57 protein-coding genes (2 of these 57 running past the window's edge) are annotated in these 55223 nt (G+C 74.1%); 32 read left to right on the top strand and 25 right to left on the bottom strand.

The window, feature by feature from the left end:
- The 9 genes from BMW27_RS09675 to BMW27_RS09635 form a co-directional block, all read right to left on the bottom strand.
- Positions 1 to 529, bottom strand: partial view of a DUF4386 domain-containing protein gene (locus BMW27_RS09675; protein WP_091442897.1) — the 5' portion only. Its footprint begins 218 nt before the window's first position; the window shows 529 of its 747 coding nt (coding positions 1-529); the start codon lies at positions 527 to 529; its stop codon lies beyond the left edge, outside the window.
- Positions 530 to 553: 24 nt separating this feature from the next.
- Positions 554 to 820 (bottom strand): hypothetical protein, encoded by a 267-nt coding sequence (locus BMW27_RS09670; protein ID WP_091442894.1) that lies wholly within the window; start codon positions 818 to 820, stop codon positions 554 to 556.
- Positions 821 to 956: 136 nt separating this feature from the next.
- Positions 957 to 3773 carry a winged helix-turn-helix domain-containing protein gene (locus BMW27_RS09665; RefSeq protein WP_245743435.1) on the bottom strand — a complete coding sequence of 939 codons (2817 nt, stop codon included), beginning with the start codon at positions 3771 to 3773 and terminating at the stop codon, positions 957 to 959.
- 84 nt (positions 3774 to 3857) lie between these two features.
- Positions 3858 to 4133, bottom strand: a complete 276-nt coding sequence (locus BMW27_RS23680) for a hypothetical protein (protein WP_217638101.1) — start codon at positions 4131 to 4133, stop codon at positions 3858 to 3860.
- Positions 4134 to 4485: 352 nt separating this feature from the next.
- On the bottom strand, positions 4486 to 5145 hold the full coding sequence (locus BMW27_RS09655; protein WP_091442892.1) for a response regulator: 660 nt from the start codon (positions 5143 to 5145) through the stop codon (positions 4486 to 4488).
- Complete coding sequence (locus tag BMW27_RS09650) at positions 5142 to 6326, bottom strand: sensor histidine kinase (protein ID WP_217638100.1); 1185 nt, start codon at positions 6324 to 6326, stop codon at positions 5142 to 5144. The genes BMW27_RS09655 and BMW27_RS09650 overlap by 4 nt, the downstream gene beginning before the upstream one ends.
- A 466-nt stretch (positions 6327 to 6792) precedes the next feature.
- A complete protein-coding gene (locus tag BMW27_RS09645; protein WP_091442886.1) occupies positions 6793 to 7326 on the bottom strand; it encodes an anthrone oxygenase family protein in 534 nt (177 codons plus the stop codon).
- A 440-nt stretch (positions 7327 to 7766) separates the two neighbouring features.
- A complete protein-coding gene (locus BMW27_RS09640; RefSeq protein ID WP_091442882.1) occupies positions 7767 to 8429 on the bottom strand; it encodes a response regulator in 663 nt (220 codons plus the stop codon).
- Positions 8426 to 9550 (bottom strand): sensor histidine kinase, encoded by a 1125-nt coding sequence (locus BMW27_RS09635; protein ID WP_091442879.1) that lies wholly within the window; start codon positions 9548 to 9550, stop codon positions 8426 to 8428. Before BMW27_RS09635 ends, BMW27_RS09640 begins: the two co-directional genes overlap by 4 nt.
- Before the next feature lie 214 nt (positions 9551 to 9764).
- Between BMW27_RS09635 and BMW27_RS09630 the strand changes: the two genes are divergently transcribed.
- The 3 genes from BMW27_RS09630 (at position 9765) to BMW27_RS09620 (ending at position 12050) form a co-directional block, all read left to right on the top strand.
- Positions 9765 to 10184: a DUF6223 family protein gene (locus tag BMW27_RS09630; protein WP_091442876.1), complete on the top strand. Its 420-nt coding sequence runs from the start codon at positions 9765 to 9767 to the stop codon at positions 10182 to 10184.
- A gap of 355 nt (positions 10185 to 10539) precedes the next feature.
- Positions 10540 to 11268 (top strand): DUF6875 domain-containing protein, encoded by a 729-nt coding sequence (locus BMW27_RS22870; RefSeq protein WP_139206864.1) that lies wholly within the window; start codon positions 10540 to 10542, stop codon positions 11266 to 11268.
- Positions 11269 to 11741: 473 nt separating this feature from the next.
- On the top strand, positions 11742 to 12050 hold the full coding sequence (locus tag BMW27_RS09620; protein WP_175486448.1) for a hypothetical protein: 309 nt from the start codon (positions 11742 to 11744) through the stop codon (positions 12048 to 12050).
- Here the strand turns inward: BMW27_RS09620 and BMW27_RS09615 are convergent.
- Both BMW27_RS09615 and BMW27_RS09610 read right to left on the bottom strand, forming a co-directional pair.
- Positions 12038 to 12385 (bottom strand): alpha/beta fold hydrolase, encoded by a 348-nt coding sequence (locus tag BMW27_RS09615; RefSeq protein WP_139206863.1) that lies wholly within the window; start codon positions 12383 to 12385, stop codon positions 12038 to 12040. The two genes, BMW27_RS09620 and BMW27_RS09615, sit on opposite strands and share 13 nt — an antisense overlap.
- Before the next feature lie 339 nt (positions 12386 to 12724).
- Entirely contained in the window at positions 12725 to 13096 is a 372-nt protein-coding gene (locus BMW27_RS09610) for a cupin domain-containing protein (RefSeq protein WP_091442870.1), read from the bottom strand.
- Between the two features lie 325 nt (positions 13097 to 13421).
- Between BMW27_RS09610 and BMW27_RS09605 the strand changes: the two genes are divergently transcribed.
- From BMW27_RS09605 to BMW27_RS09580, 6 genes are all read left to right on the top strand, one after another.
- Complete coding sequence (locus BMW27_RS09605; protein ID WP_091442866.1) at positions 13422 to 14648, top strand: epoxide hydrolase family protein; 1227 nt, start codon at positions 13422 to 13424, stop codon at positions 14646 to 14648.
- A gap of 57 nt (positions 14649 to 14705) precedes the next feature.
- Positions 14706 to 15632, top strand: coding sequence for a DUF5996 family protein (locus tag BMW27_RS09600; protein WP_091443173.1), 927 nt, complete (start codon positions 14706 to 14708; stop codon positions 15630 to 15632).
- Positions 15633 to 16060: 428 nt separating this feature from the next.
- Positions 16061 to 16588: a TVP38/TMEM64 family protein gene (locus BMW27_RS09595; protein ID WP_217638099.1), complete on the top strand. Its 528-nt coding sequence runs from the start codon at positions 16061 to 16063 to the stop codon at positions 16586 to 16588.
- 149 nt (positions 16589 to 16737) lie between these two features.
- Positions 16738 to 18798 (top strand): ferritin-like domain-containing protein, encoded by a 2061-nt coding sequence (locus BMW27_RS09590; protein WP_091442864.1) that lies wholly within the window; start codon positions 16738 to 16740, stop codon positions 18796 to 18798.
- Positions 18799 to 18991: 193 nt separating this feature from the next.
- Positions 18992 to 19339 (top strand): hypothetical protein, encoded by a 348-nt coding sequence (locus BMW27_RS09585; protein ID WP_091442861.1) that lies wholly within the window; start codon positions 18992 to 18994, stop codon positions 19337 to 19339.
- Between the two features lie 312 nt (positions 19340 to 19651).
- The gene (locus tag BMW27_RS09580; protein WP_245743433.1) at positions 19652 to 20932 is read left to right on the top strand and encodes a threonine/serine exporter family protein; all 1281 of its coding nucleotides are present in this window, start codon (positions 19652 to 19654) and stop codon (positions 20930 to 20932) included.
- 58 nt (positions 20933 to 20990) lie between these two features.
- Here the strand turns inward: BMW27_RS09580 and hppD are convergent, their stop codons facing one another.
- Complete coding sequence (hppD, locus tag BMW27_RS09575; protein ID WP_091442856.1) at positions 20991 to 22196, bottom strand: 4-hydroxyphenylpyruvate dioxygenase; 1206 nt, start codon at positions 22194 to 22196, stop codon at positions 20991 to 20993.
- A 190-nt stretch (positions 22197 to 22386) separates the two neighbouring features.
- On the opposite strand from hppD, the gene BMW27_RS09570 reads away from it, so the two are divergent.
- From BMW27_RS09570 to BMW27_RS09525, 10 genes are all read left to right on the top strand, one after another.
- On the top strand, positions 22387 to 22905 hold the full coding sequence (locus BMW27_RS09570; RefSeq protein ID WP_091442854.1) for an Lrp/AsnC family transcriptional regulator: 519 nt from the start codon (positions 22387 to 22389) through the stop codon (positions 22903 to 22905).
- 475 nt (positions 22906 to 23380) lie between these two features.
- Positions 23381 to 24343: an MBL fold metallo-hydrolase gene (locus BMW27_RS09565; RefSeq protein ID WP_091442852.1), complete on the top strand. Its 963-nt coding sequence runs from the start codon at positions 23381 to 23383 to the stop codon at positions 24341 to 24343.
- Between the two features lie 8 nt (positions 24344 to 24351).
- On the top strand, positions 24352 to 25935 hold the full coding sequence (locus tag BMW27_RS09560; protein ID WP_091442849.1) for an FAD-dependent monooxygenase: 1584 nt from the start codon (positions 24352 to 24354) through the stop codon (positions 25933 to 25935).
- 21 nt (positions 25936 to 25956) lie between these two features.
- Positions 25957 to 27162 (top strand): homogentisate 1,2-dioxygenase, encoded by a 1206-nt coding sequence (locus BMW27_RS09555; protein ID WP_091442845.1) that lies wholly within the window; start codon positions 25957 to 25959, stop codon positions 27160 to 27162.
- Positions 27159 to 27992: a hypothetical protein gene (locus BMW27_RS09550; protein WP_091442842.1), complete on the top strand. Its 834-nt coding sequence runs from the start codon at positions 27159 to 27161 to the stop codon at positions 27990 to 27992. The genes BMW27_RS09555 and BMW27_RS09550 overlap by 4 nt, the downstream gene beginning before the upstream one ends.
- Positions 27989 to 29185, top strand: coding sequence for a fumarylacetoacetase (fahA, locus tag BMW27_RS09545; protein WP_091442838.1), 1197 nt, complete (start codon positions 27989 to 27991; stop codon positions 29183 to 29185). Before BMW27_RS09550 ends, fahA begins: the two co-directional genes overlap by 4 nt.
- Positions 29186 to 29382: 197 nt before the next feature.
- The gene (locus tag BMW27_RS09540; RefSeq protein WP_091442836.1) at positions 29383 to 30075 is read left to right on the top strand and encodes an IclR family transcriptional regulator; all 693 of its coding nucleotides are present in this window, start codon (positions 29383 to 29385) and stop codon (positions 30073 to 30075) included.
- Between the two features lie 263 nt (positions 30076 to 30338).
- Positions 30339 to 31730 (top strand): MFS transporter, encoded by a 1392-nt coding sequence (locus tag BMW27_RS09535; RefSeq protein WP_091442832.1) that lies wholly within the window; start codon positions 30339 to 30341, stop codon positions 31728 to 31730.
- 112 nt (positions 31731 to 31842) lie between these two features.
- Positions 31843 to 32700, top strand: coding sequence for a 3-hydroxyacyl-CoA dehydrogenase family protein (locus tag BMW27_RS09530; RefSeq protein WP_091442829.1), 858 nt, complete (start codon positions 31843 to 31845; stop codon positions 32698 to 32700).
- 16 nt (positions 32701 to 32716) lie between these two features.
- Positions 32717 to 34042, top strand: coding sequence for a cytochrome P450 (locus BMW27_RS09525; RefSeq protein ID WP_091442826.1), 1326 nt, complete (start codon positions 32717 to 32719; stop codon positions 34040 to 34042).
- Positions 34043 to 34123: 81 nt separating this feature from the next.
- On the opposite strand, the gene paaZ is transcribed toward BMW27_RS09525, so the two are convergent.
- From paaZ to paaK, 3 genes are read right to left on the bottom strand one after another with little or no spacing between them, the layout of a single operon-like run.
- Positions 34124 to 36181, bottom strand: a complete 2058-nt coding sequence (gene paaZ / locus BMW27_RS09520; protein WP_091442822.1) for a phenylacetic acid degradation bifunctional protein PaaZ — start codon at positions 36179 to 36181, stop codon at positions 34124 to 34126.
- Positions 36182 to 36207: 26 nt separating this feature from the next.
- Positions 36208 to 36822: a TetR/AcrR family transcriptional regulator gene (locus tag BMW27_RS09515; RefSeq protein WP_091442818.1), complete on the bottom strand. Its 615-nt coding sequence runs from the start codon at positions 36820 to 36822 to the stop codon at positions 36208 to 36210.
- Positions 36819 to 38165, bottom strand: a complete 1347-nt coding sequence (paaK, locus tag BMW27_RS09510) for a phenylacetate--CoA ligase PaaK (protein WP_091442814.1) — start codon at positions 38163 to 38165, stop codon at positions 36819 to 36821. Before paaK ends, BMW27_RS09515 begins: the two co-directional genes overlap by 4 nt.
- A 225-nt stretch (positions 38166 to 38390) precedes the next feature.
- Between paaK and paaA the strand changes: the two genes are divergently transcribed.
- The 7 genes from paaA (at position 38391) to BMW27_RS09475 (ending at position 43614) form a co-directional block, all read left to right on the top strand.
- Positions 38391 to 39356 carry a 1,2-phenylacetyl-CoA epoxidase subunit PaaA gene (paaA, locus tag BMW27_RS09505; RefSeq protein ID WP_091442811.1) on the top strand — a complete coding sequence of 322 codons (966 nt, stop codon included), beginning with the start codon at positions 38391 to 38393 and terminating at the stop codon, positions 39354 to 39356.
- Positions 39353 to 39796, top strand: a complete 444-nt coding sequence (paaB, locus tag BMW27_RS24485) for a 1,2-phenylacetyl-CoA epoxidase subunit PaaB (protein ID WP_342707441.1) — start codon at positions 39353 to 39355, stop codon at positions 39794 to 39796. The genes paaA and paaB overlap by 4 nt, the downstream gene beginning before the upstream one ends.
- Positions 39797 to 39874: 78 nt before the next feature.
- On the top strand, positions 39875 to 40783 hold the full coding sequence (gene paaC / locus BMW27_RS09495; RefSeq protein ID WP_091442806.1) for a 1,2-phenylacetyl-CoA epoxidase subunit PaaC: 909 nt from the start codon (positions 39875 to 39877) through the stop codon (positions 40781 to 40783).
- 5 nt (positions 40784 to 40788) lie between these two features.
- A complete protein-coding gene (paaD, locus tag BMW27_RS09490) occupies positions 40789 to 41304 on the top strand; it encodes a 1,2-phenylacetyl-CoA epoxidase subunit PaaD (protein ID WP_245743429.1) in 516 nt (171 codons plus the stop codon).
- The gene (gene paaE / locus BMW27_RS09485; protein ID WP_091442802.1) at positions 41304 to 42398 is read left to right on the top strand and encodes a 1,2-phenylacetyl-CoA epoxidase subunit PaaE; all 1095 of its coding nucleotides are present in this window, start codon (positions 41304 to 41306) and stop codon (positions 42396 to 42398) included. Before paaD ends, paaE begins: the two co-directional genes overlap by 1 nt.
- 5 nt (positions 42399 to 42403) lie before the next feature.
- The gene (locus BMW27_RS09480; RefSeq protein ID WP_091442799.1) at positions 42404 to 43174 is read left to right on the top strand and encodes an enoyl-CoA hydratase-related protein; all 771 of its coding nucleotides are present in this window, start codon (positions 42404 to 42406) and stop codon (positions 43172 to 43174) included.
- Positions 43171 to 43614: a thioesterase family protein gene (locus BMW27_RS09475; protein WP_091442795.1), complete on the top strand. Its 444-nt coding sequence runs from the start codon at positions 43171 to 43173 to the stop codon at positions 43612 to 43614. Before BMW27_RS09480 ends, BMW27_RS09475 begins: the two co-directional genes overlap by 4 nt.
- 131 nt (positions 43615 to 43745) lie before the next feature.
- Here the strand turns inward: BMW27_RS09475 and BMW27_RS09470 are convergent, their stop codons facing one another.
- A complete protein-coding gene (locus BMW27_RS09470) occupies positions 43746 to 44018 on the bottom strand; it encodes a GlsB/YeaQ/YmgE family stress response membrane protein (RefSeq protein WP_091442792.1) in 273 nt (90 codons plus the stop codon).
- 378 nt (positions 44019 to 44396) lie between these two features.
- On the opposite strand from BMW27_RS09470, the gene BMW27_RS09465 reads away from it, so the two are divergent.
- Both BMW27_RS09465 and BMW27_RS09460 read left to right on the top strand, forming a co-directional pair.
- On the top strand, positions 44397 to 44669 hold the full coding sequence (locus BMW27_RS09465) for a YciI family protein (RefSeq protein WP_091442789.1): 273 nt from the start codon (positions 44397 to 44399) through the stop codon (positions 44667 to 44669).
- A gap of 99 nt (positions 44670 to 44768) precedes the next feature.
- Entirely contained in the window at positions 44769 to 45164 is a 396-nt protein-coding gene (locus tag BMW27_RS09460) for a hypothetical protein (protein WP_091442786.1), read from the top strand.
- Positions 45165 to 45361: 197 nt separating this feature from the next.
- Here the strand turns inward: BMW27_RS09460 and BMW27_RS09455 are convergent, their stop codons facing one another.
- Complete coding sequence (locus tag BMW27_RS09455; RefSeq protein WP_091442782.1) at positions 45362 to 45655, bottom strand: hypothetical protein; 294 nt, start codon at positions 45653 to 45655, stop codon at positions 45362 to 45364.
- A 218-nt stretch (positions 45656 to 45873) separates the two neighbouring features.
- On the opposite strand from BMW27_RS09455, the gene BMW27_RS09450 reads away from it, so the two are divergent.
- Positions 45874 to 46077: a cold-shock protein gene (locus BMW27_RS09450; RefSeq protein ID WP_012948038.1), complete on the top strand. Its 204-nt coding sequence runs from the start codon at positions 45874 to 45876 to the stop codon at positions 46075 to 46077.
- 64 nt (positions 46078 to 46141) lie between these two features.
- On the opposite strand, the gene BMW27_RS09445 is transcribed toward BMW27_RS09450, so the two are convergent.
- Complete coding sequence (locus BMW27_RS09445) at positions 46142 to 46594, bottom strand: hypothetical protein (RefSeq protein ID WP_091442777.1); 453 nt, start codon at positions 46592 to 46594, stop codon at positions 46142 to 46144.
- Positions 46595 to 46720: 126 nt separating this feature from the next.
- Between BMW27_RS09445 and msrB the strand changes: the two genes are divergently transcribed.
- The gene (msrB, locus tag BMW27_RS09440) at positions 46721 to 47140 is read left to right on the top strand and encodes a peptide-methionine (R)-S-oxide reductase MsrB (protein WP_091442772.1); all 420 of its coding nucleotides are present in this window, start codon (positions 46721 to 46723) and stop codon (positions 47138 to 47140) included.
- Positions 47141 to 47209: 69 nt separating this feature from the next.
- Here the strand turns inward: msrB and BMW27_RS09435 are convergent, their stop codons facing one another.
- The 5 genes from BMW27_RS09435 to hemE all read right to left on the bottom strand — a co-directional run bounded on the left by BMW27_RS09435 (position 47210) and on the right by hemE (position 51135).
- Complete coding sequence (locus BMW27_RS09435; protein WP_091442768.1) at positions 47210 to 47698, bottom strand: SRPBCC family protein; 489 nt, start codon at positions 47696 to 47698, stop codon at positions 47210 to 47212.
- Positions 47695 to 48411: a hydrogen peroxide-dependent heme synthase gene (gene hemQ / locus BMW27_RS09430; RefSeq protein WP_091442765.1), complete on the bottom strand. Its 717-nt coding sequence runs from the start codon at positions 48409 to 48411 to the stop codon at positions 47695 to 47697. The genes BMW27_RS09435 and hemQ overlap by 4 nt, the downstream gene beginning before the upstream one ends.
- 71 nt (positions 48412 to 48482) lie before the next feature.
- Entirely contained in the window at positions 48483 to 48644 is a 162-nt protein-coding gene (locus BMW27_RS23675) for a hypothetical protein (RefSeq protein WP_217638098.1), read from the bottom strand.
- A 62-nt stretch (positions 48645 to 48706) separates the two neighbouring features.
- Positions 48707 to 50071 (bottom strand): protoporphyrinogen oxidase, encoded by a 1365-nt coding sequence (hemG, locus tag BMW27_RS09425; RefSeq protein ID WP_091442762.1) that lies wholly within the window; start codon positions 50069 to 50071, stop codon positions 48707 to 48709.
- Complete coding sequence (hemE, locus tag BMW27_RS09420; protein WP_091442759.1) at positions 50068 to 51135, bottom strand: uroporphyrinogen decarboxylase; 1068 nt, start codon at positions 51133 to 51135, stop codon at positions 50068 to 50070. The genes hemG and hemE overlap by 4 nt, the downstream gene beginning before the upstream one ends.
- A 91-nt stretch (positions 51136 to 51226) precedes the next feature.
- On the opposite strand from hemE, the gene BMW27_RS09415 reads away from it, so the two are divergent.
- Both BMW27_RS09415 and BMW27_RS09410 read left to right on the top strand, forming a co-directional pair.
- Positions 51227 to 51856 carry a DUF3000 domain-containing protein gene (locus tag BMW27_RS09415; RefSeq protein WP_091443166.1) on the top strand — a complete coding sequence of 210 codons (630 nt, stop codon included), beginning with the start codon at positions 51227 to 51229 and terminating at the stop codon, positions 51854 to 51856.
- A 125-nt stretch (positions 51857 to 51981) separates the two neighbouring features.
- Positions 51982 to 53238, top strand: coding sequence for an HRDC domain-containing protein (locus tag BMW27_RS09410; protein ID WP_091443165.1), 1257 nt, complete (start codon positions 51982 to 51984; stop codon positions 53236 to 53238).
- Positions 53239 to 53621: 383 nt separating this feature from the next.
- Here the strand turns inward: BMW27_RS09410 and BMW27_RS09400 are convergent, their stop codons facing one another.
- A complete protein-coding gene (locus tag BMW27_RS09400) occupies positions 53622 to 54860 on the bottom strand; it encodes a serine hydrolase domain-containing protein (RefSeq protein ID WP_091442752.1) in 1239 nt (412 codons plus the stop codon).
- 91 nt (positions 54861 to 54951) lie between these two features.
- A protein-coding gene (locus BMW27_RS09395) for a thiamine-binding protein (protein ID WP_091442749.1) crosses the window boundary here: on the bottom strand, positions 54952 to 55223 show its 3' portion. 7 nt of this gene lie beyond the right edge of the window; 272 of the gene's 279 nt are visible here — the last part of the coding sequence; the start codon falls outside the window, past its right edge — the gene reads right to left on this strand; it ends in the stop codon at positions 54952 to 54954.

Raw genomic sequence — 55223 nt, 5'->3', positions numbered from 1 at the left:
GGACGAGGCCGGACCGGTACAGCACGTAGCCCAGGCACAGCGCGTTGAAGACCGGCATCAGGCTCTGGGACAGCAGGAACGTCGAGTCGTAGGTCGCGACCAGGGTGTGGCCGGTCGTGACCAGCGAGCCCTGGTCGGCGCCGGGGGTGCCCGCGACGTCGTCGCGCAGGGTGACGAGCGTGTGGATGTTCACGACGCCGACGATGATGAGACTGCCCTCGACGACCCGGGCGGTGACGAACCCGAGGGCGGCCGTCTCGCTCACCCGCTTGGTCACCGGGAACAGCACCACCGCGGTACCGATGCCGGCCAGGGCGACGACGACCTCGGAGAAGGACCCCCACAGCACGCCGGTGGCACTGCCGGTGCCGAGGACGAAGGCGGCGCCGTCCCGCACGGGCTGGAACGCCATGAGCGTGGGGACGGACACGAAGGTGATCAGGTAGAGGATCCCGGCGGCGCGGGAGGTGCGCCGCATCGGGTCGACCGGGGCCGTGCTCGACGGTGCGCTCGGGATGGTGGTTGCCATGGCGGTCTCCTGGGTGGGGTGTCATCAGCGGGGTCGGCTGGAGGAACGGGGCGGGTCGGCGTCGAGGCGGGTGACCGAGACCAGCGGCAGCCCGAGGTCGCGGATCCGTGCCAGCACGCCGTGCAGTGCTGCCTGGTCGGCAACCGGGCCGGCCAGGACGGTGGTGCCGTCGCCGGCGGTGGTGAGGGTCATCCCGTCGAACCAGGCGACCCAGCGGGGGGCGAGGCGACCGCTGATGCGGATCTCGTAGCGACTGGGGTCGGAGGAACGGTCGCGCGTGGTCTCCGTCATCGGGGCTCCCGGTCCGAGCCGACCGGAGGGGCTCGGCCGGCGTTCGTTCGGTACGGCCGAGAACGTAGGGACCGGGGTGGTGAGACCGGATCACCACGTGTGGTGATCCGGGTGGTGAGAGGACGGCGGACGGGGCCTACCGGCCGTCGCCGCCGCGGCCCGAGCGGTGGCCGGCCCGGGCGAGCAGGTCGAGCTCCTCGCCGCGGCGGACCGCCGCGCGGCGGTTGGTCACGCCGAGCTTGGCGTAGATGTTCTTGGTGTGGGTGCGCACCGTGTTCACGGACAGGAACAACTCGCGGGCGATGTCCGGGCCGTCCAGGTCGGTGCCGAGCAGCCGCAGCACGTCCAGCTCGCGCCCACTCAGCGGGTCGACCGAGGTCCCGGGCCGGCGTCCACCGTCCTGGTCCGGCGCGTGGGCAGCCAGCAGCCGGCGGGCGTAGCCGTCGGCGCCGACCTGCGTCGGGGCTGCCCGCAGCAGCGCCACGAGGGGCGGACCCTCGTCGAGGAAGACCCGGACGTGGCCCTGCGGTTCGGCGGCCGCCAGCGCCCGGCGCAGAGTTGCCCGCGCCGCGGCGACCTGGCCGCGCGCCTGCTCGGCGAGCGCCTGCACGACCAGCACCTCGATCAGGGTGCCGGTCCGCCCACCGACCTCCGCGGCCTGCCGCAGACGCGTCAGCAGCCGCACCGCCCCGGTGATCGAATCCTCGCCGCCGTCGGCGGTGAACCGGGCGACCAGCGCCCGGGCGAGGATGAGGTGCTCGAACTCGCGCAGGTAGTCGGGCTCGTCGTCGACCCCTACCGCCCGCTCGCCGGCCCACGCCAGCGCGTCGGCCCACCGGCCGCACCGGGCCAGCAACCGTGCCCGCAGCGCCGCAACCGGCCGCACCTCGGGGAAGTAGTCGGCGGCATAGCGGCGTTCGGCGTCCCCCAGCAGCGCCAGCGCGCCCTCCCGGTCACCTTCGGCCTCCGCGATCCGGGCCATGGCGACCCGCCAGCGGTACGGGGTCTGCGGCAGGCCGGCGTGCTCTCCGAGGTCGCGGCTGGTGGCGAGGTGCCGGCGGGCGGCGTCGAGCTCGCCGCGTTCGATGAGCACGCCGGCGATGCCCACGTGCACGTCCGCCGCTCCCCGCAGCGGGGGCCCGGCCTCCGGGGTGACCAGGCGCAGCGCCCGCTCCAGCGTGCGCATCGCCTCCCCGAGGCGGCCCTGGGCGAGGCGGATGTCGGCCAGGGCGACCGCGCAGCCGGCCACGTCGGACAGGTGCCCGGCCCGCTCCAGGTGCGCCGCTGCCTCGGTGTACCACCGGTGCCCGGCGTCGAGGTCCCCGGTTGTCCAGTACGCCACGCCCAGCAGGCCGGCGGCCGGGCCGCGGCTCAGGTGGTCGTCGTCGGCGCCGGCGCGATCGAGCGCCGCCCGGGCGTGCCGGATCGTCCCGGCCGGGTCGCCGGACAGCAGCGCCTGCCCGGCGCGGTACAGGCAGATCGCGCTGGGCACTCGGCGGAACGCCTCCTCGTCGACCACGACCACCTCCGCCGACGGCGCCCGGGGGTCCTGGCCGTCGCCCGGCGTCCGGGTCACCCACCGCTCGGCGTCGCGCAGGTGCTCCTCCACGCCGTCGGTCAGGCCACTGACCATGAGGGCTGCGGCGTAGCCGATGCTGAGCACCGGCCGGACCCGGAGTACCTCCGTCGGAAGCGCCGCCAGCCAGCGGCGCACGGTGGCCTCCTGCCGGCCCTGCTGCAGCGTCGGCAGCAGCAGCTCGATCAGCTCCGCCGCGCGCGCGGGGTCGCCGCCGGCCAGTGCGTGGTGCACCGCTTCGGCCCGCTCGCCGGTGGTCTCGTGCCAGTCGGCGGCCCGCCGGTGCAGGCCGGCGACGGCGTCGGGCTGCTCGTCGAGCAGGTGTGCCTGCAGGACGTCGGCGAACAGGTGGTGGTAGCGGTACCACCGGCGGCGGTCGTCGAGCGGGATCAGGAACAGGTTCGCGCGGTCGAGGGCCTCGAGCGTCTGCCGACCGTCGTGCCGGCCGGTGACCGCGTCGCACAGCGGGCCGGAGAGCCGGCTCAGGATCGAGGTCTGCAGCAGGAAGCTGCGGACCCGCTCCGGCTGACGCTGCAGGACCTCCTCCACGAGGTAGTCGACGATGTAGCGGTCGTCCCCGGCGAAGTCGGTGAGGAAGGCGGTGACGTCGGTCCGGCCCTGCATGGACAGCGCCGCCAGCTGCAGCGCGGCGATCCAGCCCTCGGTGCGGGTGTCCAGGGCGGCCACCTCGCCGGCGCTCAGGGCCAGTCCCATGGCCTCGGTGAGGTACTCGGCGGCCTCCTCGGGTGTGAAGCGCAGGTCCGCGGCGCGCAGCTCCACGAGCTCACCGCGGACCCGCAGGCGCGCCAGCGGCAACGGCGGATCGGCGCGGCCGGCGATCACCAGGTGCGCGTGCGGCGGCAGGTGCTCGAGCAGGTACGCCATCCCCTCGTGCACCTCGGCGGACTCGATGAGGTGGTAGTCGTCGAGGACCAGCACCAGGTCACCCGGGACGGCGTCCAGGTCGTTGACCAGCGACGTGACGACCGCCTCCGCGGAGGTCTGCGGCGTGGACAGCAGGGCGAGCGCGCCGGCGCCGGCGCCGGGCAGCGCCGTCTGCACCGCGGCCACCAGGTAGGCCCAGAACAGCGCCGGATCGTCGTCCCGCGCGTCGAGGGACAGCCACGCCACGCACCGGTCCGCCGCAGGCGCGGCGGACAACCAGTCACTGAGCACCGTCGTCTTGCCGAACCCGGCCGGTGCCGACACCAGCGTCAGCGCCGCCTCGTTGCCGCGGCTGAGCCGCTCGATGAGCCGGGGGCGGGCCACCAGGCCGCGCCTCCGCCGGGGCGCGTGCAGCTTGGTCGTGAGCAGGGGCCCCACCGCGACCGCCTCTCCCTGGAGGGGCCGGGCCCCGGCGTCGACGACTCTGGTCACCGGCCACACCGTCGGCTCCGGAGACGCATCGTGGCAGCCGGGGCCGCGTGGTGTCGACGCCTCTGGCTCCGGCCACCTGGGTGATCAGGTGTCGGCGGTCCGGCGGGGCGCGGCACGGACGTGGATGCGTTCCCCCTGCGGACCCAGCAGGCTGAGGATCTCGACCGGCTGGTCGCCGGCGGGACCGAACCAGTGCGGAAGCCGGGTGTCGAACTCGGCGATCTCGCCGGGGCCGGTCGCGGTACTGGGGCCGCGGGCGTCCCAGCCCCAGTTCCCCGCAGAGCTCGACAGCTCGAGACGTTGGGCGATGCCGTCCCGGCTCAGCCCGGGGACTGCCGGGCGGCGGGGACCGAGTGGCACCGGCAACACCTCCAGGCGCGGGAGGCGGGCGCGAGAAGTCGCCGGATGACCCACCCACGCTCATCCGCGAACAGTGGTGTTGCCGCCGTCGACAGCGCTCTCGGGTTCCGCTCCCCGAAGATCCCGGGCGAACCGGTGCGCGTCCAGCCCGCGCCAGACGCCCGACCAGCGAGAACGGGTGATCCGGACGCCGTCGGAGGGCCAGCACAGCGCTTCTCCCCGGTCGGTACACCTGGCGCCGGGCGGCCGGAGCAGAACCCGGCCACCCGGGCCGGACGGTCCCGGTGCCACCGGCTCCACCAGCAGCGCTCGCCGCAGGCACGTCCAGCCCCACCCGGAGAGCGGCGCCGACTCACGCCCCCGGGATGACCAGCCCGGTCTCGTAGGCGAGCACGACCAGGCGGGCGCGGTCGCGGGCGTCGAGCTTGGTCAGCAGTCGGGAGACGTAGGTGCGTGCCGTTGCCGGGGAGAGGAAGAGCTCTCGGGCGATCTCGTCGTTGGACAGGCCCCGACCCACGAGGGCGAGGACCTCCCTCTCGCGCTGGGTGAGCACCTGCAGCGGCGTGTCGTCCACTGCGGCCTGCAGTCGGTCGGCCAGGGACCGCAGCACCGTCCGGGTGACCGAGGGGGACAGCAGCGACTCGCCCGCGGCCACCACGCGGATCCCCTGGCGCAGGTCCGTCGGCGAGACGTCCTTGAGCAGGTAGCCGGCCGCACCGGCGCGGATGGCCTCGAACACGTGCTCGTCCTCGTCGAAGGTGGTGAGCACCAGCACGCGGACGTCTCTCAACCGCGGGTCCGCGACGACCTCGCGGGTCGCCTGGAGACCGTCCATCTCCGGCATGCGGACGTCCATGAGGACGACATCGGGCTGCAGCTCGCGGATGCGGGCCAGGCCCGCGCGACCGGTCCCGGCCTCGCCGACGACGGTGATGTCGCCGTCGCGCTCGGCGAGGGTCCGCAGCCCCGTGCGCACGAGCTCCTGGTCGTCGACCAGCACGATCCGGATCACGGGTCCAGCCTCACCGGCAGCACCGCGTGCACCTGGAACCCGCTGGCTGCGCCGCGGCCCGCGGTGAGCTCCCCGCCGAGCACGGCGGCGCGCTCGCGCATGCCGCTCAGGCCGGAACCGCTCCCTGCTGAGCACGGTTCGACCGGGCGACCCCCCGGGCCGTCGTCGGCGATCACCAGCTCCAGCCGGTCCCCACGGACGCCGGCGGTGACCGCCGCGTGGGTGGCTCCGGAGTGCCGGATGACGTTGGTGAGCGACTCCTGGACGATCCGGTAGGCCGCCGCCTCGATGGCGCCGTCGAGGCAACCCTCGCCGACGGTGACGTCGAGGTCCACCACGACACCGGCCTCCCGGGCGGCGTCCGCCAGGCGCCCGAGCCCGGAGAGGCCCACTGCTCCCCGTTCGACGTCGCCCGCGGGGGAACGGAGGAGCTTCACCGTGGCCCGCAGCTCCCGCAGCTGGGCGGAGGTCGCGACAGCGATCTGCTGGACCGCCCGCCGGGCCACCTCGTCGTCGCGGCCGATGGCCTCGGCGGCGACGTTGCCGTGCAGGGCGATCACCGACATGGCATGGCCGACGGAGTCGTGCAGGTCCTGGGCGATGCGCACCCGCTCGGCCTGGAGCCTGCCCTCGGCCTCGCGAGCCTGCTCAGCAGCTGCCAGCGCCCGCAGCCGCTGCTGGGAGGACCGGGCCGCCCGCCGGGCACGGACACTCACGCCGAGAGCGATCGCCGCGGCGGCGAGTGCCACGTTGGTGAGCAACTCGTAGCTGAGCAGGTACGCGGTGGGCAGCCCCTCGGCGACCCGGGCCCAAGCGGCCACGGCGACCAGCACCGTCCCCGCGCCGACCGCCCAGCAGAGGGCACCGACGTCGGCCGCCCGGTAGAGCGCGGCGACGGCCGGGAGGGCGATGCCGATCGGCGGGAAGCCGAGGGCGTAGTAGGCGAAGATGCCGAGGACGGTCAGCGCCAGGACGAGGCGGGGGGCGCGGCGGCCCACCAGGGCCAGGGCGCCGAACCCGACGGCGAACAGGTGGGCGCCGGGGGTGGCCCGGCCGGTCTCCTCCGGATCGGCGGCGATGACCAGCGCCACGGTGAGGGTCTGCGTCGTCGCGAGCAGCAGGTCGGCGCGGCGCCGGTGGACCTCGCCCCTGTGCGCGGACACGTCCCTGGAGTCGGGCACGGCGTCAGGGTAGGAAGCCGGACGGGTCGGCGGACATCCCCGCGCGTCGACGCAGCGATCGCTCCGCAGTCACGACGCCGGCTCCTCACTGCTGCTGCGAAGGACGAGGACACGCTGCGTTCGGCGGCGCGGCGGTGCTCCTCCCGACCGCTCCCCCGTCCGCAGGCCAGGTCTTCCGGGACGCGGAGGTCGTTGAGCTCGTCCAGCCACCCGTCCGGTCCAGCGGGATCGACCGGGGCGCGGTCCCCGCCGTCCGCCCCGGTCGATGCAGTGCGGCAGGCGGAGAACGTGCCCGGGGCGAGGAGCCGCGCCCTCACCCGCGGTCCCCCGGCTCCGTCGCACGTGGCGGTCCCGTCCGAGGCACTCGTGCGCTGTGGTCGCCGGGGCCGTGGAGGTGGGCCGGATGGTGCCGGGCGTGGCGCGGACCGCGGGCCGAGGCGGCGGAGCAGCACGGTCACGACCGCGGTCACCGGCCGGCCCCGACCGGCTGGGCCGGGGCCGGGACGGAGGCGGTGGCGCGGACCCAGCGCAGCAGCGCGGTGAAGGTCAGGACAGCGGTCACCGCGCCGCCGGTCAGGCGCACCCAGTGGCCGGCGACGAACTCGCCGGCGACCTGACGGAGGTACTCCGGCGTGTGGGTGCCGACCGGATCGATGAACATGACCTCGTTCCGCGGCCAGAAGAACAACACCGAGAACACGAAGTCGCAGGCGATGAACACCGCAGCCGCGCCGAGGATCCACCACCGCAGCCGCGGATCCCGCCACGTCAGCACGGTCGCAGCCAGGCCGCTGACCACCACTGCGGCCCCCAGGGGTGGGAAGTAGTCGCTGGGGCCTCCCGCGACGAGGAACTCCCGTGCCCGGTCCAGCGACGCCGGTGGGTCGCCGAAGATGTTCGGGTAGAGCATCACGGTCTCCGCGGCGACACCGCCGAAGGACAGCATCGCGGTCCACACGACGGCGATGAGCGCCACCGTGGTGAGTCTCCTGCGCGACATCTCGGTCCGTCCCCTCGCTGGTCAGCTCGACGCCCCGGCGGGTTGCCGTCGCTCGGCGACGCTAGGTGCAGCCGGTACGCGGGTCTGCCGCCTGACGACGGGAACCGGGGTCGCTCCTCGACGTACGGCACCCTCGCCGGGCTACGACCTCGGCGACGGGAGAGCGCCGGCGACCGGCGCGGGCGGCGTGACGGCACGCGATCCACCGACTCGCGCTGGCGGCCGCTGGAGGGGATCGAGGTCGCGAGTCGGGACGGACCCGTCAGCAGGAGTGGTGCGGGGGCGGGTCGGTGCGGACGGGGCCGGCCCGGTCCCTCCGGTCGTTCTGCAGCTGCGGTCGGCACCGACGAGGGGGCGGGCTCGACACCCGCGGCGCCGATGCCCAGGACCGTCTGCCTGGAGCCGGCAGCGGCGGGCAGCTGTCACCCGGACCGTGGACGTCAGGAGTCGCGCGGGGCCACCAGGCCGGACTCGTAGGCGAGGACCACGAGCTGGGCGCGGTCGCGGGCGTGGAGCTTGGCCATGGCCCGGTTGACGTGGGTCTTCGCGGTGAGCGGGCTGATCACCATGCGTTCGGCGACCTGGTCGTTGGACAGTCCCCGCGCGACCAGGGCGACGGCCTCGCGTTCGCGGCTGGTCAGTTCTCCCAGCCCCGTGTCGATGCCGGTGTCCAGCGGCTGGCTGACGTACCGCTTGATCAGCTTGCGGGTGATCGACGGCGCGAGCAGGGCGTCGCCGCGCGCGGCGACGCGGACAGCGTGCAGGAAGTCCTCCGGCTGGATGTCCTTGACGAGGAACCCGGCTGCGCCCGCACGAAGCGCGTCGAAGACGTACTCGTCCACGCCGTAGTTGGTCAGGATGACGACGTGCACCGACGCCAGCGCCGGGTCCGCGGCGATGCGCCGGGTCGCCTCGATGCCGTCGACGACCGGCATCTGGATGTCGATGAGCGCGACGTCCGGCAGGTGTTCCCTGGCCCGCGCCACGCCCTCGCTGCCGTCACCGGCCTCGGCCACCACCTCGATGTCGTCCTCGCTGTCCAGGAGCGCTCGGAAGCCGCTGCGGATGAGCGGCTGGTCGTCGACCAGCAGGACACGGATCACGACGTGTGGTCCAAGGGGAGCTCGGCCTGCACGGTGAAGCCACCCTCGCTGCGCGGCGCCGCCCGGAGGCGGCCTCCGAGAGCGGTGACTCGTTCCCGCATCCCCAGCAGCCCGACGCCGGGAGGCGGAGCGGTGGCCGGCGCGGCCCGGCCGTCGTCATCCACCCGGATGAGCAGGGTGTCGGGCCGGTAGTCGATCCGGACCGACGCGGTGGCGGCGGAAGCGTGGCGGGCGACGTTGGTCAGCGACTCCTGGACGATCCGATAAGCAGTCCGGTCCACCGCGGCCGGCACGTCGTCGTTGTGTCCCTCGATCGTCAGCTCCGCGTCCAGACCGGCCAGCCGAGCCCGGTGCAGCAGGTCCGGGACGTGGCCGAGCCCGAGCCCGTCCGGCGGGTTCCTGTCGCCATCGCGCAGCGCCTCCAGAGTCGCCCGCAGTTCCCGGGCCGCCTCACGACCGGCCTCCCGGATCACCAGCAGCGCCTCCGGCACCGGTTCACCCCGCTTGCGGGCCAGATGGACGGCGACGTCGGCCTGCACCTTGATGACGGAGATCTGGTGGGTGAGCGAGTCGTGCAGTTCCCGCGCGATGTGCAGCCGCTCCTCGCCGGCGCGGCGCCGCGCGGTCTCCTCGCGGGTGCGCTCGGCTTCGTCCGCTCGGCGCTCGGCCTGCCGCAGCGCCTCACCCGCCGCACCGGCGGCGATCAGCCAGGCCAGTTCGAGGACGTCCCGGGACTGCGAGAACGCCTCGCCCACGGGCCAGTCCCGGGGAGAGACCAGGATCGCCAGCGGCAGGGCAGCCAGCATGACCACCGAAGCAACCACCGGAACGATGCGGTGTCCCGCCCGCACCGCGGCGTACACCGCGAACAGGAACGCGACGACCGGCACGTCGAAACCGACGGACTGGTGACCCAGCGCGCACAGCCCGGTCACGACCAGCACGGTGACCGGAGCCCAGCGGCGCGCGACCAGCGACAGCCCACCAGCTGCCAGCAGCAGGTAGCCGAGCGGCTCGAGATCCGTCGAGGGGTGCTGCCCGGACAGCCCGGCGATCAGCAGGGTCGCCCCCACGCCGACGGCGATCGCCCAGTCTCCGACGCTGATCCGCGCCCCGCCCATGCGGGCACGCTAGCCCGATGTCCGCGCAAGCGACTCCCGCGCACGGATGGTCGATCGCCTACCGCCCACGCAGTACCCATGGCTCGTTCGGCACCCGCGCGGTAGCCGGCTACGGCACCGGCGGCAGCGCGAAGTGCCTGCGGCCGCACGACGACCGGCGGCGGGACCGGCGGACACGATCAGCGGCGTCCAGTTGTGGGAGGAGGAGCGCCCCATGTCCGTCCGTCACCTGCTCGCCGCCGGCGCAGTCGCCACGATCGGCGTCCTCGGGTTCGCCACCCCGGCAGCCGCGCACGTCCTCGTCCAGCCGACCGCCGCCAGTGCACACGCCATGACCCCCGGGCGTCTCTGGTCGCTGGTGGCCGCGCTGCTGGGACTGGCCGGCGTGGTCATCGGCGGGATGGCTCTGCGCTCCGCCGGTCGCATCGGCAACGGCAACGCGAGGAACGGGGCCACCGTGGCCCTGGTGGTGGGGCTGACCGGCACGGCCATCGGCGGGCTCGTCGTGGCCGCCGCCGACGGTGGTCCCGGCACCGGCTACGGGATGGTCGGGGGGGTCATGGCCGTGGTGGTGGGGCTGATCGCCGTGGTCCTCGGGGGGCTGGCCCTGGCCCGCGCGCGCCGCACCGGCTGACCGGCTGACCCGTGAGCGAGCACTCCGGGTCTGTTCGAAGGCCGCCCCGGCACGTTCCAGCGCCCCGTGGAGCCCGTCCCGGTCCTGTCCCTCGTGCGGGCGGAGCACCCAGGTGTCCAGCCCAGCCAGCGTTCCCACGGTGGCCTCGCGGTTGCGACCGCGAGCGCCTCCGGGCGGCCGCGGTGCCGGCGTCCTCGCGCCGTTCGAGGCCCTTGCGGAACTCCTCGGTGTGTCGCGCCGCTCGAGCTGAGCAGGATGGGCGCGGCCACGACGCTGACCTGCGGTCCGTCGCCGGCACTGGTGGGTCGTCGAGGGAGCAGACCAGGGTCTTCGACGGGTGCGACGAGCGGAGCGGATGAGCACGCTCGGCCACCTCATGGACCGTTCACGGGTCCGCTATCCCTCCTCGGAGGCCGCGATGTCGACACAGACCACTGACCTCGTCCTCCTCGAGGATCTCGAGAGCAACGGAAAGGCAAGTGGTCTTGCGCCGCGGGACCGGGAGGCACTCCAGGCCGTGGCCGACTGGATCAACGATTTCATCCTCGAGCCCAACGACGAGCTCGGTCGCCCCGGGCCCGTGTGCCCCTTCATGCCCACTTCGGTCGAACGGCGGACGATGTGGCTCGCCCCCGAACACATCGGCGGTGGGAGCGCGGCCCACGTGGTCGAACTGATGAACAGCTACAAGCGCCGGCTCCTCGACGTCGGATCCCCTGACGGCGGCGATACCGACTACGACGTGATCACCGTCGTCTTCACCGATCTGCCGGCCGACCGTGCGCAGGACGTGTTCGACGACGTCCTGGGGGAGATCGCGGTTCCGTCCTACGTCGAGGACGGAATCGTGTTCGGGCCGTTCTACAACGGCAATCAGGCGACTGCGATCTACAACAACGGCTTCCGCCCATTCCAATCACCCGTGCCGTTCATCTTCGTGAGGCACGGAGTGGTGAGCGACTGGAAGTTCTTCGTGGACCAGGAGGAGTGGCTGACGCTCTGGGCGCGTCGGTTCGGCGAGCAGGGCGTCGACGCGCTTGCTGCGGAACTCCGCCGCCACCCGTGGAACTCGCGGCGCGACTGAGAGCGTCCACCGGTCCGCGTGTCCGTCGGCCACACGAACGGCCTCGCGCCGTCGAGGTGACGAGGTGCCCCTCGAACAGCACCCAGCCGCGTCTCGGGTGGGGCGCCGTCGGCGTCGAGCAGCCCGTGGGCGACCGCCCAGCTGTCGATGCCGACGCCGCCCAGCCGGCCGGGTCGCGCCCGGCCGCCCGGAGGCCGTCGAGGATGCCGGCGTGGAGGGCGAGGACGTCCCCGTGCAGGGTTTCCGCCGTCCGGACCGGCCGGTCGGGGAACCGGTGCACCTCGTGCAGGTCCAGGCGCTCCGGACCGACCCGCGCGGCCACCACCCGGCCGCTCGAGGCGCCCGGGTCGAGGGCCGCGAGGACCACGTCGGGACTCGAGACCGACAGCGTGACGCCCGCCGGGTATTGCACGGGCGTGCCCGCACGCGCAACGGTGCATTGCCACACCTGAGGGATCGCCACAGGAGGAGCCATGACCAGCATGATCAACATCCGTCGCCAGAGGACCGGCTCCACCGCAACGGCGGCGAGCGTCACCGGCGCGATGGCTGTCGGCGCCCGCATCCTCGGGCCGTCGGCGATGGGGCCTCTCGCTGTCGCCGTCACCGCTGTCGGCGCGATGGCCGTCGGCCGGCTCGCGATCGCCGACGCGGTGATCCGGAGACTGCGCGCCGAGGAGATCGAGATCGGCTCGCTGAAGGTGCGTGAGCTCGAGGTGGCCGGCCAGCGTTGGACCGGCTCCACCATCTCGTCGATCCCGAGGGCCGATCAGCAGTCGTAGCCGCTCAGAGGACGTCGTGCGAGCAGCCCCTCGGGCTCTGTCCGCCCTGCGGATTGGCGCACGGTGCGGTGGGTGGCACTCAGCAGCACGGCCGCCGCCACCGGGGACGTGCCGTGCCGCCCCAGGTACCGGGTGACCTCTCCCCCGGCGGTGGAGTGCACGACCAGGACGACGTCACGCAGGTCGATGTGCTCGACGAGCCCGCCCAGGTCACCGGCGTAGGTGGCTGGTCGTCGCCGTCCACGGCTGCGACGAGCGGCCACCACCCGCCGGTCGTGGGCGATCCACCGGGTACCCGGCGTCGTCGACGAGCTCGGGCTGCGGATCCCACGCATCCCGCGTCAGCGGCCGGCCGTGGCTGAGGACGACGGGCTGCCCGCTCCCCCGGTCCCCGTAGCAGACGTCCACCCCGTCCTCGGTGGTGCAGACGCCCGTGCCAGCTCCGGGTGCGTGTGGTGTCCACGAGGGCCACCGGCCGGGTCGCCCGGTGCTCCAGACCCAGGCCGGACCCTCATCGCTCGCATCGACCGAGTGGCCGTGCCCCGGTGATCCGGGCTCCGCCTCCGATCCCGGGCCCGATCCCGACCGACGGGCGAGGTGGCCGGGATCCGGCGCCCGTCCGCCGCGGCACGCCGGGCGCTGCGCGGACGCCCAGTAGTGCGGTGAGGCTTCGCTCAGCCGAGGAGCGTGACGAGCGGCTCTCCGATCTCGACGAGGTACGTGGACAGCATCCGCCCCGTCCCCGGGCCCAGGTCCCGGGCGTTGTGGGGTGTCCCCGGAGGGATGAGGAACCCCTCCCCGGCGTGCAGCGTCCGCGGCGGCCGGCCCTCGACGAGCACCTCCACCGTCCCTGCGTCGATGTATCCCACCTCCTCCCCTGGATGCGTGTGCCAGCCGGACTCCACACCGACCGGGATCTCCGTCAGGACCTGCACGATCTCCCGTCCGGGGACGGAGCAGGGGCCGCGCTGGACCTCGGTGCGTTCCAGCTTGCCGGCGAACGCGTCCGGTGACTGCTGTGAGGTGGGAGCGGCATCCGAGACCACGGCTGCACCTCCGGGGTGGTCGGGGCTTCTTCGTCCGAGTCTGGCCGTCGCACCGGGCGCCGCATCGGCCAACCGACTGCGCCCGGGCCAGGGGCCGGTGAACCGCCACGCGGAGCGCAGCAGGCAGATCGGCGCGCACCCGAGTGACGCTCCGCAGTCGGACCGAGCGAGCGTGGGCTCCGGCTGACCACCGTCGGGCGACCGCGGGGAAGAGCAGTGCCGCGATCCGGTCACCGACGTCATTCGACTCATGCACCCGTTGCGGTGGCTGGGTCACTGTCGACTCGCTGTCCAGCAGGTCCCGAACAGAAGGCGAGCCCCAGCCATGACTGCGGTAGCCGAACGAACCGGCAGTGCCATCCGTCCCTTCCGGGTCAGCATCCCGGACGAGGCGCTCACCGAGTTGCGCAGACGCATCGAGACGACGCGCTGGCCCTCCAGGGAGCTGGTCGCAGATCGCTCGCAGGGCGTGCAGCTGGCGACGGTCCAGGAGCTCGCCCGCTACTGGGCGACCGAGTACGACTGGCGCCGGTGCGAGGCGAGACTCAACGCGCTACCGCAGTTCACCACCGAGATCGACGGGGTGGACATCCACTTCGTGCACGTGCGCTCCCGGCACGAGGACGCGTTGCCGCTGGTCATGACGCACGGGTGGCCCGGCTCGGTCATCGAGCTGCTCGAGGTCGTCGGGCCCCTCACCGACCCGACCGCGCACGGCGGCCGCGCGGAGGACGCCTTCCACCTCGTGCTGCCGTCCCTGCCCGGATACGGCTTCTCCGGTGAGCCGGCCGAACTCGGGTGGGACCTCGGTCGCACCGCGCGCGCCTGGGCGGAGCTGATGCGCCGCCTCGACCACCCGCGGTACGTCGCCCAGGGCGGCGACGTGGGTGCCGGCGTCACCGACGCGATGGGGCGGCAGGGCCCCGAGGGCCTGCTCGGCATCCACACCAACCTCCTGGTGACGGCGCTGGGCGGTCCTCAGCCGACGAACTCCGAGGAGGAACGAGCCGCGGCGGATGCGATCGCCACGTTCCGGTCGAGCGGCATCGCGTACTTCCTCCAGCAGGCGACCCGGCCGCAGACGATCGGTTACGCCCTGCTGGACTCGCCGGTGGCCCTGGCCGCCTGGATGCTCGACCACGACACCGACGCGTACTACAAGATCTCCGGTGCCTTCGTCGACGGACGGCCGACGGGGCACCTCACCCGCGACCGGATCCTCGACAACATCACGCTGTACTGGCTGACCGGCACCGGTGCCTCGGCGGCCCGGTCGTACTGGGAGGCCTACGGAGTCGACGCAGCGGCGGCCGCAGCTGCCCAGTCCCCGCCGGAGGTGCGGATCCCGGTCGGGTTCACCACCTTCCCCGGCGAGATCTGGCGGACTCCCCGCAGCTGGGCCGAACTGGCATACCCCACGCTCACCTACTTCCACGAGGCGGAGCGGGGCGGCCACTTCGCCGCCTGGGAGGAGCCCGAGCTGTTCGCGACCGAGGTCCGGGCCGCCTTCGGACCCCTGCGCCCGTCCCGGGTCCCCGAGCCGCGTCGCTGACCGGCCGTGGACTCCGACACCGCCCTGGGAGCCGCGGTCCTGCGATCGGGTCCGGGCATGCTCGCGTCCGAGCACTGGCCGGCCCTGCCCTACGAGCAGTGGCGGGCGACCCTCGACACCCTGCACGCACACACGCAGGTCCTCGGCAAGCTCTCCGCCGCGCTCGCGCCGCCGGAACCGCAGCTGCAGCACGCCGCCCTGCGCCTGACCGCCAGGGGCTGGGAGACGCAGCCACTGCCCGCACCCGACGGATCCGGGACCCTGGTCGTCGTCCTGGACCTCCACGCGCACGAGGCAGGCGTGGAGCACAGCCTCGGACGCCGGCACCGGATCGCCCTCGGGCCTTCCCGCCCGGTGGGCGAGGTGACGCGCGAGGTCCTCGCCGCGGTCCGCGATGTGGCGGGACCGGTGACCATCGATCCCCGTCCGCAGGAGACGCCGTGGACGACTCCGCTGGACGAGGACGAGGAGCACGCCACGTACGACCCGGACCACGTCGGCTCCTACTTCGCGGCGGCGGTTCGCGCCTCCCTGGCCCTCGCCGAGGTCCGTGCTCCCTACCGGGGGCGCTCCACGCCGGTCAACGCCTGGTGGGGGTCGTTCGACCTCGCCGTGAACCTCTTCTCGGGGCTGCCCGCGGACCCGCCGTCCGGAGACTTCATCATGCGGAACGCGATGGACGCGCAGGAGGTCGCCGTCGGGTGGTGGCCCGGGGACGAGCGCTACCCACGGGCCGCCTTCTACGGCTACGCGCACCCGGCGCCCCCGGGCTACCAGGACGCCCGGCTCGAGCCGCCTGGGGCTCGTTGGGAAGCAGACCTCGGCGAGTTCGTCCTCGACTGGGAGGACGTCCGCGGACACGAGGATCCGCACCGGGCGGCGGTCTCCTTCGCCCGCTCGGTCATCCGCCACTCCTGCGCCGCGTGCGACTGGGAGCCGGCCCTCGCCGCGAGCGTCGACGGCGTCCCGCCCCCCGTCACCTGACGCCACTGCAGGGAGCAGTGGCCCCGGGCCAGTCGCGGGCACGTTGCGCGGTGGGATCGGCACGACGGATCCCTGGCACACGCGATCGGCGAGTGGAACCGGACGGTCCACGGCGGAGCCGACCGGCCTGTCAGCTCACCCCGGCCGGACGTGGCGCGGATACTGGGTGGGTGGGATCGACCCGAAGCCGATCGGGCCGCGCGGCGGGCGGCCGGCAGCTGCCGCATCGCCGGACCGACGACCCTGGCCACTGCGCCCACGCGGTCGGACGATGACCTCCGCGGCTGCGATGCCGACGGACCTTCCGACGGGGGGACGACGTGCGTGGCTATGGGCTGGTCGTAGCCGTACCGGTGGGCGGCGCTCTGCTGCTCTTCGGCCTCGCGGAGTGGGCGGCGTTGCCCCTGCTGACGGATCCACTGCCCGCGATGCGCAGTGCCGGAGCGGCCACGGCGCTCCTCGGTCTGGGACTGCTGATCGCCGACGTGTTCCTCCCGGTCCCCTCGAGCGTCGTGATGGTGGCGCACGGAGCGCTGTTCGGTCTCGTGCCAGGCGCTGCGCTGTCCCTGCTCGGCGGTGTCTCGGCGGCGCTGGTCGGCTTCGCGCTGGGGCGTCAGGGGCGCGGCGTCGTCGAACGCGTGACGACGCCGGCTCAGCGAGCCGAGGCCGACCGCCTGCTCACGCGCTGGGGTCCGTGGGCCGTGGTGTGCACCAGAGCCGTTCCGGTGCTGGCGGAGACCGTGGCCGTCCTCGCCGGGACGTCACCGATGCGCTGGTCCGTCCTGGTCTGCGCCGCAGCAGCGGGGACCGCCGTGCCGGCGCTGCTGTACGCAGCCGTGGGGGCGAGCGCCGGCACCGCTTCGAGCCTGGCGCTGGCGTCGGTGCTCGCGCTCGCGTTCTCGGGGCTGGTGGTCGTGACGGGTGGTCGCCCGCGCCGATCGTCGCCTCGTCCGTAGCCCTCGCAGGCTGCCACGGTCGAGCGTCCGCGCGATCCGGTTCCACTCGACGGACCGGCGTGCGGCGGGTTCGGCAGCCGGTCGGTGCGCCGCTGCCGACGCTAGGGTGACCGTCGTCCGGTTGGCCACCGTTCCGCGAAGGCGCCGACATGATCGACACCCGCGAGGAGCTCACCGCGGCGTTGCACGAGGCTGCCGAGCTCGAGCACGGTCTCATGATCCAGTACCTGTTCCCGGCCCTGTCGATGAAGAAGAGGCTGGACGAGGGGTTGAGTGCACCGCAGCAACGGTGCGCGCGCTCCTGGCAGGCCACCGTCCTCCGGGTCGCCGTCGAGGAGATGGGGCACCTGGGCACCGTCTGCAACCTGCTCGCATCCATCGGCGAGGGTCCGCACTTCGACCGCCCGAACTTCCCGCAGCGGTCGGGGTACTACCCCTTCGACTTCGACCTGGTGCCCTTCTCCGACGAGGCCCTGTACCGGATGCTCGTCTTCGAGCTGCCGCAGGGTGAGCCGCTACCGCCTCCGCCGCGCGTGCCGGAGTCGGAGCTCGTTCCCACGAGGTCCGTCCGGGCCTTCGCCGCTGCGCCCGATCCGCTGACCTACGACTACGTCGGCGAGCTGTACGGCAAGATCGCCGACGGCTTCCGGTGCATCGACGAGGAGGAGCTGTTCATCGGTCCGAGGTCTGCCCAGGCCGAGAACAGGTGGTCCGTCGACCTCGACCTCCGCCAGGTCCTGGACCGGAGCTCGGCACTGGCCGCGATCGAGGACGTCGTCGTGGACGGTGAGGGGTCGCCGGCGGAACGGGACAGTTCGCACTACGGGCGGTTCGCGCGGATCCGGCAGGAGTACGAGGAGAGCGGCTTCTTCGCCGCGGCGCGTCCCGTCGTCGTCAATCCGCGGACACGCACCATCCGGGACGCCCCCACCGGGGGGACGCTGCTCGTCGACGAGCGCACCCGGCGGGTCGCCGAGCTGTTCAACGGCGCGTACGGCTCGGTGCTGCTGATGCTGGAGCACTTCTTCGGCGCGACGTCCGAGACGCCGAAGCAGCGGGCGGTCCTCCGCGCCTCCCACGGGTCAGATGATGAGCGTGGCGATCCGGCCGCTGGCCGAGGTGCTCACCGAGATGCCCGCAATGGGGCCGGAGAGCCCCGCGACCGCCGGCGCGCCGTTCGAGATCTACGACCGGGAGTCGGTGTCGCCCTTCCCGTCCGCCCGCTGGACGATCCTGCTCGAACGGCTCCAGGCGGTGGTCGACGAGGCGGTGTCCCTGGGCGAGGACGTCCCCAGGGTCGCCGCCATCGGAGACACCGTGGGGTTCGTCCGTCGCAACCTCGCCGAGGTGGCCGGGTGATCGACCTGGTCTTCCGGGGTTGGTTCCAGTGCCGACTGGCGACCGACCCCGACCCGTACGACGAGCCTCGCGGTGTCTCCGGCTACGTGCACGCCTACGCCGGCGAGCCGGACCTCGATCGCGTGCTGCGGATGCAGGCTCCGCCGTTCGTGCGGGCATACGGGCCCCCGATCGGCGTCCGCGTCCACCAGGTCTGGCGCGACGGACAGCAGCAGGACGAGCACCCCCTGCGGGGTGCGTCGGTCGACCTGGTCGAGGAGCCGAAGTTCGAGGGGCGCAACGGCGTCATCGCGGACGACGGGTTCGAGCCCATCTGGCCCTTCGCGCTGCGGGTGACGCAGGGTCCGTTCGCCCTCGCCCGGCGCGTCGTCCCCGCCGACCCCGATCACCCCTTCGAGGGGCTCTTCGCCGGTGGCGTGGAGAGTGCACCCGCGGAGATCCGGGAGGCGACCGGGATCGGGGACCTGGCGACCGTGTGGGCGGACCGGGTCTCCCGGCTGCAGCAGGACGTCGAGACCGCTGCCGAGCCCGAGCGCACCGCCATCCGGGAACGACTCGAGTTCCTCGAGGCGAACCTCGCAGCGCCGGGGGGAGGCGCGTCCAGGTTCTTCGGTGCGCGGCTCCGGTACAGCTACGAGCTCGCCTCGACGCCCGTGGTCCAGGACCCCGAGGGGTGGCTCACGTCGTCCACCGACGGGGTCAGCCCCTGGCGGGTGGACTTCTGGATGGGCGGGTGGGACGCCGATGTGCTGTGCGGCTTCTGCTGGGGACAACTGCGGCTGCCCTCGACGAGCGGTGCCGCGGAAGAGCACAGGGGCGCGCCACCACGGGTCACCGACCGGCGCCCGTGAGATCGACCGTCGGTTGCGCTGACCATCGTCACCAGGACGTGGTGTGCCCACTGCTCACCGCAGCCGGGTTCCCTGGACTCATGGCTGCCGCGGGCTGCTGGAGGCGGTCTGTTGGTCGTAGGTTGGTCACGTCGTCGCGGACGGCTTCTCCCCGGCCCGCGCGACGTGCTCGACACGAGCTGGAGGGGAACGGATGGCGACCGACCGGCCTGACCCAGGCGAGTTCCTCGAGCTGGCGCAGCGGATGCTGCGCGAGTTGTTCGGCGATCCCCGGCGTGCGGACGACCCGTGGGCGGAGGCGACGCGTCGTCCGCGCGAGCGCACCGAGGTCTCGCGGGGGACCCACGAGCCCAGCGCCGAGGAGCAGCGCGAGAACCTCACGTTCGCCCTCGCCACCCGTGCCGTCGAGGCGCTCGAGGACCTGGCGCTCAACGTCGCGGCGATCCGTCAGCGCCTCGAGCGCACGGACCCGCAGCCCCCGGGAGCGCAGCCCGAGGGCGAGGGGCACGGCCCGGACGGAGCCGACGCCGCGGGGCAGTGACCCCGAGCCCGGTCCACCCCGACCGCAGCGGGCCGACACGATCCCCCCGCACGACGCGTCGTCCTCCGGCGGTCGACCCGCCCGTGGAGCGGGTTCCCGGTCGCCGTGCCCGGCCCTCGCCTGTCGCGGATGTCATGGGACGAACGGCCGGGTGACGACCGGCCGGTGCCGCGCCGGGACATAGCCTGAGACGTGCCCACCTGGCTCCGGACCCACAGGCCGTTCGCGCGTGTCCCGGAGCGGGCATGGCGGGCCATCGCGGGGAACTCCCCGCCGACCGCGCCCATCGGCCTGCGGGCCCAGCCCAGCCGGATGGACGACCTCACCGCGCACGCCGCGCTGGAGCTGGCCCTGCGCATCGGGGAGTCGATGCTGTCCGTCGGCGCGCCCGCGGCCGACGTGACCGCGACGGTGCTGCGGGTCGCGGCCGCCCACGGGCTGACCAGCTGCCAGGTCGACATCACCTTCACGTCGATCACGGTCAGCTACGACCGCGAGGACGCGGTGCCGCTCACCGCGGTGCGGATCGTGCGCACGAGCCGGACCGACTACACCCGGCTGCAGGGCATCAGCGACCTCGCGCGCGAGGTGGCCGCGGGCGGACTCGACGTGGAGGAGGCACACCGCCGGCTGGACCGCGTGGTCTCCGCACCGGCCACCTACCGCAGGGCCGTGAACGCGCTGGGCTGGGCCGGCGTCGCCGGTTGCTTCGGGCTCGTCCTCGGCGGGGGGTGGCTGGAGGCCCTCCTCGCGGCGCTGACCACCGCGCTGATCGAACAGGTGCTGCGTGCCCTCGGCCGGCACAGTCTCCCGCCGTTCTTCCAGCAGGTGGCCGGGGCCGCGCTCGCCACGGGCGTCGCCGTCCTCCTGCTCGCCTGGGACGTCGACGTGCGGACCTCCCTGGTCGTCGCCGCCGGCATCGTCGTGCTCCTGGCGGGACTGTCCCTGGTGAGTGCTGCCCAGGACGCGATCAGCGGCTTCCCGGTGACCGCGGCAGCACGGGCCTTCGAGGTGGTGACGCTGACCGCCGGCATCGTCGTGGGCATCGCCGGGGTGCTCGACCTGGCCCAGCGTGCCCAGCTCCCGCTGACCGTCGTCGAGACCTCGTCCTCCCCCGTGCCGTTCGCCGTCGCGCTGGCCGCGTCCGCCGGCATCGCCGGGTTCTGGTCCCTGGCCTGCCACTCCCGCCCGCGCTCGGTCGTCCTCGCCGCGGGAGCCGGAGCGCTGGCCTGGACGACGTTCTGGGCGACCGGGGACCTGGGGGCGGGTCCCGCGCTGGCCAGCGGCGTCGCGGCCGTCGTCCTCGGGTTCAGCGGCGAGGTGCTGACCGACCGGCTGCGGGTCCCCACGCAGGTCATCGCGGTCTGCGGCATCGTCCCCCTGCTGCCCGGTCTGGCGATCTACCACGGCCTGTTCGCCATCGTCGTCGACGCCGACATCGAAGGTGGGCTCTCCGCGCTCGTCGGAGCCGCCGCCGTCGGGCTCGCCCTCGCCGCCGGCGTCACGCTGGGCGAGTACCTCGGCAGGCCGATCAGCGGCGCGCGGGACCGCTACGACGAGCGCGTCCGCCGTCGGGCCATGACCACCGAGTGAGCTCCCCGCCGGTCGCGCCCCGGACCACGCCGAGCGGCCCCGACCACGCGGGGTGTCGTCAGAAGTTGCCGCGCTTGCGCTGCTCCCGCTCGATCGCCTCGAACAGCGCCTTGAAGTTGCCGATGCCGAAGCCCAGCGAGCCGTGCCGCTCGATGAGCTCGAAGAAGACGGTCGGCCGGTCGCCGAGCGGCTTGGTGAAGATCTGCAGCAGGTAGCCGTCCTCGTCGCGGTCGACCAGGACCCCGCGCTCCTGCAGTTCCTCGATGGGCGCGCGGACCTCGCCGATGCGCGCCCGCAGTTCGGGGTCCTCGTAGTAGGAGTCCGGTGTGGCGAGGAACTCGATGCCCTCGGCGCGCAGCGCGTCGACCGTGGTCAGGATGTCGTTCGTGGCCAGCGCGACGTGCTGGGCGCCGGGACCGCCGTAGAATTCCAGGTACTCGTCGATCTGCGACTTCTTCCTGCCGATCGCCGGCTCGTTGAGCGGGAACTTCACCCGGTGGTTGCCGTTGGCCACCACCTTGCTCATCAGCGCCGAGTAGTCCGTGGCGATGTCCTCGCCGACGAACTCCGCCATGTTGGTGAAGCCCATGACCCGGTTGTAGAACTCGACCCACCGGTCCATGGCACCGAGCTCCACGTTGCCGACGACGTGGTCGACGGCCTGGAACAGCCGCCTGGGGGCGCCGTCCCGCTTGACGTAGGTGGAGCGGCGCTCGACGTAGCCGGGCAGGTACGGGCCCGTGTAGCGGGAACGGTCGACCAGGGTGTGCCGCGTGTCCCCGTAGGTGGCGATCGCCCCGAGCCGGACGGTGCCGAACTCGTCGCTGACGTCGTGCGGCTGCTCGAGGACCGTGGCCCCCTGGGCGGCGGCGTGCGCGATGCACCGGTCGACGTCCGGGACCGACAGGGCGATGTCGACGATGCCGTCGCCGTGCTTGCGGTGGTGGTCGGCCAGTGCGCTCGACGGGTCGTAGGCCCCCGTGACCACGAAGCGGGCCGCGCCCGACTGCAGCACGTACGCGAGGTGGTCGCGGTTGCCGGTCTCCGGGCCGGAGTAGGCGACCAGCTCCATGCCGAAGGCCGACTGGTGGAAGTGCGCCGTCTGGGTGGCGTTGCCCACGACCCACACCAGCGCGTCCCACCCCGAGACGGGGAAGGGGTCGCCGGAGGCGTCGTACTCCACCAGCCCGACGAGCTGCTTCAGCTGCTCGAGATCCAGCTGCGCCAGGCGCTCGTCGTCGTTCAGTGCCTGCTCGAGGCTCATGCTCGTCCCCTCTCGTCCAGCAGCAGTGCGTCCGGGGTGTCCGCTCCACTGGACACGAGCGGAGAGGACCTGCGCAACCAGCACTCCTGATCCTGCGCCGACTGCCTGACCCGAGCAGCGGAGGACGAGGCGAGCTGGGCAGGATGTCCAGTCGAGACGCGATCGCGCTGGCTGAAGAGGACGGACCGGGGTGACGGGCAGACGAACACTCGACGCTCTCGACGTGGCCCTGGTCGCGGCACTCCGGGAACACCGCCGGGCCGGGATCCTCGAGCTCTCCCGGATCACCGGGGTCGCCAGGGGAACCGTCTCCGCGCGGCTGCAGCGCCTGGAGGACTGCGGGGTGATCACCGGCTACGGCCCCGACATCGACGTCCGTGCGGCGGGCTTCGGTGTGCAGGCGTTCGTCACCCTGGAGATCGCCCAAGGAGCGATCGAGGACGTCCGACAGGACCTGGAGAGCATCCCCGGCGTCCTCGAGGCGCATGCCACCACGGGCAGCGGGGACGTCCTGTGCCGGGTGGCCGCCAGCTCGCACGAGGCCCTGCAGCAGACCCTCGTCGACCTCAACAGGTCGGCGTCCGTGGTCCGCTCGACCAGCGTGGTCGCCCTCTCGCAGCTGGTGCCGTGGCGGACCCTCCCCCTGCTGCAGTCCGAGGCGACCCGCGACGCCGGGCGGTCCGGGATGCACCTCGCCGACGGGAGCTGAGCCGAGGCGGCGGCCCGGCCCGACTCAGCCCGCCGTCGCCCTCGCATGCCGCCTGCTCCCGAGACCGGGCCGGAGAGCGCGAGGACCAGGCCCGACACGGGGACGACGACCATCCCGGCACCCGCCACCGCTCCCGGGGCGCGGGCCGCTCCGTGGTGGCCCAGCCGTCCGAGAGCAGCGGGTGACCCACCACCACCGCCGCGGACACCGCGGCCGGCTGCACCCACGTCCGACGACGGCACAGCAGCGCGAGGTGCACGGCGCACGGCGGGCAGGCCATCCCCACGAGGAGCAGCGCCACGACCTGCACGGACGACGGCTCGACGCCGGTGGCCCGGGCCATCTGCGCGCGGCCCGGGCGGCGTTGTCCGGAGGACAGCAGCTCTTGTGCCGGGCACCACCGCGCCCTACCATCGAACCAGTAAGTGAACCAGTGGTCCGTTTATCGAACGGTAGTGCACCTGGAGCCCTCCCCATGGCAGCCAAGCCCTTCGCTTCGTCCGCCGACCTCGGCGTCAAGGAGCAGACGCTCGAGGTGCTCGCCGACGGCGTGTACGCCCTGACCGCGGAGGGCGACCCGAACCTGGGCGCCATCGAGGGCGAGGACTTCCTCGTCTGCTTCGAGGCGCTGGCCACCCCTGTGGCCGCCCGGCGGTGGCTGGCGAAGCTGCGCGAGCACACCGACAAGCCGGTCCGGTACCTGGTGCTCAGCCACTACCACGCGGTCCGCGTGCTGGGCGCCAGCGCGTTCGACGCCGAGGTGGTCGTCAGCTCCGAGCAGACCAGGCACCTCATCGAGGAGCGCGGCCAGCAGGACTGGGAGAGCGAGTACGGCCGGATGCCCCGGCTGTTCGAGGAGCCGGAGTCCATCCCCGGCCTCACCTGGCCCACGATGACCTTCCGGGACAAGCTGACCATCGAGCTGGGCGGCGATCGCGGCGAGCTGGTGCTGGAGTTCCTCGGTCGCGGGCACACCGAGGGCGACATCGTCGCCTGGCTGCCCGAGCAGGAGATCGTCTTCGCCGGCGACCTCGTCGAGTCCCAGGCCGCGCTCTACACCGGCGACGCGTTCCACTTCGACTGGGCCGCCGGCACCCTCGACCGGGTCAAGGCCCTGGGCGCGCAGCAGCTGATCGGCGGCCGCGGCGCCATCGCCCGCGGCCGCGACCAGGTCGACGCCGCGATCGAGCAGACCCGCGACTTCCTGCTCACCATGCAGCGCACCGTCGGTGAGGCGCACCGCTCCGGCGGCACCCTCAAGGACGCCTTCGCCGCCAACCACGAGGCCCTGGCACCGAAGTACGGCGCGTGGCCGATCTTCGAGCACTGCCTGCCCTTCGACGTGCAGCGGCTGTGGGACGAGTTCTCCGGCATCGAGCGCCCGGTGATCTGGACCGCCGAGCGCGACCGCCAGGTCTGGGACGAGCTCCAGGGATGAGGCCCTCGATGACGACGCCCGTGCTGGTCCTGGGCGCCGGCCCGGTCGGCCAGACCACCGCACTCCTCCTGGCCCGCTGGGGCCTGCGCGTCGTCGTCCTCGACGGCCGCCCCGAGCGGGACGTGATCGGCAGCAAGGCGATCTGCCAGCAGCGCGACGTCCTCGACGTCTGGGACGCCGTCGGCGTCGGCGCCGAGGTCGCCCGCCGCGGGGTCACCTGGACCACCGCCCGCACCTTCCACCGCGACGCCGAGCTGTTCAGCTTCCGGTTCGCCGACCGCGGCAAGTCCCCCTTCCCGCCGTTCGTCAACATCTCGCAGTGCGAGACCGAACGGTTGCTCGACGAGCGCATCGCCGCCGAGCCGCTGGTCGAGGTCCGCTGGGGGCACCTGGTCACCGGCATCGAGCAGGACGGCGAGGGCGTGACCGTCACGTGCGAGAACGGGGTGACCGTCCACGGCTGCTACGCCGTCGCCTGCGCGGGGCCCCGCAGCGACGTCCTGCGGTCGGCCCTGGGGCTCACCTTCGACGGCGAGACCTTCGACGACCACTTCCTCATCTGCGACATCCGGACCGACCTGCCCGGCTGGGAGACCGAGCGCCGGTTCTACTTCGACCCGGAGTGGAACCCGGGCCGCCAGGTGCTCATCCACCCCTGCCCCGACTCGACCTTCCGCATCGACTGGCAGGTGCCGCCGGACTTCGACCTGGCCGCCGAGGAGTCCTCCGGCGGCCTGGACCGGCGGATCCGGCAGGTCATCGGCGACCGCCCCTACGAGGTCGTGTGGAAGTCGGTCTACCGCTTCCACTCCCGGGTGGTCGACCGCATGCGGGTCGGCCGGGTGCTGGTCGCCGGCGACGCCGCGCACCTGGTCTCCCCCTTCGGCGCCCGCGGCCTCAACTCCGGGGTGCTCGACGCGGAGAACGCCGCCTGGAAGATCGCCTTCGTCCTGCGCGGGTGGGCGCCGGAGTCGCTGCTGGACAGCTACCACGATGAGCGGCACGCCGCGGCCCTGGAGAACATCGAGGTCACCGGCGCCACCATGCGGTTCCTGGTGCCCGGCACCGAGGAGGAGGCCCGCCGCCGCCAGGACGTCCTGGAGCGGGCCGCCACCGACCCGCAGGCCCGCGCCGAGGTCGACTCCGGCCGGCTGGCCGAGCCGTTCTGGTACGTCGACTCGCCGCTGACCACACCCGATGAGCGCCGTCCGTTCCCGGGCCGGCCCGCCCGCGGCGACGTCCCCGTCCCCGCGCCCGGCGTCCTGGTGCCCGACTGCCCGGTCACCGTCCCCGGCCGGCCGGACGTCGTCCGGCTGCGGCAGCTGGCCCGCGAGGGCGTCACCGTCCTGCTCGGGGACGACGCCGCCCGGCCGCACCTGCCCGACCTCGGCGACCTGCCGGTCGCGGTGCACCGCATCCGCGACCTCGACGCCGGGCCGACGCTGCGCGAGGCGCTCGGCGCCCGGCCCGACGAGATCTGGGTGCTGCGGCCCGACGGACACGCCGCCGCCGTGGTCACCGACCCGGCCCGGGTCGCCCCCGCGGTGGCCCGGCTGCTCGCCGACCCCGTCCCCAGTCCCGTCCCGGCCTGAGACGCACCGAGGAGGCACCCCATGGCGTTCTACCGGCAGGTGGGCGAGGTCACACCCAAGCGGCACACCCAGTTCCGCCGTCCCGACGGCGGCCTGTACTCCGAGGAGCTGGTCGGCGAGGAGGGCTTCAGCTCCGACTCCGCCCTGCTCTACCACCGGGGCATCCCGTCGGCGATCGTCGACGCCCGGCCGTGGGAACTGCCCGACCAGACGCTCACGCCCAACGCGCCGCTGGTGCCCCGGCACCTGAAGCTGCACGACCTGTTCCCCGGCGAGGAGCACAAGGCGGTCGACGCGGTGACCGGCCGCCGGCTGGTGCTGGGCAACGGCGACGTGCGGATCTCCTACGCGGTCTCGTCGCTGCCGAGCCCGTACTACCGCAACGCCACCGGCGACGAGTGCGTCTACGTCGAGCGCGGCGCGGCGACGCTGGAGACGACGTTCGGCGCGCTGACCGTCGGCCGGGGCGACTACGTGGTCATCCCGCGGACCACCACGCACCGCTGGGTCCCGACCGGGCCCGAGCCGCTGCGGACCTACGCGATCGAGGCCAACAGCCACATCGCACCGCCCAAGCGCTACCTGTCGAGGTACGGGCAGTTCCTCGAGCACGCGCCGTACTGCGAGCGCGACCTGCGCGCCCCGGCCGAGCCGCTGCTGGCCGAGGGCACCGACGTCGAGGTCTACGTCAAGCACCGCGGCACCGGCCCCGGCGGGCTGGCCGGCACGGTGCACGTGCTCCCGGAGCACCCGTTCGACGTGGTCGGCTGGGACGGGCACCTCTACCCGTACGCCTTCAACATCGCCGACTACGAGCCGATCACCGGCCGGGTGCACCAGCCCCCGCCGGTGCACCAGGTCTTCGAGGGCGCCAACTTCGTGATCTGCAACTTCGTGCCGCGGAAGGTCGACTACCACCCGCTGGCGGTGCCGGTGCCCTACTACCACTCGAACGTCGACAGCGACGAGATCATGTTCTACGTCGACGGCGACTACGAGGCGCGCAAGGGCTCGGGCATCGGCAAGGGCTCGATCTCCGTGCACCCCGGCGGGCACTCCCACGGCCCGCAGCCCGGCGCGGTGGAGCGCTCCCTGGGCGTGGAGTACTTCGACGAGCTCGCCGTCATGGTCGACACCTTCCGCCCGCTGGACCTCGGCGAGGCCGGCATCGCCGTCGACGACGGGAAGTACGCCTGGACCTGGTCCGGTCGGGGCCCGTCGGCGTGAGGTCGCTGTTCGCCGGCCTGTTCGACGACGCGGCGCTGTTCCCGCCCGGGGACGCGCCGATGGCCGCCGCCGTCCCGGCGCACCGGGAGCTGCGAGCGCGGCTGGGCGACCTGGTCGGGCCGTTCGTGGTGCCGGCCGCCCGGCTCGGCGAGCTGTCCGCCCACCTGGGGGACGACGCAGCCCCGTTCGGCGTCTCGCTGATCGCGGCGGCCGGTGACCTGCCGGCCGCCGCGGCCCGGGTCGACGCGCACCCCGGCCTGGTCCTCGCCGCCGTCGAGGTGCCGGTCGCCTCCGACGCCGCCACGGCGCGGGAGGCGGTCCGGGTGCTCGACGGCGTGCTGCCGGACGGCGTGCCGGCGGCGGTCGAGCTGCCCCGCACCGCGGCCCGTGACGAGGTGCTCGACGTGCTGACCGGCACGGGTCGCCGGGCCAAGCTGCGCACCGGCGGGGTGCGCGCCGCGCTGTTCCCCTCGCCGGAGGAGCTCGCGGCGGGCCTGGCCGCCTGCGTCGCCCGCGGCGTGGCGCTCAAGTGCACCGCCGGCCTCCACTCCGCGGTCCGGCACACCGACCCGGCCACCGGGTCCACCCACCACGGCTTCCTCAACCTGCTCGCCGCCTGCGACGCGCTCGCCGCCGGCGGACCCGCCGCGGCGGCCGAGCGGTGGCTGCGCCAGGACGACACCGGGGCCCTCGTCGGCGGCTGGTCGCCCGACCGCGTCGCCCGCGCCCGCGCCGTCCTCACCTCCTTCGGCACCTGCAGCGTGCTCGAGCCGGTCGACGACCTCGTCTCCCTCGGCCTGCTGCCCTCCCTCGATCGGACCCCCGCATGACGTGGCTCGACCTGCCCGCCGGCACCGGTCTCGGGCTGGACAACCTGCCCTACGGCGTCTTCTCCACCACCGGCACCGCGCCGCGCACCGGCGTCGCCATCGGCGACTCCGTCCTCGACCTGGCCGCGGCCACCGGCGACGACGTGCACGCCACCGGCTCGCTCAACGCCTTCATGGCCCGCGGGCCGCAGGCCTGGGCGGAGCTGCGCGCGCAGCTCACCCGGTGGTTCACCGACGAGGCCCACCGCCGCACCGTCGAACCGCACCTGGTGCCGCGGTCGGCGGTGACGCTGCACCTGCCCGTGGAGGTCGCCGACTACGTCGACTTCTACAGCTCCCGACACCACGCGGAGAACCTGGGGCGGATGTTCCGGCCGGACTCGGCACCGCTGACGGCGAACTGGAAGCACCTGCCCATCGGCTACCACGGCCGCGCGGGCACCGTGCAGGTCTCCGGGACGCCGGTGGTCCGGCCGAGCGGTCAGCGCAAGCCGACCGACGGGGCACCCGTCTTCGGCCCCTCCCAGCGGCTGGACATCGAGGCCGAGGTCGGCTTCGTCGTCGGCACCCCCTCCGAGCTCGGCCGCCCGGTTCCGCTCGCCGACTTCGGCGAGCACGTCTTCGGGGTCTGCCTGGTCAACGACTGGTCCGCCCGGGACCTGCAGTCCTGGGAGTACGTGCCGCTGGGCCCCTTCCTCGGCAAGTCCTTCCTCACCTCGGTGTCGCCGTGGGTGGTCCCGCTGGCCGCGCTGCAGGCCGCCCGGGTCGCCCCGCCCGCCCGCGACGTGCCGCTGCTGCCCTACCTCGACGACACCGACGCCGACCCCTGGGGCCTCGACATCGCCATCGAGGTCCGCCTCAACGGCCAGCTCGTCTCCTGCCCGCCGTTCGACCTCATGTACTGGACCCCGGCCCAGCAGCTCGCCCACATGACCGCCAACGGCGCGTCCCTGCGCACGGGCGACCTGTTCGCCTCCGGCACCGTCTCCGGCCCGGCCAGGGACCAGCGCGGCTCGTTCATCGAGCTCTCCTGGGGCGGCACGGAGCCGATCACCCTCGCCGACGGCAGCACCCGAACCTTCCTCACCGACGGCGACACCGTCACCCTCACCGCCACCGCACCGGGGGCGTCGGGCGCACGGATCGCGCTGGGTGAGGTCACCGGCCGCGTCGAACCGGCGCCGGCGCCGTGACCGCGCCGTCCCCGGCCGTCTCCCCCGCTGCAGCCCCCTCCTGCAGCCGTTCCCCCGGTGGTCGACGGCTGAGCCCACCGAGGACGCGGCACCGCTCCGGATCGCCGGAGCGGTGCCCCTCCCGTGCCCCCGGCTGCCCCGGCGCCCGCCGAGGGCGACCGTAGGGTTGGAGTGCACAGTGCACCGGGAGGACGGCGATGGTGGAGGCCAACGGCGGGGGCACGCCCCAGTCGCAGACGCTGGACCGGGGCCTGCGGGTCCTCGAGCACCTGGCCGCCGTGGGCCGACCGCAGCCGATCGCCGAGATCGGCCAGGCACTGGGTCTGCACCGGTCGATCACCTACCGCCTGCTGCGCACCCTCGAGGACCACCAGCTGGTCGAGCGGGACCCCGCCGGGCACTACCGGCTCGGGCTGGGACTGCTCGGCCTGGCCCGGGGGGTCCGGACCGATCTCCAGTCAGCCGCCCTCCCCCGTCTCGACGCCCTGGTCGCGGAGCTGCGCATGACGGCGTTCCTGGTCGTCCGCGCCGGCGACGAGGCGGTGACCGTCTCCAGCGTGGAGCCGCACGACTCCCCGGCGCACGTCGTGTACCGGCCGGGCATCCGGCACCCGGTCGACCGGGGCGCGCCCGGCCTCGCCCTCCTCATGCCCGAGGCCGCCGCTCCCGGTGACCGCGAGGCCCTCGAGGTGGCCCGCCGGGTCGGCTGGGCCAGCTCGCACGGCGAGGTGATCCCCGGCGTCCGGTCGATCGCCGCACCCGTGCTCGGACCCGACGGAGGTACCCGCGCCGCCCTGGCGGTGGTCTTCGTCGACGAGGGCGCCGACACCGAGCGGATCGGCCGGGCCGTCGTCCGGTCGGCGCAGCAGGTCGGCGCCGCGCTGCGTTGACGCGCGCGCGGCCGTCCGGAGCTGCCGCGCCGGGCCCGTCCCGGCGGGGGTGCGCCCGACGACCGGCGTCGTGGGGAGGACACGGCGTCCGGTGGCCTGCGCGGCTCCGCGAGCCGCCGACCGGAGACCAGGACTCCCCGGAGGGGTCGGCGTGCCGGGCGCCCGGCGGCAGGCCATTGTGCGCCCGAGCACACCTCGGTACGGTCGCACCACCAACTGACCCATCGGTCAGTAAATCGACACCCACCGACGGCGGAGCTCCCATGTCCCTCCCCACACACGCTCCCTCCCGCACGGGCCGGCCGACGACCCCGGAGGAGCGGAAGGTCCTCGCGGGCACCCTCGCCGGCACCACCATCGAGTGGTACGACTTCTTCATCTACGCCCAGGCCGCGAGCCTGGTCCTGGCTCCGCTGTTCCTCTCCCCGGTGAGCGAGGACTCCCCCGGACTGGCCACGGTGCTCTCGCTGGCCACCATCGGCATCAGCTTCCTGTTCCGCCCGCTGGGGGCCATCGTGGCCGGGCGCTTCGGCGACCGGCTGGGCCGCAAGCGGATGCTGGTCTTCACGCTGCTGCTGATGGGCTCGGCCACCGCACTCATCGGCCTGCTGCCGACGTACGAGCAGATCGGCCTGGCCGCGCCGGCCGCCCTGATCGTGCTGCGGGTGCTGCAGGGCTTCTCCGCAGGTGGCGAGTGGGGCGGCGCGGCGCTGATGTCGGTCGAGCACGCCCCGGTCGAGCGGCGCGGCCTGTTCGGCGCCTACCCGCAGATCGGCGTGCCGATCGGCATGATCCTGGCGACGGGCGTGCTGTGGCTGCTGTCCACGACCACCACGCCCGAGCAGTTCCAGTCCTGGGGCTGGCGCATCCCCTTCCTGCTCTCCGTGGTGCTCATCCTCATCGGCTACCTGATCCGCCGCGCCGTGGAAGAGAGCCCGGTCTTCAAGGAGATGCGCCTCCGGAAGAAGGAGTCCTCCGCGCCGCTGCGCGACCTCTTCCGGCGCAACACCAAGCAGGTCGTCCTCAGCGCACTGATCTTCATCGCCAACAACGCCGCCGGGTACCTGCTGATCGCCTTCTTCATCGCCTACGCCAGCACCACCCTCGGGCTGCCACGACCGTCCGTCCTGCTGGCCACGACCCTGGCGTCCTTCGGCTGGCTCGTCTTCACGATGTACGGCGGCGCCCTGTCGGACCGGATCGGCCGGGTGCGCACCTTCCAGATCGGCTACGCCCTGGTGTTCGTCTGGATGATCCCGATGTTCCTGCTCATCGACACGCGCAACATCTGGCTCTACGGCATCGCCCTGTTCCTGCTCACCGTCGGGCTCGGGCTGTCCTACGGCCCGATGTCGGCGATGTACGCGGAGATGTTCCCCGTCGCGGTCCGCTACTCCGGCGTCTCGATCGGCTACGCCCTGGGCGCGATCCTCGGTGGCGCCTTCGCGCCGATGATCGCCGAGTTGCTCCTGCAGTCCACCGGGTGGTCGGGGTCGGTCGGCGTCTACATCATGGTGCTCTGCGTCATCTCCTTCGCCGCGGTGACCGCCGCCGGCGAGACGCGAGGCAGGAACCTGCGGGTGGCCGAGGCCCACGAGGAGTACCTGCGCGAGCACCCGGACGAGGCCGGGGCGCTCGACGCCCGGCGGCCGTGACGGGCCGTCGGCCGCACGTCCGGCGGCACGAGGGGACGGTGCGCACGGACCGTCGGCGCACGTGCGCACGAGGTCCTGCGGTCCGGCCGACGAGCGCCGACGAGGAGGACGCGTGAGCGCCGCCGTCCCGGCCCGGGTGGGGGTCATCGGAGGCGGCCGCATGGGCGCCGGCATCGCGCAGGCCTTCCTGACCGCCGGGGCCCGGGTCGCGGTCGTGGAGGCCGGCGACGAGGCCGCCGCGGCCGCCCGCGGGCGCGTCGCCGACGGACTGGAGGAGGCCGCCCGCCGCGGGAAGCTGGACGGGGACGTCGGGACCGTCCTCGGCCGGCTGACGCTGCTGGACTCCGTCGCCGGACTCGACGCGGGCACCGGCCTGGTGGTCGAGGCCGTCCCCGAGCGGGCCGACCTGAAGACCGAGGTCCTGGCGGCCGCGGAGGCAGCCGTCGCTGCCGACGCGGTGCTGGCCACGAACACCAGCTCCCTGTCCGTCACCGAGCTCGCCGCGGCGCTGGAGCGCCCGGCCAGGTTCCTCGGCCTGCACTTCTTCAACCCGGTGCCGGCGTCGAAGCTCGTGGAGGTGGTCGTCGCGCCGGAGACGGACCCGCAGCTGGTCGGCACCGCCGGTGGATGGGTGCGTGCGCTCGGCAAGACCGACGTCGTGGTGAAGGACTCGCCCGGTTTCGCCTCCTCCCGGCTCGGCGTGCTGCTGGGGCTGGAGGCCATCCGGATGCTCGAGGAGGGCGTCGCGGACGCCGAGGCCATCGACACCGCCATGGAGCTGGGCTACCGCCACCCGATGGGCCCGTTGCGCTCCACCGACCTCGTCGGGCTGGACGTCCGGCTGGCGATCGCCGAGTACCTGCACCGGACCCTCGGTGAGCGGTTCGCCCCGCCGCAACTGCTCCGCGACAAGGTCGCCGCCGGCGAGCTCGGCCGCAAGACCGGGCGCGGGTTCCACACCTACGACTGAGCCGGAGGCAGGCGCGATGACGGCCGGACCCGTGGACACCGCAGCCCTCGTCGACCCGGCGACCTACGAGGACGGCCCACCGTTCGACCTGCTGCACCGGCTGCGGGCGGACACGCCGGTCGCGTGGGTCGACGAGCCCGCCCTGCACGGTCAGCCGGCCGGGCCGGGGTTCTGGCTCGTCCTGCGGCACGCCGACGTCGAGCGGGTGCTGCGCGACCCGACGACGTTCTCCTCGTGGCTCGGCGCGACCCAGGTCCGGGACGCCGCCGACCTCGGGTGGGTGCGCCGGATGATGCTGAACACGGACCCGCCGGACCACTCGCGGCTGCGGCGGCTGCTCACCCGCTCCTTCACGCCCCGGGCCGTGGCAGCGCTGACCGAGGCGATCGAGGTGACGGCGGCACGGCTGGTCGACCGGATGACCGACGGCGCGCGCGAGGGGCGGTGCGACTTCGCGAAGGACGTTGCTGCCGACCTGCCGCTGCTCACCCTCGCCGACGTGCTGGGCGTGCCGGCCGAGGACCGCTGGCTGATGTTCGACTGGTCCAACCGGGTGATCGGCTGGCAGGACCCCGACTACGCCACGTCGGCCGCCTTCGACGGCACCGGTGGAACGGCGATGGCACGGGAGGCGCTGGCGCTGCGGCCGGTCCCCGACGCCGACGGGCGCATGCCCGATCCGCGGACCCGGGCCGGCATGCCAGATCTCTACGCCTACGCCCGGCTGCTGGCCGAGGAGAAGCGGCGGGCGCCCGGCAACGACGTCATGTCGATCCTGCTCGCCCAGGTCGACGAAGGCGGCGGCCGCGTGGGCGACGCGGAGTTCCAGAACATGTTCTGGCTGTTCGCCGTCGCCGGGAACGAGACCCTGCGCAACGGCCTGCCGGGTGGGCTGATCGCCCTGCTGCAGCACCCCGAGCAGCTGGCCGTGCTGCGCAGCGACCCGTCCCTGCTGCCGGGCACGGTCGAGGAGATGCTGCGCTGGTGGACGCCGGTCATGGTCTTCCGCCGCACCGCGACCCGCGACGTCGAGCTCGCCGGCGTCCGGATCGGCGCCGGGGACAAGGTCGTCGTGTCCTTCACGTCCGCCAACCGCGACGGGTCCGTGTTCGCCGATCCCGACCGCTTCGACGTCCGCCGCGCCCCCAACCCGCACCTCTCGTTCGGGCACGGGCCGCACTTCTGCCTCGGGGGGCAGCTGGCCCGGGCGCAGATGCGCGCGCTCTTCGGCGAGCTGCTGCGCCGGACCGAGCGCCTGGAGCTCGACGGGCCGCCGGCGCTGCTGCGGTCGACCTTCCAGCGCGGCGTCAAGCGGCTGCCGATCCGCTGGGCCGCCGCCTGACCGACCCCGCCCCGTCGGCGAGTTCTGCGCACTCGCGCCGTTCCGGCGCCCCCGGGCGGCGAGTGTGCAGTTCTCGTCCGGTCAGGAGGGGGCCGACGCCGGCGGCCAGGTCTTGGCCACCATCGTGAGGACGTCGTAGGTGGCCACCGGCTTGCCCTCGGCGTTGACCAGGACGGCGTCCCAGCGGACCTCACCGTGGTCGGCGCCGCCGCGCGGGCTGATCTGCTTGCAGGTCAGCGTGACCGTCAGCTCCTCCCCGGGCTTGACGGGGGTGAGGAAGCGCAGGTCGTCCACGCCGTAGTTGGCGAGCACCGGTCCCGGGGCCGGGTCGACGAACAGGCCGGCAGCGAACGAGACGAGCAGGTAGCCGTGCGCCACCCGGCCGCCGAATAGCGGGTTGGCGCGGGCGGCCTCCTCGTCCATGTGGGCGTAGAAGGTGTCGCCGGTGAACTCGGCGAAGTGCTCGATGTCCTCGAGGGTGACCGTCCGCGGGCCGACGGTGACCGAGTCGCCGATGCGCAGCTCGGCCAGCGACTTGCGGAACGGGTGCACGCCGTCGTCGTGGCGCTCGGCCCCGGCGACCCAGCGTCCGCCGATGGCGGTGAGCATGTCGGGCGAGGCCTGGACGGCGGTGCGCTGCATGTGGTGCAGCACGCCGCGGATGCCGCCGAGCTCCTCGCCGCCCCCGGCGCGGCCCGGGCCGCCGTGGACCAGCACCGGGAGCGGCGAGCCGTGCCCGGTGTTCTCCCCCGCGTCGTCGCGGTCCAGCACCAGGATCCGGCCGTGCGCGTGGGCGGCGCCCAGCACGAACTCCCGCGCGAACTCCCGGTCGTGGGTCACCACCGAGCCGACCAGGCTGCCCTGGCCGCGCGCGGCGAGCTCCACGGCCTGCGCCACGCCGTCGTAGGGCAGCACCGTGCTGACCGGCCCGAACGCCTCGACGTCGTGCGGCTCGGCGGCGGCCGGGTCGTCGCAGCGCAGCAGCATCGGCGGCAGGAACGCGCCGCGGTCGCGGTCGGCACCCACCACCTCGAAGTGCTCGGGATCGCCGACCACCAGCTCGGCGACGCCGCGCAGCGCCTTGAGCGCGCGCAGCACCTCCTCGCGCTGGTCCAGGCTGGCCAGGGCACCCATCCGGACCCCCTCGGCGTCCGGCGCCCCGACGACCACCTCCGCCAGCCGGTCCCGGGTCGCCTCGACGACGTCGTCCACCAGGTCGCGCGGGACGAACGCGCGGCGGATGGCGGTGCACTTCTGGCCGGCCTTCACCGTCATCTCCGTGACGAGCTGCTCGACGAACAGGTCGAACTCGGGGGTGTCCGGGGTGGCGTCCGGGCCGAGCACGGAGCAGTTGAGCGAGTCGGCCTCGGCGTTGAACCGGACCGAGTTGGCCACCACCGCGGGAGAGCTGCGCAGCTTGCGCGCCGTGGCGGCCGAGCCGGTGAAGAACACCAGGTCCTGGCCGGCCAGCCCGTCGAGCAGGCCGGTCGCGCTGCCGGCCAGCAGCTGCAGGGAGCCCTCGGGCAGCAGGCCCGACCCGACGATCTCCCGGACGACGGCCTCGGTGAGGTAGGCGGTCTGGCTGGCCGGCTTGACGATCGTCGGCACGCCCGCGAGGAAGGCCGGCGCCAGCTTCTCCAGGAACCCCCAGACCGGGAAGTTGAAGGCGTTGACCTGCACGGCGACACCGTGCAGCGGCATGTAGAGGTGCTGGCCGACGAAGGTGCCGCCCCGGCCGAGCGGCTCGACCGCGCCGTCGAGGACGACGGTGTCGTCGGGCAGCTCGCGGCGGCCCTTGCTCGCGTAGGACAGCACGGTCCCGAAGCCGCCGTCGACGTCCACCGCGCTGTCCCGGTCGGTGGCACCGGTGCGGCGGGACAGGGCGTAGAACTCGTCCTTGGCGGCCACCAGGCGCAGGCCCAGCTGCTTGAGCAGGCCGGCCCGCTGGTGGAAGGTCAGCTCGCGCAGCGCCGGTCCGCCGACGGTGCGGGCGTGGTCGAGCATGGCGGGGACGTCGAGGCCGGTGCTGCTGATCCGGACGACGGTCTCCCCGGTCACGGCGTCGGCGATCGGCGTGCCCTCGTCGGGTGCGGTGTACCAGCGGCCGGCGACGTAGCTCTGGAGCAGGGGTGCGGTCATCGGGGGACTCCTCGGCGGAGGGTGGATCAGGACGGGCGGGCGCGCAGGCCCTGGAAGGTCGTGGCGACGAGCGCGTCGGCGAGGTCGTCGGCGGACAGGCCGCCGTCCGGCCGGTACCACTCGGTCAGCGAGTTGACCGTGCCGAACAGCAGGCGGCTGGTGATGGCGGGGTCGACGTCGGGGCGGACGTCCCCCTCCTCCTCCGCGGCGCGGACCAGGTCGGTGACGACGCGGTCGAACCGACGACGTCGCTGGAGGGCCGCCTGCTCGACCGGGGAGTTGCCGCGCACCCGCAGCAGCAGGGTCACGAACGGCAGCTCGGCGGCGAGCACGCGCACCGAGCCGCGGACGACGTGCTCGAGGCGGTCGATGGCCGGCCCGCTGGTGGCGCCCGGCTCCTCGGTGACGGCGAACAGCGCGTCCAGGGCCCGGTCGAGTGCCAGCCGGAGCAGCTCGACCTTGCTGGACACGTGGTGGTAGATCGCCGACTTGGTGACGCCGAGCCGCGCGGCCAGCTCCTCCATGCTCGTCGCGTCGTAGCCGCGCTCGTTGAAGACGGCGACGGCGACGTCGAGCAGCGAGTCCAGCGAGTGACCCGGGCGGCCGCGGCGGACCCGGGAGCCGTTCTCGGTCGAGGTCACGCCCCTGTCCGCTCACGGAGGTCGTAGAGCCGCTTGAGCTTGCCCATCGACCGGGCCAGGGTCTCCGGGTCCACGACGACCACCTCGATGCTGGTGCCGACGGTGTCCTTCACCGCCTTGGCGACCTCGGCGGCCGCGACCGAGCGGCGCTCGGCCGGGCAGTCGGGGCGGGCCTCGATCCGGGCGGTGAGGTGGTCCATCCGGCCGCGGGTGGTCAGCTCCAGGGCGAAGTGCGGGGAGAGACCCGGGGTCCGGAGCACGATCTCCTCGATCTGGGTCGGGAACAGGTTGACCCCGCGCAGGATGATCATGTCGTCGGTGCGGCCGGTGATCTTCTCCATGCGCCGCATGCCGGGCCGGGCGGTGCCGGGCAGCAGCCGGGTGAGGTCGCGGGTGCGGTACCGGATGACCGGCATGGCCTCCTTGGTGAGCGAGGTGAACACCAGTTCGCCCTGCTCGCCGTCGGGGAGCACCTCGCCGGTGAGCGGGTCGATGACCTCCGGGTAGAAGTGGTCCTCCCAGACGTGCAGGCCGTCCTTGGTCTCGACGCACTCCTGGGCGACGCCGGGGCCCATCACCTCCGACAGGCCGTAGATGTCGACGGCGTGGATGCCGGCGCGCTCCTCCATCTCCCGGCGCATCTGCTCGGTCCACGGCTCGGCGCCGAAGATGCCGATCTCCAGCGAGCTGGCCCTGGGGTCCAGGCCCTGCTTCTCGAACTCGTCGAGCACGGTGAGCATGTACGAGGGCGTCACCATGATCACCCTCGGCTCGAAGTCGGTGATCAGCTGGACCTGGCGTGGCGTCATCCCGCCGGAGACCGGGATGACCGTGCAGCCCAGCTCCTCCGCGCCGTAGTGGGCGCCCAGCCCGCCGGTGAACAGGCCGTACCCGTAGGCGTTGTGCAGCTTGTCGCCGGGCCGACCGCCGGCCGCCCGGATGGAACGGGCCATGACGGTGGCCCAGGTGCCGATGTCGCGCTCGGTGTAGCCGACGACCGTGGGCCGCCCGGTCGTGCCGGACGAGGCGTGCACCCGGCGCACCCGGTCCTGCGGGACGGCGAACATCCCGAACGGGTAGTTGTCCCGCAGGTCGGCCTTGCTGGTGGTGGGGAACCTCGCCAGGTCGGCGAGCTCCCGGCAGTCGTCGGGGTGCACGCCGGCCGCGTCGAAGGCCTGCCGGTAGTGCGGCACGTTCTCGTAGGCGTGCTGCAGGGTCCACCGCAGCCGCTCGAGCTGGAGGGCGCGCAGCTCCTCGCCGGACAGCCGTTCCGCCGGGTCGAGGAGGTCCGGGTCGGGAGGAGCTCCCAGGCGCCGGGTGGGCTCGCTGGTCACAGCCGTCATGGCGGAGGCCTCCGTGGTCCTGAGCGTCGTCGCCGGACGGTCGGCGGAGGGCATCGCTCCAAATACCGACCGGATGGTCAGGTAATCAACTCCCCCGGGCCGGGCCTGTCAAGCCCCTGCAGGAACTCGTCGGTGCGGACTTGTGCGGCGGCCCGGCATCGTGCACACTGATTACCGACCGTCCGGTCAGTAAATGGATCGCCGTCACACCCCCGAGGGGACGAGATGTCCGCGCCCACCCTGGAACGGCCCGCGCCCGACGAGGCCGCGCTGCTGGAGCAGTTCGACGCCACGCTCGCCGCCGACCACCGGATCGAGCCGCGGGACTGGATGCCCGAGGGCTACCGCAAGACGCTGATCCGGCAGGTGGCGCAGCACGCGCACTCGGAGATCATCGGGATGCAGCCCGAGGGCGACTGGCTGCTGGCCGCCCCCAGCCTGCGGCGCAAGTCGGTCCTGCTGGCCAAGGTGCAGGACGAGGCCGGCCACGGCATGTACCTCTACTCGGCCGCGGAGACCCTCGGCGCCGACCGCGCGGACCTGACCGACAAGCTGGTCGAGCAGAAGCAGAAGTACAGCTCGATCTTCAACTACCCGACGCTCAGCTACGCCGACGTCGGCGTCATCGGGTGGCTGGTCGACGGCGCGGCGATCTGCAACCAGGTGCCGCTGTGCCGCTCCTCCTACGGCCCCTACGCGCGGGCGATGATCCGCATCTGCAAGGAGGAGTCCTTCCACCAGCGGCAGGGCTACGAGCTGCTGATGACGATGATGCGCGGCACCGACGAGCAGCGGGCGATGGTGCAGGACGCCGTCGACCGCTGGTGGTGGCCGACGCTGATGATGTTCGGCCCCCCTGACGAGCACAGCCCCAACACCGCGCAGTCGATGGCCTGGGGCATCAAGCGGCACACCAACGACGAGCTGCGGCAGAAGTTCGTCGACATGTCCGTCCCGCAGGCCGAGGTCCTCGGCGTCACGTTCCCCGACCCGGAGCTCGAGTTCGACCCCGAGACCGGCCACTACCGCTTCGGCAAGCTCGACTGGGAGGAGTTCAAGCGGGTCGTCGGCGGCCAGGGCCCGATGAACGCCATCCGCCTCGCCCGCCGGCGCGCAGCCCGCGACGACAACGCCTGGGTGACCGAGGCGGCCACGGCCTACGCCCGCAAGCACGAGGGAGCCGTCGCGTGAGCACCCCCGACGCGAGGGCGACGACCCGGGGAGCGCCGGCGACCGGGGAGCGGAACGAGGGCGGGGTCGAGCCGACGGGCACCGTCACCGCCGAGGGCGGGCACGGCGCGATCCCGACCGGCCCCGAGGTGCCGGTGGAGCCCCGCCGCCGGGCCGTGAGGCGCGACTGGCCGCTGTACGAGGTGTTCGTCCGCGGCAAGCGGGGGCTCAACCACGTGCACGTCGGCTCGCTGCACGCCCCGGACGACGAGATGGCCATCGACGCCGCGCGGGACCTCTACACCCGGCGCAACGAGGGCGTGAGCATCTGGGTGGTCAGGGCCGCCGACATCACCGCCTCGAGCCCCGACGAGAAGGACCCGTTGTTCGCCCCCAGCGGCGACAAGGTCTACCGGCACCCCACGTTCTACGAGATCCCCGAGAACGTCCCCCACATCTGAAAGAGGACCCCCTTCCTCCCCCGCACCTCGTACCTCGGCGCGGGGACCCCTGGGAGGGGGCCACCCACGGGAGTCACCATGCACGAGGAGACCGTCTACGAGGCGCTGTCCAACGCCCACGACGACGAGGGCCACTGGGCCTTCGGCACCGGCTTCGACGAGCCCCTGGCCGGCGTCGACACCACCGTCCCCGACGGCATCGACCCCGCCGACCTCGGCGCCTACTGCCTGATGCTCGGCGACGACGCCCTCGTGCTCGCCCAGCGCCTGACGCAGTGGATCACCAACGCGCCGGAGCTCGAGGAGGAGGTCGCGATCGGCAACATCGGCCTCGACCTGCTCGGTCAGGCCCGGCTGCTGCTCGCCCGCGCCGGCTCCGTCGGCGTGCTCGGCCGCTCCCGCGACCTGGCCACCGACTCAATCCCCGACGAGGACGCGCTCGCCTACTTCCGCGACGCCGATGAGTTCCGCAGCACCGCGCTCGTCGAGGCGCCGAACGGTGACTTCGCCCGGACGATGCTCCGGCTGCTCGCGGCTGCGACCGTCCGCCTCGCGGTCTTCGCCCGGCTGCGCGACTCCCGCGACCCGGTCCTCGCCGCGATCGCCGCCAAGGGCGTCAAGGAGCTGACCTACCACCGGGACCACGCCGCCCGCTGGGTGCTGCGCCTGGGCGACGGCACCGAGGAGTCGCACCGCCGCGCCCAGGACGGCGTCGCGGCGGTGTGGCCGCTGCTGGCCGACCTGTTCACGGCGACCGACGTCGAGACCCGGCTGGCCGCAGCCGGGGTCGCCGTCGACCCGGCCGGCGTCCGCGACGAGGTGCGCGACGTGCTGACCCAGGTGCTCCAGCGGGCCACGCTCTCCGTGCCGGAGTGGCCCGCCGAGACCGGGCCCCGGGGCCGTCTCGGGGAGCACGGGCCGGAGTTGACCGAGCTGCTCGACACGCTGCAGGGGCTGGCCCGGCAGCACCCGGCGGCGACCTGGTGACCGCCGTGACGCTGCCGCGGACCGCTCCGACCGATCCCCGGGCCGTGGCCGAGACGGTGACCGACCCCGAGCTGCCGATGCTGACCCTCGCCGACCTCGGGGTGCTGCGCGACGTCCGCAGGGAGGACGACGGCACCGTCGTCGTCGAGATCACGCCCACGTACTCCGGCTGCCCGGCGATGGGCGTCATGCGGGCCGACCTGCTGCACGCGCTGCACACGGCCGGCTTCCACGACGTCGACGTCCGCACGGTGCTCTCCCCCGCCTGGACGAGCGACTGGATCAGCGAGGACGGCCGCCGCAAGCTCGCCGCCGGCGGCATCGCCCCGCCCGGGACCGCACCGGTCCGCTCCCCCGGCCCCATCCCGCTGCAGCTCGGGCCCACCCGCCGCACCGCCGTCTGCCCGCAGTGCGGCTCCCCCGACACCGTGGAGCAGAGCGAGTTCAGCGCCACCGCCTGCAAGGCCCTGCGCCGCTGCCGCCGCTGCGGCGAGCCGTTCGAGCACTTCAAGGAGATCTGATGACCGCGCCCGCCGAGGCCCCCGCCCGACCCCGGCGACGGCCGCAGTTCCACCCGCTCACGGTGGCCAGGGTCGAGCGGCTGACCGACGACGCGGTCGCGGTCACCTTCGACGTCCCCGAGGAGCTCGCCGAGGACTACCGCTTCCAGCCCGGTCAGGCGCTCACGCTGCGCCGGGTCGACGGGGACCGGGACGAGCGCCGCTCGTACTCCATCTGCGCGCCGGTGGGCGCCGCGCCACGGGTCGGCGTCCGCGAGGTCCCCGGCGGCTTCTTCTCCTCCTACCTCGTGCACGAGGTGCGGCCGGGCGACGCGATCGAGGTGCTGCCGCCGTCGGGCACGTTCACCGCCGACCTGTCGGCACCGGCCGACCACGTCTTCGTCGTCGCGGGCTCGGGCATCACCCCGGCTCTGTCGCTGGCCGCCAGCGTGCTGCGTGACGGGCAGTCGACCGTGACCGTGTTCTACGGCAACCGCCGCACCAACACGGTGATGTTCGCCGACGAGCTGGCCGACCTGAAGGACGCCTACGGTCCCCGCCTGCAGCTGGTGCACGTGCTGTCCCGCGAGCCGCGCGACGCCGAGCTGACCACCGGCCGGCTCGACGGCGCCCGGCTGCGCGCCCTGGTCGAGAACCTGGTCGAGGTCGAGCGCGTCGACCACTGGTGGCTGTGCGGCCCGCACGGCATGGTCAGCGACGCCCGGGACCTCCTCGCCGAGCTCGGTGTGCCGTCGGAGAAGGTGCACCAGGAGCTTTTCTACGTCGACGACGTCCCGCCGCAGCCGGTCCGCGGCGACGACCAGACCGTCACCGGTCCCAGCAGCCAGGTCACCGTGGTCCTCGACGGCCGCTCGACCACGCTGGCCCTGCCCAAGGACGAGACGGTCCTCGACTCCGCCCAGCGGGTCCGCTCGGACCTGCCGTTCGCCTGCAAGGGCGGCGTGTGCGGCACCTGCCGCGCGCGGGTGACCGACGGCGAGGTGGAGATGCGGCGCAACTACGCCCTCGAGCCCGAGGAGGTCGAGGCCGGCTACGTGCTCACCTGCCAGACGGTGCCGGTCTCCGACGCCGTCACCGTCGACTTCGACGCCTGACGCCGATGAGCGACCGGGTCCTGCAGGTGGAGCGTCGGCGCGGGGTCGCCACGCTGACGCTCGACTCCCCCGCCAACCGCAACGCGCTGTCGCGGGCGATGCGCGCCCAGCTGCGCTCGGCGCTGACCGAGGCGATCGCCGACGAGTCCGTGCGGGTGGTCGTGCTCGACCACACCGGGCGGGTGTTCTGCTCGGGGATGGACCTGTCCGAGGCGGCCGGGGGCGCCGCCGAGGACCAGGGCGTGAACGAGTTCCCGGCCCTGCTGGAGGCGGTCTGGGACTCGCCCAAGCCGGTGGTGGGCGTCGTCCGCGGGCCGGCCCGTGCCGGCGGCGTGGGTCTGCTGGCCGCCTGCGACGTGGTGGTCGCCGCCGAGGCGGCCACCTTCGCCTTCACCGAGGTCCGGATCGGGATCGCCCCGGCGGTGATCTCCGCCGTCGTCCTCCCGCGCATGGTGCCCAACGTGGCGCACCGGCTGATGCTCACCGGCGAGGTGTTCGAGGCCCCGCTGGCCCTGGCCGGCGGGCTCGTGGACGTCGTCGTCCCCGCCGAGGACGTCGACGCCTGCGTCGCCGCGCAGGTCGAGGCGCTCGGCAAGGGCGCCCCGCTGGCCCTGGCCGAGACCAAGCGATTGCTGCGCGCAGCACGGACCGGGCCCCTGGCCGAGCGGTTCCCGTCTCTGCTGGAGCTGTCCGCGCGCCTGTTCGCCGGCGAGGAGGGCCAGGAGGGCATCGCCGCCTTCCGCGAGAAGCGACCCGCCCGCTGGGTGCCCGCGTGAGACCCGTCCCCGTCGGCGCGTCCGCCGTCCTCGACGTGGTGGTGACGCCGGAGATGACCGTCCGCTTCGACGAGCTCGGCCCGGTCCACCCGGTCTACGCGACCTACTCGATGGCCAAGCACTTCGAGGAGGCCGGCCGGAAGCTGCTGCTCAGCCACCTCGAGCCGGGTGAGGCCGGCATCGGCAGCGCCCTGTCGGTGGAGCACCTCGCCCCGTGCTGGATCGGGGACCCCGTTCGCGTCACGGCCAGGTGCGCCGAGGTGCGCGGCAACCGGCTGACCTGCGAGTGCGCCGCCGTCGACGGCGAGGGTCGCCTGCTCGGCCGGGGCACGACCGTCCAGGTGGTCCTGAGCGAGGAGGCCGTCCGGGCCCGCATCGGCGAGCGGGCGCGCCTCCGGCAGCGGACCGGTCCCGGCGACGACCTGCCGGACGCGCGCTGAGGCGAGGTGCCCGCCCGTCCTCGTGGACGAGCGGGCACCTCGCGATCCGGTCGGTCGGCGGCCGCCGACCGGTGGGCTCGGGACAGGACACGGGTCACTCCGCCGGCCCGGCGAGCGGGTGCGTCAGCGTGTCAGTGGGCTCGGGTGCCCCGCCGACCGGTGACGGCGACGTAGACGCCGAGCACGACGATGGCCCCGATGATGGAGCCGATCCACCCGGCCGTCCCCAGCTCGAAGCCGCGGCCGCTGATCAGTCCGCCGAGGAGGTTGCCGACGAACGAGCCGATGACCCCCAGCACGATGGTGGCGAGGATGCTGAGGTCCTGCTTGCCGGGGATGACGGCACGGGCGATCAGCCCGGCCACCAGCCCGATGACCAGCAGGACGATGAGGTTCCAGATCACGGTGTCTCCTCGGTTGGCACGGTCGGTCCCGGGTCCGCGGTCGCGGCCCGGGTGCAGCGGGTGCGGCCCGGTGGGGCCGCGCGTGGTCCGACGGTCGGACGCCGACGTCGTGGTGGTGACGTCGGCGTGGTGACCGAGCGAGCCGCCCGGCGGAAGCGGACGGCGTGGACGTCATGCCCGGTGAGACGCCTCCCCTCACACCCGAACGGGTGGTCTTCCGACGGACGGCCGGCCCGCGCCCGACGTGGACCGGCCGGTGTGCCCTCGCGACGTCCGGGACGCAGGGCCACGACACCGGGCCGCGGGAGTCGCACCGCGCACGGTCGCCGCGCCCCGGGCGCCCCGGTCGCGCGCCCCGCCGGGCCAGGATGCCCGGCCATGAAGTACGTGATGACCTACCGCGCGGTCGAGGACTTCCTGCCACTCGCCCAGGAGAACTACCCGGCTCACTCGGCACGGGTCGAGGAGTTCGCGCGGCGCGGGGACCTGCTGATGGTCGGCACCTTCGACGAGCCGATGAACGGCGAGGCCATGGGCGTGTTCACCACCCGTGAGGCAGCCGAGGAGTTCATCGCCGGCGACCCGTTCGTGGTGAACGGTGTGGTCGCCAGCTGGGCGGTGCGCCCGTGGAACGAGGTGCTGCAGCCCTGACCGGTCACCCGGACGGGTGATGGTCCCCCGCGCGGACGACGCCGCCGCCCTCGACCTGCCGTTGAGGACGTGTCCGGTCCACGACGGAGGAGGTGCACGGTGCGGGTCTCGTTCGCGGTCTACGGCGTGCTCTACGTCGTCGTCGAGATCGTCGGCGCCCAGATCGAGGCGATCGGCTGGCCGCAGCTGACCGCGCTGGACGTCGCCACCGCGGTGACCAACGCCTGCCTGACCGTGGCCGTCGGCATCGCCGTCCTGGTCGGCGCGGACGTCGGCGGACGCCGCTGGCACCGCTCGGTGCTGGCGTGGCGCGAGGAGCGCGCGCGGCTGAGCGCGGAGTCGTGGGACGAGCCCGGGACCATCACCGTGTCCTCCTGGCGACCGGAGCCGCTGGCGCTCCCGGCCGGCCGGCCGGCCGACCCGGCGCCTGGTGGCGACTACGCCGTCCCCTCGCGGGGACGCCCGTTCCCCGAAGGTCCCGGCCACCTGCTCTGACGCAGCAACGCGGCAGCACCAGGCTGCGGCGGGCAGGGGTGGTCCCGCGCTGGGTCCGGTGCGGATCTCGGTGCCGTCGGGGCGCCGGGGGCGCCACGGCCGTCGGGTCGTCGCTCGACCCGGAAGCCGTCCATGGACCTGCAGTCCAGGAGGCTGTCCCCCGTTCCGGCGGAGGCATCGACGCCCGACCTGCGACCTCAGCCCGCCAGCATCGCGGCCTTGAGCCCGAGCTCGTGGACCGAGACCGCGGCGGCACCGCCGCGGCGGATGGCCTCCGCCAGCGAGACGGTGTCCGCCGGGGTGGGCCGCGGGCCGGCCCCCGCGATGAGCCGCCGGACCTCGTCGGCCGGCGCGCCGGCGGCGTCCGGGCGCGGGAACACCCGGCCGTCCAGCTCCAGCCGCTCGGCCAGGTCCGCGTCGAGGTCGGCCTCGGCGAGGTCGTCGACGTCGAGCAGGACGATCGGTTCGGTGGAGCGCGGGGCGGCGGTCATGGCGGAGTCCGTTCCGTCGGGGCCGGGTCCGTCCCGGCGGGAACGACCATCCGGTCCGCACCGCAGGGCGCCACCGAGGAAGCCGCAGGATCACCGCAAGATCCGACGCACCCGCCCGGCGTTCCCCCGGACGCCCTCCGGCCGCTATGGTCGTCCCCGTCGGGAAGGCCCTGCGCTATGGCAGGACCCCGATGCACCACCTCAGCTAGGAGCGAGCAATGCCCGAAGGAACTGTCAAGTGGTTCAACGCGGAGAAGGGGTTCGGCTTCGCCACCCCTGACGGTGGCGGACCGGATGTGTTCGTCCACTACTCGGCCATCCAGACCAGCGGGTACCGCTCGCTCGACGAAGGCCAGCGGATCTCGTTCGACATCGAGCAGGGCCAGAAGGGCCCGCAGGCGGCGAACGTCAACCCGCTCTGATCCGACGATCAGCACAGCGCCCCCGTCCGGTTCTCCGGGCGGGGGCGCTGTCGTTGCCGGGGCGTCACCGCGCCCGCGGCACGTACCCCCCGATGAGCGCCGACATCAGCAGCGCGCCGTCGTCCGGCCCCACCGCCACGGCAGCGTCCGCGAGGGCCCGCCACCGGGCCCGCTCGACGTCGGTCGGCGCGTTGCCCGCCCGCGCGGTGAGCTGCTCCACCAGCCGGTCCCACTCCCCCTGCGGCGTGGGCCAGAGCCCGGTCAGCCGCCGGGCCTCCGCGGAGATGCCGGTGAACCGCACGATCTCCCCGGCGTAGTTCGTCAGCGCCTCCACGTAACCCGCGGACACCAGCGCCCGCGCGGCCGCGGTCACCTCCGGCTTGGGCAGCCCGCTCGCCGGCACCACCTGGCCGAGGTAGGGGTTGCCGCCGTACTCCGGACCGTCGACCAGGCGGGCGATCGCCCGCAGCACCGGCAGGTCGCGGGTGAACCAGACGTCGTCGAGGAGCTCGCGCACCGGTCCAGTCTCCGCCGCACGCGACGACGCGCCGGCACCCGGGTCAGGGGTGCCGCCCGGCGCCCGGCTGCGACGGAGCGGCGAGCTCCCGACCGGGGAACGCACGCGGCTCGTACCGTTGAGCGCATGACGACCGCGCAGAACCAGCCGAAGGTCACGAAGAGCGACGAGGAGTGGCGGGCGCAGCTGTCGCCGGAGGAGTACGCCGTCCTCCGCCAGGCCGGCACGGAGCGGCCCTGGACCGGTGAGTACGTCGACACCAGGACGCAGGGGGTCTACACCTGCCGTGCCTGCGGAGCGGAGCTGTTCCGGTCGGAGACGAAGTTCGACTCGCACTGCGGGTGGCCGTCGTTCTACGAGCCGACGTCCGCCGACAACGTCGTCCTCCGCGAGGACCGAAGCCACGGGATGGTCCGCACCGAGGTGCTGTGCGGCACCTGCCACAGCCACCTCGGGCACCTCTTCGACGACGCCCCGCAGACCCCGACCGGCGACCGCTACTGCATCAACTCGGTGTCGATCCGCCTCGAGTCCGCGGAGGGCTGACCGCCCTCGGCGAGTGGCGAGCCGTGGTCGTCCCGCAGGTCCGGAGGGGACCACGACGCGCTCCTCGGCTCAGGGCCGGGTCGCCGCGGCGAGCACCCGGGCCAGCCGCTGCCAGCGGTGCTGCCGCCAGCGGAAGAAGCCGCTCGCGAGGACGCGCACGGGACCGGTGAGCGGTCCGGCGCCGATCTCGACCTCGTCGGTGTACCGGCAGCGCCCGGGTCCGGCCGGCTCGACGGTGATGCGGTGGCGCCACACCGACACCGGCCCGCCGCGCTCCTCCGTCCGCACGGTCATCGCCGCGTCGTCGAGGGCCTCGATCACCACGGTGTGCCGCGACACGGGCAGGAGCCCGAACAGCAGCAACCACGTGGTGACCGGCTCCCCCGGTTGCCAGGATCGGTCCCGGCGCTCGAGCGCCGGCATCCGGAGCACCGGGGCGGCGACGTGGACCAGGGTGGCCGGCGCCCGCAGCGCCCGCCAGACGACGTCCGCCGGCGCGTCCAGCAGGCAGGCGCGCCGGACGGTGCGCAGTCGCTCCCCCGGCGCGCGCCGGCTCACGGCAGGTCGGCGACGAGCTCCGCGACCGGCTTGCGGACGCCGGTGTAGAACGGCACCTCCTCGCGGACGTGCCGCCGGGCGCGGCTGGCCCGCAGGTCGCGCATCAGGTCCACGATGCGGTGCAGCTCGTCGGCCTCGAAGGCGAGCATCCACTCGTAGTCGCCGAGCGCGAAGGCCGCGACGGTGTTCGCGCGCACGTCCGGGTACGGCCGGGCCTGCATGCCGTGCTCCTTGAGCATGTCCCGCCGCTCCTCGTCGGGCAGCAGGTACCACTCGTAGGACCGCACGAACGGGTACACGCAGACGTAGCGGCGCGGCTCCTCGTCGGCCAGGAACGCCGGGATGTGGCTGCGGTTGAACTCCGCCGGCCGGTGCAGCGCCAGCTGCGACCACACCGGCTCCAGGTGCCGGCCCAGCGCGGTGCGGCGCAGCCGGGTGTAGGCCTCCTGCAGCGCCTCGGGCGTCTCGGCGTGCCACCAGACCATCAGGTCGGCGTCGGCGCGGAACCCGGCGATGTCGTAGGTCCCGCGGACGACGACGTCCTTGCCGGCGAGCTCGTCGAGCAGACCCTGCACCTCGTCGGCGACGGCGGTGCGCTGCTCCTCGCCCAGCGGGCGGGCCAGCCGGAACACCGACCACATCGTGTAGCGGATGGTGGCGTTCAACTCGTTCGCCCGCTTGCCGATGCTGCGCTGGTCGGTCTGCTCGCTCATGCCCCCATCATCCCCCGCGGCCGACACGGCACCGCCGCCCGCCCCGGTGGGGACGAGCGGCGGCGAGGGCGTCAGGCGCGGGTGTCGGTCCGCTGCTGACCGGCGCCCCGCCGGCTCGTCGTGAGCTCGGCGTGGGCGTCGCGGCAGTCGCTGCACGCGGCCATCCAGACGTGGTGGCTCAGGCAGCGGGCGGGTCGCAGGACGGGTCGGGCGGGGTGGTGCACGGTGCTCACTGCGGAACCAACGCCCCCGGGCCCGCTCCCATGCCCGGGCCCACCGTGGCGCCGGCCACGGCTCAGAGCAGCGCGTCGACCGCGTGGTGGGCGTCGCGGATGCACGCGGGGACGCCGACGCCCCGGAACGCCGCACCCGCGATCGCCAGCCCCGGAACCGCGCTGACGGCGGCGCGGACGGCGTCGACCCGTCCCTGGTGGCCGACCAGGTACTGCGGCAGTCCGCCGCCCCAGCGGACGACGCGGGTGGCGACCGGCTCGGGGCGCGACAGCTGCAGCAGGTCGGCGACGTCGGCGACCACGGCCGCGGCGAGGTCGTCGTCGTCGCGCTGGAGCTCCCGCTCGTCGCGGAACCGGCCCACCGACGAGCGCACCAGCAGGTGCTCCCCGTCCAGGTGCCGCCACTTCCGCGAGGAGACGGTCACGCCCTTGACCAGCCGGCCGGACACCGGTGGCACCAGCAGCCCGGACCCGGCGGCGACGTCCTGCGCCGGGAAGGCCATCGCGACCACCGCCACGGACGCGTACGGGATGCCCTGCAGCGGCTCGACCGCCCCGGGCGCGACCCCGGCCAGCAGCCGGGCGGCCTTGGGCGCCGGCGCGGTCACCAGGACGGCGTCCGCGGTCAGCCGCTCGGGCGCGTTCGCCCGGCCGACCGAGAGCTCGAAGCCGGTCGCCGTCCGGGTCAGGCCGTGTGCCGGGGTGCGCAGCCGGACGTCGGCCCCCGAGGCGGCCACCAGAGCGGCGGGCAGCGAGCCGATGCCGTCGGCGACGGTCGCGAACACCGGCGCGCCGGCGTCGAAGCGGCTGCCCGCCCCGGCGTCGCGGGCGGCGGCCGCCGCACCCAGCACGGACCCTGCGGCGGGCAGGTGCGCGGCCAGCTGCGGCATCGTCGCGGTCAGCGACAGCTCGTCGGCCCGCCCCGCGTAGACGCCGCCGAGCAGCGGCTCGACCAGCCGGTCGACGACCTCGTCGCCCAGCCGCGCGCGCAGCAGGGCGCCCACCGCCACGTCGCCCTCCAGGGCCAGCGGTGGGAGGTCGGCCTCTGCGGCCACCCGCGCCACGCCGTCCGGGGTCAGCACGCCGTCGAGCCCCTCGGCCGACGCCGGGACGCCGAGCACCGTGCCGGCCGGCAGCGGGAAGCGGCCGTCGGGCAGCACCACCGACGCCTGCGTGGTGGCCGGCGCGACCAGCCGGTCGCCCAGCCCGAGCCGCTCGACCAGTTGCACCGCCTCGGGCACCCGGGCCAGCACCGCGTCGGGGCCGGTGTCGTACCAGTGCCCGGCGAGCTCGACGCGGTCGAGCTTGCCGCCGATGCGGTCGCCCGCCTCCAGGACGACGACCTCGTCGTCCGGGCGCCGCCGGTGCCACTCGAACGCCGCGGCCAGCCCGGTGATCCCGGCGCCGACGACGACCAGCCGGCTCATCGGCTCGTCAGCTCGTGCACCAGGTCGACGACGGAGGTCAGCACGCCGGGATCGGTGTCGGGGAGCACGCCGTGGCCGAGGTTGAACACGTGCCCGCGCGCGGCCCGGCCCTGCGCCACCACCCGGCGCACCTCGCGGTCGACGGTGGCGGGGTCGGCCAGCAGGACGGCGGGGTCGAGGTTGCCCTGCAGCGAGCGCTGCGGGCCCACCCGGCGGGCGGCCTCGTCGAGGGGCACCCGCCAGTCGACGCCCACGACGTCGGCTCCGGCGTCCCCGATCAACGGCAGCAGCTCCCCGGTGCCGACGCCGAAGTGGATCTTCGGTACGTCGCGGTCGCCCAGGGCGTCGAGGACCGCGCGGGAGTGCGGCAGCACCCGCTCGGCGTAGTCGGCCGCCGAGAGGACCCCGGCCCAGGAGTCGAACAGCTGCACCGCCGAGGCGCCGGCGTCGACCTGGGTGGTGAGGAACGTGGCCGCCGAGACCGCGAGCCGGTCCAGCAGCCGCCCCCAGGCCTCCGGCTCGGCGTACATGAAGGCCTTGGTGCGGGCGTGCTCCTTGGAGGGCCCGCCCTCGATCAGGTAGGTGGCGAGGGTGAACGGCGCGCCGGCGAAGCCGATCAGCGGGGTGGCCCCGAGCTCGGCGACCAGCCGGCGCACGGCCGTGGCGAGGAAGGCCAGCCGGTCGGGCTCCAGCGGCGGCAGCGCGTCGACGTCGGCGACGCTGCGCACGGGCGAGGTGATGACCGGCCCGACCCCCGGCTTGATGTCGATGTCGACGCCGGCCACCACCAGCGGCAGCACGATGTCGGAGAAGAGGATCGCGGCGTCCACCCCGTGCCGGCGCACCGGCTGCAGGGTGATCTCGGTGACCAGGTCGGGGTCCTGGCAGGCGTCGAGCATCCGGGTGCCCGCGCGCAGCGCCCGGTACTCCGGCAGCGAGCGGCCGGCCTGGCGCATGAACCACACCGGGGTGCGCCGCACCGGCAGGCCGCGAGCGGCCCGGACCAGGTCCGAGTCGGCGGGAGAGGGCGCGGGCGTCGGCGCGGCATCGGCAACAGCGGTCACGACGTCCCATCCTCCCAGAAACGGCATGGCCTCCCGGAACCCGTGCGGCGCGTCGGCGGCACGGGGCGGTCGGGCGACCTACCCTGCGAACGTGGAGCCTTCCAGCCTGGCCGGGACCGGCCACGGCGCGGACCGACCCGGCGGCGACCCGCCGGAGGAGTTCCGCGCTGCCCTGGAGGCGCTGGCCGGGGTGACCGCCCGGCCCGAGATCGCCCTGGAGGCCATCCCCGCCCCGCAGCGGCTGGCCCCCCACGCGTACGCGGTCGGTGCGCTGGTCACCGAGCCGGACGGCGACGAGGACGTCGAGGTCGCCAACGGGCGGTTCATCGTGCTGCACGACCCGGCCGGGCACGAGTCCTGGGCCGGCACCACCCGCTGCGTCGGCTACCTGTCGGCCACCACCGACGAGCACATGGTCGACGACGCGATGTTCTCCGAGGTCGCCTGGAGCTGGCTGACCGACGCCCTCGAGGAGTGCGGCGCCGCGTCGCACGCCCTCGGCGGCACCGTCACCCGCACCGCCTCGACCCGGTTCGGCGATCTCGCCGGCCCCGAGCACTCGGTCGACGTCGAGATCCGCGCCTCCTGGACGGCCGAGGACAGCCACCTCGACCGGCACCTGAACGCGTGGCTGGACGTGCTGGGCAGCGCGGCCGGGCTGCCGCCGCCCGGCGTCCGGCTGCTGGGTCCCTCCGGGCCGCAGGAGGACGGCACTCTCTAACATCGGAGACCCGGGGGTGCCTGTCGCCCCCGCGCCGGCGCCCCGTCCCCGGGGCCTGCTGCGGCCCCTGCCGTAGAACCGCGCGCTGTACACGCTGTCGAGACGGGCGAGAAGGTGGACCAGCCCTGAGCACCGAGCCCATCCCCGCCCAGCCCCTCCCCGAGCCGGACGACGAGCCGACCGCTCCCCCGGCGGTTCCGCTGCTCGCCCCGCGCGACGGGCTGCCCCCGGTCATCGAGACCTCGACGGCCCTGGTCGAGTACGCCGAGGCGCTGGCGGCCGGCAGCGGCCCGGTCGCCGTCGACGCCGAACGCGCCTCCGGCTACCGCTACGGCCAGCGGGCCTACCTCGTGCAGCTGCGCCGCGCCGGCACGGGCACCGGGCTCATCGACCCGATCCCGCTGCCGGACCTGTCGGTCGTGCGGTCGGCGGTCGTCGACGCCGAGTGGGTGCTGCACGCGGCCAGCCAGGACCTGCCGTCGCTGGCCGAGGTCGGGCTGGTGCCGGCGAGGCTGTTCGACACCGAGCTCGCCGCCCGGCTGGCGGGTCTGCCGCGGGTGGGCCTGGGCGCCGTCGTCGAGTCGCTGCTGGGCTACCGCCTGGAGAAGGGGCACTCGGCCGCCGACTGGAGCACCCGGCCGCTGCCCGAGGAGTGGCTGGTCTACGCCGCACTGGACGTCGAGGTGCTCGTCGACCTGCGCGACGCGCTGGCCGCCATCCTCGAGGAGCAGGGCAAGACCGAGTGGGCGCGGCAGGAGTTCGCCGCGATCCTGGCCGCCGGGCCGCCGGCGCCCAAGGCCGACCCCTGGCGGCGGACGTCGGGCGTGCACGGGCTGCGCAACCGCCGGCAGCTCGGCATGCTCCGCGCGCTGTGGCAGGCCCGCGACGAGCTGGCCCGCCGCCGCGACGTCGCCCCCGGGCGGGTGCTGCCCGACGCGGCGATGGTCTCCGCGGTGCAGGCCGACCCGCGCACCGAGGCCGCGCTGCTGGAGCTGCCGGTCTTCCGGGGTCGGGCCAACCGCAAGCTGGTCGGCACCTGGTTCGGGGCGCTGACCCGCGGCCGGGAGCTGCCGGAGTCCGAGCTGCCCCTGCACAGCCGGCCCGGTGACGGCCCGCCGCCGGTGAACCGCTGGGCCGACCGCGACCCGGCCGCCGCCACCCGGCTGCAGGCCGCCCGCGCCGGGCTGGCCGAGCTGGCCGCGACGCACGCCCTGCCGGTCGAGAACCTGGTCTCCCCCGACCTGGTGCGCCGACTGATGTGGACCCCGCCCGAGCCGCGGGACGCCGACACGGTCGCCGCGACGCTGCGGGCCGGTGGCGCCCGGGAGTGGCAGGTCGAGCTCACCCGCGACCTGCTCACGGACGCGCTCGACCGCGCCTGAGGACGGGCGAGACCGCCGATCCCGCACGGCTGGGGGTCATCACCGCGCCGGTGACGGTCACCCGTTCCGCCGCCGCCGGTCGGGAGCTGCCTCCGGAGGGTGACGTGCCGCGCTTGGTGGACGGGCTCCCGACCGGTACAGCGAGCCGGGCGTCGTCGACCCCGACCTCGCCGGCATCGACACCGGGGACGCGCCGCTGACAGAACAGCAGGTGCGGGAGTCCGTCGAGGCGCTGGCGCACCTTGCCCCCCGCCACCCGCGAGCTCGCGGCGGGACCCTGCCAGGGGGCTGTGAGAGCCCGGGGCGGGACCCCGCAGGGGGCCAGCGGTGCCCGGGACGGGGCGGACGTACCGTGCAGCGGGGCGGGCGTGGCGGCCGCCGGTTCAGCCGGCGGCCGCCACGCGGTCGGCGACGTCCCTCAGCAGTTCGGGCCAGTACTCGCCGCCGTCGTCGCGACCCAGCCTGACGACGACGACGTCCGTGGCCGGGTCGACGTACACGTGCTGCCCGAGGTTGCCCCGGGCGGAGAACCGACCCGGGCGCTCGGTGTCCACCCACCACCAGTACTGGTAGTGGTCGGCGGGGTCGCGCGAGGTGTCGCGGGCGGTCGCCTCACGCACCCACCCGGCACTGACGACCTGCCGATCGCCGACCCGGCCCTCGTGCGCGACGAGGTAGCCGAACCGCGCGTAGTCACGGGCGACCGCGTTGACCCCGCTCTCGAGCTTCTCGAAGCCGCTGTCCTCGCTGTCGAGGCTCCACGAGGCGTCCGCCTCCGCGCCCATGGGGCCCCAGAGGTGACGCGCCGTGTACGCCGAGACGCTCGTGCCGGTGGCCCGCTCCAGCACCAGACCCATCAGCAGCGGGTTGAAGTTGTTGTAGTGCCAGGTGCGCCCGGGCTCCTCCTCGACCTCCGCGCTGAGCGCCTCCGCCCGCAGGTCGGGGGCGTAGTAGGTGGTGGCGTCGTGGCTCCACGGCAGCCCCTGCTCCTCGTAGGCCAGGCCGGACGACATCGTGACGAGGTGGCGGAGCGTGACCCTCGCGAAGCGCTCGTCGCGGTCGAGCAGCTCGGGCACGTGGTCGGTGACCGGGTCGTCGAGGCTCCCGAGCTCGCCGCGGTCGATCGCGATGCCGACCAGGGTGGACAGGACGGACTTGGCCACCGAGAACGAGGTGTGCGGCTCGTCGGCCGCACCGCCGTTGCCGTACCACTCGTGCACGACCTCGTCGTCGCGGAGCACGACGAGCGCCTCGGTCGCGCTGCCCTCGACGAGCGGCCCGAGGGGCCGCTCGTCGCCCTCCCGGTCGGTCACCTCGTCCAGCGTGCCGGCCGGGAGCCGGCCCTCGGCCAACGCCAGGACCGTCGGCCCCGCCTCGATCCGGCGCGCGGGGAAGCGGGAGATGTCGTCGACGTCGGCCTCCCGCCAGACGATGGCCCGCGCCGCCGCGGAGCTGTCGAGGGCGGCCAGGGCCCACAGCTGCAGTCCACCGAGCAGGACGACCAGCACGGTGACGAGGGCGACGGCGGCCCTGAGGAGGCGTCGCCGGCGCCGGAGGAGGCGCACCGCCAGCCACCCTGCCGCGACCGCGGCGACCGGCACCAGCAGGAGGACGGCGGTCATCGACCTCGCCGGGAGGTCGCCGGGCGCTCGGCCGTGCGCGGGTCCACGGGGGAACGCTGGTTGCCCGGCCCGCGCCCGGGGGACGCCGCCCTCAGCGGAACTTGGAGGTCAGGCTGTCCATCGTCCGCGCCACCGAGGCGATCTTGACGTGCGAGATCCCGCTGGTGGCACCGGCCGCCAGCACCGCCTCGTGCGCGGCCCGCAGCGTCGCCCAGACCGCGTCGTCATCGCCCTCGAGGGTCGTGCCGAGGGCACTCACCTCGTAGCGGAGCCCGGAGTCCCGGATCACCGCGATGGCGGCCTCGACGTACGCGTGCGGGTCGTCGGGCGTCCCGGGCGGCGAGGGCGCGACCTGGATCTCCG

This window comes from Geodermatophilus poikilotrophus, from assembly GCF_900111455.1.
GTDB lineage: Bacteria > Actinomycetota > Actinomycetes > Mycobacteriales > Geodermatophilaceae > Geodermatophilus > Geodermatophilus poikilotrophus.
Note: the sequence above shows the minus strand (reverse complement) of the source record. Positions and strands in the feature narration are given on the sequence as shown.

What these genes read in the sequence shown, in the direction of transcription:
- BMW27_RS09670 (WP_091442894.1), bottom strand. Translation starts at nt 820, where the DNA reads ATGACGGAGACCACGCGCGACCGTTCCTCCGACCCCAGTCGCTACGAG.
- BMW27_RS09645 (WP_091442886.1), bottom strand. Translation starts at nt 7,326, where the DNA reads ATGTCGCGCAGGAGACTCACCACGGTGGCGCTCATCGCCGTCGTGTGG.
- BMW27_RS09635 (WP_091442879.1), bottom strand. Translation starts at nt 9,550, where the DNA reads ATGGGCGGGGCGCGGATCAGCGTCGGAGACTGGGCGATCGCCGTCGGC.
- BMW27_RS09630 (WP_091442876.1), top strand. Translation starts at nt 9,765, where the DNA reads ATGTCCGTCCGTCACCTGCTCGCCGCCGGCGCAGTCGCCACGATCGGC.
- BMW27_RS22870 (WP_139206864.1), top strand. Translation starts at nt 10,540, where the DNA reads ATGAGCACGCTCGGCCACCTCATGGACCGTTCACGGGTCCGCTATCCC.
- BMW27_RS09620 (WP_175486448.1), top strand. Translation starts at nt 11,742, where the DNA reads ATGACCAGCATGATCAACATCCGTCGCCAGAGGACCGGCTCCACCGCA.
- BMW27_RS09615 (WP_139206863.1), bottom strand. Translation starts at nt 12,385, where the DNA reads ATGCGTGGGATCCGCAGCCCGAGCTCGTCGACGACGCCGGGTACCCGG.
- BMW27_RS09605 (WP_091442866.1), top strand. Translation starts at nt 13,422, where the DNA reads ATGACTGCGGTAGCCGAACGAACCGGCAGTGCCATCCGTCCCTTCCGG.
- BMW27_RS09600 (WP_091443173.1), top strand. Translation starts at nt 14,706, where the DNA reads ATGCTCGCGTCCGAGCACTGGCCGGCCCTGCCCTACGAGCAGTGGCGG.
- BMW27_RS09595 (WP_217638099.1), top strand. Translation starts at nt 16,061, where the DNA reads ATGCGCAGTGCCGGAGCGGCCACGGCGCTCCTCGGTCTGGGACTGCTG.
- BMW27_RS09590 (WP_091442864.1), top strand. Translation starts at nt 16,738, where the DNA reads ATGATCGACACCCGCGAGGAGCTCACCGCGGCGTTGCACGAGGCTGCC.
- BMW27_RS09585 (WP_091442861.1), top strand. Translation starts at nt 18,992, where the DNA reads ATGGCGACCGACCGGCCTGACCCAGGCGAGTTCCTCGAGCTGGCGCAG.
- BMW27_RS09580 (WP_245743433.1), top strand. Translation starts at nt 19,652, where the DNA reads ATGGACGACCTCACCGCGCACGCCGCGCTGGAGCTGGCCCTGCGCATC.
- hppD (WP_091442856.1), bottom strand. Translation starts at nt 22,196, where the DNA reads ATGAGCCTCGAGCAGGCACTGAACGACGACGAGCGCCTGGCGCAGCTG.
- BMW27_RS09565 (WP_091442852.1), top strand. Translation starts at nt 23,381, where the DNA reads ATGGCAGCCAAGCCCTTCGCTTCGTCCGCCGACCTCGGCGTCAAGGAG.
- BMW27_RS09560 (WP_091442849.1), top strand. Translation starts at nt 24,352, where the DNA reads ATGACGACGCCCGTGCTGGTCCTGGGCGCCGGCCCGGTCGGCCAGACC.
- BMW27_RS09555 (WP_091442845.1), top strand. Translation starts at nt 25,957, where the DNA reads ATGGCGTTCTACCGGCAGGTGGGCGAGGTCACACCCAAGCGGCACACC.
- fahA (WP_091442838.1), top strand. Translation starts at nt 27,989, where the DNA reads ATGACGTGGCTCGACCTGCCCGCCGGCACCGGTCTCGGGCTGGACAAC.
- BMW27_RS09540 (WP_091442836.1), top strand. Translation starts at nt 29,383, where the DNA reads ATGGTGGAGGCCAACGGCGGGGGCACGCCCCAGTCGCAGACGCTGGAC.
- BMW27_RS09535 (WP_091442832.1), top strand. Translation starts at nt 30,339, where the DNA reads ATGTCCCTCCCCACACACGCTCCCTCCCGCACGGGCCGGCCGACGACC.
- BMW27_RS09525 (WP_091442826.1), top strand. Translation starts at nt 32,717, where the DNA reads ATGACGGCCGGACCCGTGGACACCGCAGCCCTCGTCGACCCGGCGACC.
- paaZ (WP_091442822.1), bottom strand. Translation starts at nt 36,181, where the DNA reads ATGACCGCACCCCTGCTCCAGAGCTACGTCGCCGGCCGCTGGTACACC.
- paaK (WP_091442814.1), bottom strand. Translation starts at nt 38,165, where the DNA reads ATGACGGCTGTGACCAGCGAGCCCACCCGGCGCCTGGGAGCTCCTCCC.
- paaA (WP_091442811.1), top strand. Translation starts at nt 38,391, where the DNA reads ATGTCCGCGCCCACCCTGGAACGGCCCGCGCCCGACGAGGCCGCGCTG.
- paaC (WP_091442806.1), top strand. Translation starts at nt 39,875, where the DNA reads ATGCACGAGGAGACCGTCTACGAGGCGCTGTCCAACGCCCACGACGAC.
- paaE (WP_091442802.1), top strand. Translation starts at nt 41,304, where the DNA reads ATGACCGCGCCCGCCGAGGCCCCCGCCCGACCCCGGCGACGGCCGCAG.
- BMW27_RS09480 (WP_091442799.1), top strand. Translation starts at nt 42,404, where the DNA reads ATGAGCGACCGGGTCCTGCAGGTGGAGCGTCGGCGCGGGGTCGCCACG.
- BMW27_RS09465 (WP_091442789.1), top strand. Translation starts at nt 44,397, where the DNA reads ATGAAGTACGTGATGACCTACCGCGCGGTCGAGGACTTCCTGCCACTC.
- BMW27_RS09455 (WP_091442782.1), bottom strand. Translation starts at nt 45,655, where the DNA reads ATGACCGCCGCCCCGCGCTCCACCGAACCGATCGTCCTGCTCGACGTC.
- BMW27_RS09450 (WP_012948038.1), top strand. Translation starts at nt 45,874, where the DNA reads ATGCCCGAAGGAACTGTCAAGTGGTTCAACGCGGAGAAGGGGTTCGGC.
- msrB (WP_091442772.1), top strand. Translation starts at nt 46,721, where the DNA reads ATGACGACCGCGCAGAACCAGCCGAAGGTCACGAAGAGCGACGAGGAG.
- hemQ (WP_091442765.1), bottom strand. Translation starts at nt 48,411, where the DNA reads ATGAGCGAGCAGACCGACCAGCGCAGCATCGGCAAGCGGGCGAACGAG.
- hemG (WP_091442762.1), bottom strand. Translation starts at nt 50,071, where the DNA reads ATGAGCCGGCTGGTCGTCGTCGGCGCCGGGATCACCGGGCTGGCCGCG.
- BMW27_RS09400 (WP_091442752.1), bottom strand. Translation starts at nt 54,860, where the DNA reads ATGACCGCCGTCCTCCTGCTGGTGCCGGTCGCCGCGGTCGCGGCAGGG.